Consider the following 56,082-nt stretch of genomic DNA (forward strand, 5'->3'; position numbering starts at 1 on the left):
GCCGGGCCCCTACGTCCTGAGCGACCTGCGGTGGGACCGGGGGCCCCTGCACGTCAGGTACGGCGCCTTCCGACAGATGTGGTGCCTCGACGAACACGGTTCCCGGGTCCCGGCACTGCGCGACCCCGACGGAGCACTGGTTCCGGACCGCCGGCTGCCCTCGTTCACCCCGCCTCCCTGGGTGATCCTCCCGTCCTTCCTCCAGCCGCACCTCGACGCCCGCTCGACCGGGGAGCGCGTGCCCTACCTCGTCGACAGGGCCCTGCACTTCTCCAACGGCGGAGGGATCTACCTGGGACGCCGCGAGGAGGACGGCACCCGGGTCGTGCTCAAGGAGGCCCGTCCCCACGCCGGGCTCGACCGCGAGCTGCGCGACGCGGTCTCCCGCCAGACACGGGAGGAGGAGAACCTGCGGCGTCTGGACGGGGTGCCCGGCGTGCCCCGGTTCCTGGACAGCTTCACCCTGGGCGGCCACCGCTTCCTGGTCCAGGAGTACAAGGAGGGCCGGACCCTGGGCTCCTGGTGCGCCGTGCACCACCCCGGCGTCACCGAGGCGTACGCCGACGCCGACGCCCTCGCCGCCTTCACCGTGCGCGCCCTGCGCATCCTGGGCCGGCTGGAGGCGGTGCTCGACGCCGTCCACGACCGCGGCCTGGTCTTCGCGGACCTGCACGCCAACAACGTGCTGGTGGACGAGGACGACGGGGTCTGCCTGATCGACTACGAACTGGCCTTCGACGCGAAGAGGGAGGGGCACCGGGCCCCGCTCGGAGCCCCCGGGTTCGCCAGCGCCGACCGGGTCGGCACCGCGGTCGACCGGTACGCCCTGGCAGCGACCCGCCTGTCGGTCTTCCTGCCCTTCTCCCGGATCACCGCCCTGTCGCCGCACAAGGCCGCGGAGCTGGTGGACCTGCTCCGCGAGCTCTACCCCGTCCCCCGCGAGTGGGCCGACGAGATCGAGCGCGAACTGGTCCCGGAGCGCCCGGAGGAGGCCCCCGGGCGCCCGCCCGTGTCCCTGGGCTCCGTCGCGGCGGGCATCACCGCCTCCGCGACCCCGGAGCGGACCGACCGGCTGTTCCCCGGGGACCTCCAGCAGTTCCTCTCCGGCGGCTACGGAGTGGCCCACGGCGCGGCCGGTGTCCTGTGGGCGCTGGAGCGCGCGGGCGGGGAACGCTTCCCGGAGCACGAGGAGTGGCTGCTCTCCGCCGCGCGGCGGCTGCGCTCCCCCGGCCCGGGCTTCTACGACGGCGTCAGCGGCCTGGCCTACGTCCTGGACCACCTCGGCCACCACGACGAGGCCGACGAACTGCTGGAGCGCCACGCCGGGGAGGAGTGCGGCGGGATCTCCCTCTTCTCCGGCACGGCGGGCGTGTGCGCCGCGCTCGTCCACCTCTCCCGGGGCGGCGCGGACGACGCGCGCATGACCCGCGCCCTCGCCCTGGGCGGGCGGCTCTCGGAGGCGGTCGCGGAGGCGGAGGCGGCCACGGAGCCCCCGAGGCCCGGACGCGCGGGGCTCATGCGGGGATGGAGCGGCGTTGCCCTGGCCGTGCTGAACCTGTACCGGGCGACGGGGGACGGCCTGTGGCTCGACACGGCGGCGCAGGCCCTGCACCTGGACCTGGACCAGTGCGTCTCCGCCCCCGACGGCACCCTGCTGGTACGCGACCGCGGGGCGCGGGCCCTGCCCAACATCGACGCCGGGGGGCTGGGCGTCGCCCTGGTCGTCAAGGAGCTCCTGGCGCATCGCGAGGACGGGCGCTGCGCCGAGAGCCTCCCCGCGCTGACCCGTTCATGCCACACCCTGCTGTACGCCCAGGCGGACCTGTTCCACGGCAAGGCGGGCCAGGTGGCGGCGCTGGCCCGTCTGGGCGGAGCGCCCGAGGCGCTGCGCTCCCGGGTCGCCGAACTGGAGTGGTACGCCCTGCCCTTCCGGGGGCGGACCGCCTTCCACGGCGGCCGGGTGCCGCGGCTGTCGATGGACCTGGCCACGGGCGGAGCGGGCGTACTCCTCGCCCTGGCCGCCGCCGAAGGGGGCGGCCGACCGTTCCTCCCCTTCTTCTCCGAGGCCACGTAGGCAGTGTTTTTGGACCTCCGCTCCGCTTCGTCCCACCCGTCGCCCGCCACCACCCTCAACGGACGCCTACGGCGCGGTCCTGCTTGTGTTCGGGCGCCCGGAGAACGGGAATCGGGTTGAAGCAGGCACAGCGGCGCCTACGGCGGGTTCGCTCGTGCCCACCCGTCGCCCACCACCACCCTCAACCGACGCCTACGGCGCAGTCCCCCCACGGGAACCCGCCTCCGCCACCTCCAGAACCCCGTGGGCGCCCGAACCGACCCCCACAACTGAGACCGGTTCAAAAAACAGACCCTAGGGCTGCGGAACCGGACCGGACGGAACGCGGCCGGGACGGCGTACGCCCCGGGCCCGCCGACCATGGACGAAGGACCGATCGGATGTACGACACCTACTACGCCGCCGTCTACGACGCGGTGATGATCCACCGGGGCAAGGACTACGCCGCCGAGGCCGACCGGATCGGCGAGATCGTCCGGGAGCGGCGGCCCGACTCCGCCTCGCTGCTGGACGTGGCGTGCGGGACGGGCCTGCACCTGCGCGCGTTCGCGGAGCGCTTCGACGAGGTGGCGGGCCTGGACGGGTCGCGGGAGATGCTGGCGCTGGCCCGGGCGCGCGTCCCGGGCCTGCGGACCTGGTGCTCGGACCTGCGGGAGACGGCGCTGGAGGCGCGTTTCGACGCCATCACCTACCTGTTCGCCGTCCCGCACCTGGAGTCGGAGGCGGAGCTGGACGCCGTGGTCCGGTCGCTCGCGGACCACCTGAACCCGGGAGGGCTCCTCCTCCTGGAACCCTGGATCGGCCCGGACGGTTTCACGCCCGGTTACGTCTCACGGGACGTGGTGGAGGACGGCGACCGCACGATCATGCGCCTGTCCCACTCCGCCTCCGTGCCCGGGCGGCGCGACCGGATGTCGATCGTCGTGCACTACGCCGTGGCCGACCCCGCGGAGGGGCTGCGCCACGCCACCGAGTCGACGGAGATGTCCCTGTTCACCCCGGAGCAGTACGCGGCGGCCTTCGAACGGGCCGGGTGCGAGGCCGAGCACCTGAGGACCGAGCCGTTCGCGCACGGACTGTGGGTGGCCCGGCGCCGCGACGGCTGATCCGGCTCAGCGCTCCTCCCCCTCCGGCAGCGCGCGCCGGACGGAGCCTCCGAGCTCCCCCCGCCGCGCCGACGGGTGGGGGAGCCGCGCGGCCACGGCCGTGGCCACCGCGGCCGTGGTCCCGCCCTCGTAGTCGCGGCCCCACTGGCTCCAGTGGACGGAGAAGGGGTCGTACCGGGGCTCGGTGCGGTCGCCGCGGCCGTCCGCCGTCACGAACCTCAGGCTGCCGTCGTGGCCGCCCGCCACGGAGGTCCACCGCACCTCGGCGATGTCCTCCAGCGCGAGCTGCTGGGGGCCCGCCGCGCGTTTGGCCGCCTCCGCCTTCCAGTTGGGCCTGATGTAGACGTGGGTCCCGTCGAAGACGACGGACGCGTCACCCGCCTCGGAGCGCACCGGAGCCCCGGGGGCCCCGACCAGGTACCGGTCCGGGGCGCCCTCGGAGGGCAGGGCGGCGAGCTCCTCGGTGACGGTCTCCGCGAAGTACTCGGCCACCAGGACACGGGAGCGGCCGACCCTGAGCTGGTACGGGTCACCCCTGCGGGCCAGCAGGCCCCGGGTGACCTCGGTGAAGGGGTCAGCGCCCGGGCGGAGGTGCGCCCGCAGGGTCCCGCCTCCGCGCCGGGGTTCGAGGACGACGCCCGCCAGCGCGGGCAGCGGCAGCGAGACCACGCCCAGGGCACGGCGCAGCTGGTGGGACCTGCGGCCCGGGGTGATCCACACGGCCGCGCCGTCGAAGGACCACGAGCCGTCGCGCGCGCTTACCTCAGCCATGCCGTCATCGTAGGGGAGAGGTCACCGCCCGGCCCCTTCGACGGAGGGCGCGGCCCCCTCGCCGCGCTCCTCGGCGGGGGTGTTGATGCCCCGGCCGGTGTGGGCGAGGAAGACGTCGTCCAACGAGGGCGACCTGACCTGAACCGACGTGATCTCGGTGTCCGTCTCGGCGAACAGGCGGGGGACGAACCGGCGCCCGTCGGCCACCGTGAACCAGACGGTGTCGCCCTCGACCACCGGGGCCGTGTCCAGGATCGGCCGGAGCCGCTCGCAGAGCGCCCCGGGGTCGCGCGCGACGATCTCCACGCGGTCCCGCCCGATCCCCGCCTTGAGTTCGGCGGGGCTGCCGACCGTGACGATCCCACCGCCGTCGATGATGGCGATGCGGCCGCAGTTCTCCGCCTCCTCCAGGTAGTGCGTGGTCATGAGCACGGTGACGCCCTCGCGCTCGTTGAGCTCCCTGACCCGGTCCCAGATGGCCTCCCTGGAGCGGGGGTCGAGCCCGGCGGTCGGCTCGTCCAGGAACAGCAGGCGCGGACCGTGCAGCAGCCCCCTGGCGATCTCCAGCCGTCGCCGCATACCGCCGGAGTAGGTACCCGCGAGCCTCTCCCGCTCCTCCCACAGGCCCACGTCCCGCAGTGCCCGGGAGACCCTCTCGTCGACCTCCCCCGGGGGCACCCCGTAGATCTCCGCGTGGAACCTGAGGTTGTACCAGCCCGTCAGGTAGCGGTCGAGGGTCTGCTCCTGGAACACCAGGCCGATGCTGCGGCGCACGTCGGGCCGTTCCCGGACGATGTCGAAACCCGCGATCGAGCCCGTCCCGGAGGTCGGTGTGACCAGGGTCGAGAGCATGCCGATCAGCGTGGACTTGCCCGCTCCGTTGGGCCCGAGTAGACCGAACAGCTCCCCTGGGGCCACGTCCAGGTCCACCCCCCTGACGGCCTCGACCTCGCCGAAGCGCTTGGTCAGTCCGCGCGCGCGGACCATGGCCCGCGGGCCGGAGCCGTTCACCGACGTGTTCTCCAACAGTCCTCCGTACGTAGGGCGCCCCGTGTCGGGCGCGCGGACGCGGGCGCCCCGGCCCCGCGGGCCGGAACCCTCACGCGGGGTCCGCCCGGCCGACGCGCCCGTCGACGAAGCCGGTCCCGGTCCGCTCCCACGCGTCCCGGTAGACCGCGAAGACGCGGGCCGTACGCAGTGTGCCCCCGACGAGCACGTACTCGGGCAGGGAGCCCTCCAGCCGGACCTCGGCCCCGGTGCGGCGCAACGCGGAGGGGTCCTCCTCCAGGGTCCACAGGTAGAGCTTCCTGAGGTTCCACATGGAGAACGCGTAGTTGACGGTGAGCGCGTGGGCGTCGGTGGCGCCCCGCGGCCCCAGGACCGCCTCGTCCGCCGCCAGGGAGCAGCAGCCGTGGCGCGCCTGGAAGTTGAACCCGTGCAGGGAGGCGTAGCCCGCGACCCGCCCGGAGCCCGGGACGCGCACGAGGAACTGCGCGCCGACCTGGTCGTACGCGCCCGGCCACAGGGCCTCGAACACCTCGCGTCCGGGCACTCCGGCCACGCCGTGCCCGACGAGTTCGTCGTACACCCCGCCGCCCCTCCTGGTGTCGGTGGGGTCGAGCACCGCGTCGGCGGAGCCGGTGTGGGGGAAGATCATCGGACACGACCTCTCGCGGGCCGGGCCGTCGCGCCCGGCCGGACGTCGGGGGGAGCGCCGCGGAGCAGGACGCCTCCGCGGCACTCCCATCAGGGGGCCTAGGGTCTGTTTTTTGAACCGGTCTCAGCTTGTGGGGGTCGGTTCGGGCGCCCACGGGGTTCTGGAGGGGCCGGAGACGGGTTCGTGAGGAACGAGCGAACCCGTCGTAGGCGCCGAAGGTTCCCGTTCTCCGGGCGCCCGAACACGGACCGAAGCGGAGCGGAGGTCCAGAAAAACACTGCCTAGGCGGGGCGGACGATCACGTCACCGCTGCATCCGACGAGGCTGAGGCCGCTGTTCAGCATGGTGCTCTCGTCGACAGCGATCTCGAAACTCTGCAAATCGAGAACGTCGGAAAGGGTCATGTTCCCTCCTCGGAAGAGAATGGACGGGAGTGCCGGCACGAAAGGAACATAGAAGAACTCGGGACCGCCCACAAGAGAGGTTCCCTCGCCCGCCCGGACAGCTCCCGTCCTCCTTTGGTGGGATCATCGGCAGAACCCCTTCCGCGTGGCGCGCCGGGCCTCAGGCGGGCCTGACGATGACGTCGCCGCTGCAGCCGACATAGCTCAGACCGCTGTTGAGGAGGGCCTCCGCCTCCAACCGCACACCCAGGGACTGGAGGGAGAGGACATCGGAAATGATCATGTTTCCGCCTTTCTCGGATGCGTTTCCGACAGGACGCGCCAGAACCTAGACAAGGGTTTCCAGGGGCGCAAGGGAAAGGCGTGGAACCGCACGTCCCGCCGGCGGGACGTTTACGCGCGGGGCCCTCGGACCCTTCCCCGACACGCGACGCCCTTTCGCGGACTTTCACGCGAGGACGTTCGGGGTGCTTTCTCCGCCCTTCCGCGCAGGCCGCGCTATGGGAGCGCTCCCATAACCGAGGGCGCGTGCAAGGATGGCCTCTCCCCCGGGCTGCCACGCCCGACGGTCCCACGGAAAGGCCAGGGCAGTCGGCGATGATCTCCCTCCACCTCGAAACCCCCCGTGTCCGGTTCCGCCCCATCGGGGAGGACAACGTCCTCGGGCTGTACCAACTGCTGCTGAGGCTCGGGATCGAGACGCTCCCGGCCCGGGACAGCTTCGCGTCGTCCTTCAGGGCGCTGGACGGTTCGGACGTCACCGTGCTCCAGATCGAGGCCGCCGGAAGCGGCGAGGTCCTGGGGTTCGCCTCGGTCCGCGAGCGCAGCCCGGCCGGACACGTGAAGATCGGCATCTTCATGGACCCGGACGGACTCGCCGCGGGCGTCGGCGCCGAATCCATGATGCTCCTCGTCAACTACGCGTTCGCGCGCTGGGACGACATCAGGAAGGTGTACGCGCTGACCACGGACGCGAGCCTCATGCACTTCGGTTCGGCGCTGTTCGCCACGCCCAGGGAGGCGACGCTCCCCGGCCACGTCTACTTCCGGGGACGGCTGTGGGACCTGCACTACTACTCGGTCTCCCGGGAGCACTGGCTCCAGACGGGGGCCCGGCTCCTCGCGCGCATCACCGGGGGCCGGTCGCGGCGGGAGGGCGGCCCGGTGGGGATCGGCTCCGCGCCGGTCTGGACCGAGTGACGGGCGCCCGGACCGGCCCCCCACCACCACGAGCAAGGACAAGGACCAGATGACGGCCACGCGACGGCGCCCGCTCCCCACCTCGCCCTTCGGGCTCGGCCACGACCTGCGCACGGTCCGGGTCGTGCTCAAGCGCGACCTCTTCCGCTTCGTCCACGACGTCAGCCGGGGCGTGGCGATGCTGCTCCAGTCGGTGATGTGGCTGTTCGTCATCGGGGTGGGCTTCGGCTCCCTCATCCCGAGGGGCGAGGACGACCTCCCGCTGACCGCCGTGATGTTCCCGGGCGTGGTCGTCATGACCGTCATGGGGACGGCGGTGTCCGCCGCGGCGACCATCGTCACCGACCGCGAGGTCGGCTTCCTGCGCGGAATGCTCGTCGCCCCGGCCAAGCGCTCCGCGCTGATCCTGGGCAAGATCCTCTCGGGCGCGGTCCTGGCCACCCTCCAGGCCAGCATCATCCTGGCGGTGGCCGGCCTCGCGGGGGTGCCCTACGCGCCGGGGCTGATGCTGACCCTGTTCGGGCTCACCTTCCTGGTGGCGCTGACGGCGTCGGCGGTGGGCGTCCTCATCGCGATCTCGGTCCGGGGCAGCGAGGCGTTCATGGGGATGGCCCAGCTGGTCATCTCACCCCTGGTCCTGCTGTCGGGCGCCATGTTCCCCATCGGGAACCTCCCCTCCTGGCTCACCGCGATCACACTGGTCAACCCCGTCACCTACGTCGTCGACCCCATGCGCCAGGCGGTCTTCGCCCACCTGGACACCTCACCGGAGACCGAGGCGCTGTTCAACCCCGGCATCACCTGGTTCGGCTGGCAGATCCCCTGGGCGGCCGAGGTCGCCCTCGTGGCGGGCGTGGGCGCCCTGCTGGTCTGGCTGACGGTGGTCAGGTTCGGCGACTCCGAGTAGCGGGCGCCCCGGTCCCGGCGGGACCGGGGCGCGGGGCGGCGCTACAGGGCGGCGGCCTCCCTGGCCAGAACGGTGATCCGCTCCCACTCCCCCGCCGCCACCAGGTCGGCCGGGGTCAGCCAGCTGCCGCCCACGCAGCCCACGTTGGGCAGCGCGAGGTAGGCGGGGGCCGAAGCGACGGTGATGCCGCCGGTCGGGCAGAACCGCACCTGGGGCAGGGGGCCCGCCAGCGACTTCAGGAACGCCGCGCCGCCCGAGGCCTCGGCCGGGAAGAACTTCATCTCCGTCACCCCGCGCTCCAGGAGCGCCAGGGCCTCGGAGACGGTGCCCACGCCGGGCAGGAAGGGCAGGCCCGTGTCGGACATGGCCGATGCCAGCCGGTCGGTGCACCCCGGGCTGACCAGGAAGCGCGCTCCCGCCTCGGCGGCCGCGGCCGCCTGGTCGGGGGTGGCCACGGTGCCCGCGCCGACCACGGCCTCGGGCACCTCGGCGGCGATCCGCGCGATGGCCTCCAGCGCGGCCGGGGTCCGCAGGGTCACCTCGATGCCCGGCAGGCCGCCCGCCACCAGCGCGCGGGCCAGCGGCACGGCGGAGTCGGCGTCCGAGACGACCACCACCGGCATCACCGGGGCCAGGTCGAGGATGTCGGCGCCCGAACGGGGGTTCGTCGTCATCTGAATCCTTTCGAGGAAACTCTGGTCTTCAGGCCAGAGAGGAATCGGGCTCCTACGGAGCGGGACGGTCAACGGTGGTTCGCCCCCGGGCGAATCACCATCCACCAAAATCACCAAACCCACCAACCACCACTCGAAGCGGTAATAGCTTGCTTCGCGTCGGCTCAGACGAGGACCACGTCCGGGCCCTCCTACTGTCGGGCTGGCAGAAAGTCAGGTCTGTGGAGCTGATGTAAGACCGATGGGCGGCACCCCGTCCCCCGCCGTTAGTTCGGGTCGGCAACCGGCGACGAAGCAGAAAATTCAACCCGCGAGGGAAGAATCTCCCCGCTTCAGCTGGGAGAGAAGTCAAGTCGTGTCTCTCCAGGGTCGTTCGAAGGTCTGGGGTGGGCGCGCCGCGGCCGCGGGGGCGTGCGTGGCGGGTGTCCGCCGCACGCCCCCGGGCCGGTCCCCCGGCGCGCCCGGGCCGGCGGGTCAGAGTCCGAAGACCCCGGCACCCCTCTCGGCGGGGCCGACCGCGCCGCGCAGGGCCGCGAAGAGCTCCCGGCCGGTGCCGGTGGCGGAGTCCACGGTGGGACGGGCGGGCTCGCGACCGGTCAGGTCGGCCAGCACCTCCAGTGTGCCCGTGGTGGCGTCCAGGCGGATGGGGTCGCCGTCGCGGACGTAGGCCAGCGCGCCGCCCGCCTCGGCCTCGGGGGAGACGTGGATGGCGGCGGGCACCTTGCCCGAGGCGCCCGACATGCGGCCGTCGGTCACCAGCGCCACCTTCTGGCCCCTGTCCTGGAGCACGGCCAGCGGCGGCGTGAGCTTGTGCAGCTCGGGCATGCCGTTGGCGCGCGGCCCCTGGAAGCGGACCACCGCGACGAAGTCGCCGGTCAGCTCCCCTGCGGCGAACGCGTCCTGGAGCTCGGCCTGGTCGCCGAAGACGCGGGCGGGCGCCTCCACCACGTGCCGCTCCGGCGCGACCGCGGACACCTTGATGACGGCGCGGCCCAGGTTGCCCGACAGCATGCGCAGGCCGCCGTCGGGGGCGAAGGGGTCGTCCGTACCGCGCAGGACGGAGGTGTCGCCGCTCTCCTTGGGGCCGTCGACCCAGGTCAGCTCGCCCCCGTCCAGGTTCGGGACCTGGCGGTAGCGGCCCAGGCCCTCGCCCATCAGGGTGCGCACGTCCTCGTGGAGCAGTCCGGCGTCCAGCAGGGAGCCGATCAGGTGGGCCATGCCGCCCGCCTCGTGGAACTGGTTCACGTCGGCGGCGCCGTTGGGGTACATGCGGGTGAGCAGCGGCACCACCTCGGACAGGTCCGCGAAGTCGTCCCAGGTCAGCTCGATACCGGCGGCGCGGGCGATGGCGACCAGGTGCAGGGTGTGGTTGCTGGAGCCGCCGGTGGCCAGCAGGGCGACCACGGCGTTGACGACGGCCCGCTCGTCGACCTGGCGGCCGACCGGGTTGTAGGAGTCGCCCAGGGCGGTGCGGGCGAGCACGCTGCGCCCGGCCTCGGCGGTCAGGGCCTCGCGCAGCGGGGTGCCCGGCTGCTCGAAGCTGGCCCCGGCCAGGTGCAGGCCCATGACCTCCATGAGCATCTGGTTGGAGTTGGCGGTGCCGTAGAAGGTGCAGGTGCCGGGCGAGTGGTAGGCGGCGGACTCGGCCTGGAGCAGCTCGCGGCGGCCCACCTGACCCTCGGCGAAGCGCTGGCGCACGCGGGCCTTGTCCTTGTTGGGCAGGCCCGAGGGCATGGGTCCGGCGGGCACGAACGCCACCGGCAGGTGACCGAAGGACAGGGCGCCGATCAGCAGGCCCGGCACGATCTTGTCGCACACGCCGAGCATCAGCGCGCCGTCGAACATGTCGTGGGAGAGGGCCACGGCGGTGGCCATCGCGATGACGTCCCGGCTGAACAGGGACAGCTCCATGCCCGCGCGGCCCTGCGTGATGCCGTCGCACATGGCGGGCACGCCCCCGGCGAACTGGGCGACGCCGCCCGCCTCGGCCACGGCGGCCTTGATCACGGCCGGGTAGGACTCCAGCGGCTGGTGCGCGGAGAGCATGTCGTTGTAGGCCGAGACGATCGCCAGGTTGGGCGTGACGTCGCCGGACAGCTTGAGCTTGTCCGAGACGCCGCAGGCCGCGAACCCGTGGGCGAGGTTGGCGCAGCCCAGGGCTGAGCGGGCGGGGCCCTCGGCCGCCGCCGCGTCGATCCGCGCCAGGTAGGCGGACCGGGTGTCGGCGCTGCGCTCGGCGAGGCGCCGGGTGACGTCTGCGACGACGGGGTGGACGGCTGGTCCGTACCCTGCGGTGTCGGCGTCGCCGGGGATGTGCGCGGTCATCGGGGTCGCTCCTCTTCGTACCACGTACGGCCTGTTCGGCCGATGAGCCGGTGCGCGCCCGCGGGGCCGGCGCTTCCGGCTGGATAGGTCTCGGGGGTGGTGCTCAGGCCGTTCCACGCCTCGATGACGGGGTCCACCCAGCGCCAGGCGGCCTCGACCTCGTCGCGGCGCATGAAGAGGGTGGAGTCACCGGCCAGGACGTCCGTCAGCAGCCGCTCGTAGGCCTCGGGCGAGCGGGTGGCGAAGGTGTCGGCGAAGCTGAGCTCCAACGGGGCGGGCCGCAGCCGCAGCGCTCCGGCGCCGGGCGTCTTGGCCAGCATGGTCAGGTGTATGCCCTCGTCCGGCTGGAGCCGGATGACGAGGCTGCCCGCGCCGGGCAGGTTGGTGCCGGGGAAGATCGTGTGCGGCACCTCGCGGAAGCGGATGACGATCTCCGAGCGGGCGTGCGACATGCGCTTGCCGGTGCGCAGGTAGAAGGGCACCCCCGCCCAGCGCCAGTTGGCCACCTCGGCGCGCAGGGCCACGAAGGTCTCGGTGTCGCTGAGGGCGGGTCCGCCGGGCTCGTCGAGGTAGCCGAGCACCTCCGACCCCTGGATGGAGCCGCGTCCGTACTGGCCGCGCACGGTGTCCTCGGCGACGCGGTCCCCGGCGAGGGGGCGCAGCGACTGGAGGACCTTGAGCTTCTCGTCGCGGACGGAGTCGCGGTCGTAGCTGGCCGGGGGCTCCATGGCGGTCAGGCACAGCAGCTGGAGCAGGTGGTTCTGGACCATGTCGCGCATGGCGCCGGAGGTGTCGTAGTAGCCCCGGCGCCCGCCGACGCCGACGGTCTCGGCGGCGGTGATCTGGACGTGGTCGATCCAGCGGGAGTTCCACAGGGGTTCGAGGAAGACGTTGGCGAACCGCAGCACCAGCAGGTTCTGCACCGTCTCCTTGCCCAGGTAGTGGTCGATGCGGTAGATGCGCGACTCGTCGAAGACCGCCCCCACCGCGTCGTTGACGGCGCGGGAGGAGGCCAGGTCGCGGCCCAGGGGCTTCTCCATGACCACGCGGGAGTCGGGGGTGACGAGCCCGGCGTCGCTCAGGCCGCGGCAGATCGCGCCGGAGATCATCGGAGGGACGGCGAGGTAGAAGACGCGGTCGCGGTCGGGGCCGAGGGCGGCGGTGAGGGCGTCCCAGCCCGAGGGGTCGCCGCCGACGTCCACGGTGACGTGGGAGAGGCGCTCCAGGAACCGGTGGAGCACGTCGGGCTCGGCGACCTGGACGGCGTGGTGGCCGCGGACCGCGGAGGCGGCCTTGTCCCTGAGGTCGGCGTCGGTGAGGCCGTCGCGCGAGACGGCGACGACGCGGGTCCCCCCGTCCAGGTGGCCGTCGCGGTCCAGCAGGTACAGGGAGGGGAGGAGTTTGCGCATGGACAGGTCGCCGGTACCCCCGAAGACCACCAGGTCGGTGGCACGGGACGCGGACTGCTGCGGCATCTTCGGTCTGCTCCAGCGGGGAGGGAAGGGGATGGGGAGCGGGGGGCGGAGTGTGACGCAGGCGGGGGGGGGTGCGGGGAGGCGGTGCGGACGCGCGGGACGTCCGGCCCTTTGAGCCTAAGCCCGACTATGGTAAAAAACCAAGCACACTTGAGAACAATTATTTACATAACCTCCCAGCCTTGTAGTCGTAACCTCGTGGTTGAATGAGCTATGGCCAGAACCCCCGGACGCCTGTCCTCTGCTGCCACCAGCGGCCACATCCTGGAGCTGATCCGCTCCGGAACCGCGACCAGCCGCTCCGAGATCGGCCGGGTCACGGGCCTGTCCCGTCCCTCCGTCGCCCTGCGGGTCACCGAGCTGATCGGCGGCGGACTCGTCACCGAGGGCTCGGGCGCGGTCTCCAGCGGCGGACGGCCGCCGACCCTGCTGGAGTTCAACGCCGCCAGCGGCCTCATCCTCACCAGTGCCCTGGGCATGGTCCGCAGCCAGGCCGCCGTGTGCGACCTCGACGGCGAGGTCCTCGTGCGCACCCCGGGCTCGCCCGCCATGGAGCAGGGCCCCGACGCCACCCTCCCCTGGCTGCTGGACACCTGGTCCGAGCAGATCGCCTCGCTCGGCCGCGACCCGGGCGACGTGCGCGGCGTGGGCATCGGCCTGCCCGGGACCGTCGAGTTCCACGCGGGCCGCGCCGACGACCGCCCCTTCCTCGGCAAGTGGGCGGGCGTGGCGCTGGCCCCGCTGGTCGCCGAGCGCTTCCCGGTGCCGGTGATGGTGGACAACGACGTGAACGTGATGGCGCTCGGCGAGCACATCGCGGGCGGGCACGGGCACCCCGACGACATGGTGTTCGTGAAGGTCTCCACGGGGATCGGCGCGGGCCTGCTGTCCGGCGGGCGGCTGCTGCGCGGTTCGCTGGGCGCCGCCGGGGAGATCGGGCACATCCCGGTGCGCGGCGCGGGCGGGCTTCCGTGCCGGTGCGGCAACACCGACTGCCTGGAGGCGGTCGCGGGCGGGCGGCGGCTGCTGGAGAGCGCCGCCGAGCAGGGGTGCGAGGCGCGGACGCTCAAGGACCTGGTGGCGCTGGCCTCGGGGGGCGACCCGGCGGCCGTCACCCTGGTCCGGGAGGCCGGGCGCAGACTGGGCGAGGCCCTCGCGGGGGCGGTGAACCTGCTCAACCCCGAGGTGATCGTGCTGGGCGGCGACCTGGCCGAGGCCTATGACCACCTGGTGGCGGGTGTGCGCGAGGTGGTGTTCCAGCAGTGCACCGCCCTGGCCACCCGGCAGCTGCGCGTCGTGGCCAGCTCCCTGTGGGACGACGCCGGCGTGCGCGGCTGCGCGGCCATGGTGACCGAGGAGATCCTGTCACCGGAGGCGGTGAACAAGCTCCTGGCGGGCTGAGCGCACCGACCGCCCCGTTCTTCGTCCACAGGCTGTGGACGGGGAAGTTACCTCCGCTCCTGACCGGGAATCCTCGCACGGGAGGGGATCGGCCCCCTCCGGCAGCCGCTGCGACCCGCGACCGAGCCGTGCCCCCGCGCTCACCCCAGTTGAACTGCGACGACGCGCTCGTCGGCGCGTACTCGCCCCGCACCCGCACTTGACAACCGCCCCGGGTGTGACGAATAGTCACCGAGCATCACCCCCGCCCCGCACACCTCCGTCACCCCCGTGGCCGCGCCCGTGCGGACCCCCGCCCGGAAAGGTCCCCGCCGTGTTCCCAGAGAACCCCCTCGTACTGATCCTGTTGGGTGCCGGAATCAGCCTGGTCACCAGCGTCGTCGTCACCGCCGTCCAGGCCCGCCTGGTCAGGCGCGACTCCATCCGCACCTCCTCCCGCGCCTCCGCCCGCACCCTCACCAGCGCCTTCATCGCCGAACGCGACTCGGTCGACGGCGGCGACAGCTTCCTCGCCGAGGCGGAACTGACCGTCATGTCCATGACCGACCGCAAGACGCGGGACCGGCTGCGCGACGTCATCCGCCTGCTGCGCGAGCGGGCGCTGCCGGAGATCGAGGAGCTCAGCGGGGTCAGGTCCGAGCGCTCCCGTCAACTGCTGTGCGACCACGCCCTGGAGGTGCTCGGCGCGCACCTGCGTTCCGAGAAGCTGCCCGAGGTGCCCGCCGCGATCCGCAAGATGCTGTCCGTGGAGGAGGAGGCGCTGAGCATCCACTCCGGCGAGACCCCGCGTCCCGCCGAGCCCATCACCAAGAGCGCGGTCACCCCGCGCCCCCGGCACACCGGCGCCAAGCCCGCGGCCCCGGCCCGCAAGCCCGCCAAGAGCGCGGCCAAGACCCCCGCCAAGCCCGCGGCCAAGGGCGGGCGCTCCTCCTCCGCGGCCGCGGAGGAGCCCGCCAAGGAGAGCGCCTTCTGGGACGACTGACCAGGTCACGCTCCGCCGACCGCCCGCTGTCCCCGCTCCGCGGGGCGCGGGCGGTCCGCGTTCGCCCCGACGGCGACCGGACATAGGCGTTTCAAGCGGACAAGCCGGGGAAAGTCAGGCGGACGGACGCCGGGAGACGACCACGGGGGCTGAGGAATTGTGCGGCGCAATTGCGGTCAGGCCCCTCGCCCGGGGACAACCCGCGCGCGCGGACGGGAAGAACTTGACCTAGGATCTCTGCCACGCACACGTTTTCCGTGCCCTGGGCCGCACCCGCTTCCCGGTGCTGCCCGTGCCCCGTGGGCCGCCCCCGAATCCCCAGGAGGCCCCGGATCCGGCGACCGCCCGCCGCTGACGTTCCGCGCGTTCCCCGCCCTCCCCCGCACTCGGACGCGTGTCCCTCCGGCCCGGCGTCCGACCGCTGGCACGTCCCGCCGTCCGAACTCACCGAGATTGCACGATGCCCGCTGACGAGAAGCCCTCTGCCTCCGGCAGGGACCACACACCAGACGACAGGCCCGAGGACGGCTCCACACCCGGCTCAGGGTCCGCGAACACCGGCGGCGACGCGGCCGGTGGGGACACCACCGCGCCCGGAACCGGGGCTGACGGGACCGACCGGGACCATGGAGCGGACGAGACCGAGGGGGCGGAGGAGGTCGGAAAGGCTGAAGAAGCCCCCGAAACCGGTGTGACATCAGACACCGATGGCTCCCAGGAGGCTCAGAAGGCTGGCGAGCCCGCCGGTACCGAGGAGGCCGCCGAGGCTGACGGCGCACAGAGCCCCGCCGGTACCGAAGAGGCCTCCGGAACCGAGGAGACCGCCGGGGGTGAGAAGCCTGTTGAGGCCGAGGAGACCCCCGAGGAGCAGACGGCTGGGCCTGCCGCCGGGACCGAGGGGAACACCGGGACCACGGAGGCCGCCGAGGCCGGTGGAGCCAGTGCCTCAGAGGGAGCCGCCGGAACCACGGAGTCCGGAGAGGATGCCGAGACCGGCATGACCTCAGGCACCGGTGGTGCCCAGCATGCCGAGGAGCCCGCCGAAAGCGTCGAGGCCGGTGTGGCTGACAAGACCTCAGGGACCGATGAGGCCGCAGGAGCCACCGGGACCACGGAGCACGGTGGGGCTGCCGGAGCCAGCCCCACGCCCGAGACCGCTGAGGCCACCGAAACCGCGGGGACCTCCGAGGCCGCAGGGGCTACCGAAACCCCGAGGGCGGCTGAGCACGGTGAGGCTGCCGAGGCCGCTGGGGCTACCGAGACCTCAGGAACCGCTGAGGCCGCCCCGGGCGCGGACGCCCCGACCGCCGCCGCTCCCGCCCGCACGAAGCGCCGCCGGACCGGCAGGATCCTGGTGTGGGTCGCCGCGAGCCTGGTCCTCGTCCTGGCCGCCGGGGTCGGCACCGCCTACGGCTACTACCGCTCGCTGCGCTCGGACATGGTCCAGTACGACATCGACGGGCTACTCAAGGAGGAGGACCGGCCCGAGAGGATCAACGACTCCGTCAACATCCTCTTCATGGGCACCGACGGCTACGAGGAGGGCAGCACCGCCTACTCGACGGAGTTCGAGGGCGAGCGTTCGGACTCGGTGATGCTGGCGCACATCTCGCCCGAGAGCCGGGTGTCGGTGATCAGCTTCCCCCGCGACTCCCTGGTGGCCCTGCCCGACTGCGACCCCTACGGCGACACCGAGGGCACGTCCGGTTACTTCGGCATGATCAACGCCGCGATGTACCACGGCGGACCGCCCTGCGTGGTCCGCACCATCGAGTCGCTGAGCGACGTCCGCATCGACCACTTCGTGCACCTGAGCTTCATGAGCTTCCGGGACGTGGTGGACGCCATCGGCGGCGTGGACATGTGCATCCCCGAGCCGATGGAGGACAGCCGGTCCAAGCTCGACCTCGACGCGGGCCAGCAGACGCTCGACGGCGACGAGGCGCTGTCGTTCGTCCGGGCCCGCTACGAGATCGGCGACGGCGGCGACATCGGCCGCATCGACCGCCAGCAGATGTTCCTCGCGGCCCTGGCCGACCAGGTGACCAGCAACGACGTGATCACCGACCCGGGCAGGCTCAACGCCGTCCTGCGCGCGGTGGCCGAGCACAGCGCCACCGACAGCGCCCTCACGTTCGACCGGATGCTGTCGATCGCCGTGACCCTGGCGGACGTGGAGCTGACCGACATCGAGTTCCACACCGTGCCCTGGTACCAGGCGCCCTCCAACCCCAACCGGGTCCTGTGGTACGAGGACCAGGCCGAGGAGCTGTTCACCGCCGTGCGCGAGGACCGGCCCCTGCCCCTCACGATGGCCGACGAGGCCCCCGTTCCCCAGGACCCGCCCGGGGCCTCGCCCTCCCCTGCGGACGAGGACGTCGCGGACGCCTCCCCGGAGGACGACCCCGCCCGTCCGGGCGTGGGGCGCGACGCAACCTCCAACCCGTGCTCCGACGGCCTGGGCTACGGCACCGGCGACGAGCTGGAGTAGGACGCCGCGGAGGGGCCTTCGGGACTCCTGGAGCTTTCCGGGATCGCGGAGGCACCTCCGCCGCTCTTTCCGTGCCTTCCGGAACGCCGAGGGGCCCCGGGGCCGGTACGACTCTCCGTACCGGCCCCGGGGCCCCTTCCGTGTTCCCGGGGACGCCGGGCACGAAGGACCGCGGTTCCGGTCCCCCCGGTCCGGAACCGCGGTCGGGCCTCGGGCGGCGGAGACTCCGCCCTCCGCCGGTACGCGCCTGGAACCCCCACAGTTCCGTTCGGCGCCCCTCAGCGGAGGTGGTCCCGCTCACCGCCCGAGGCTCGTGCGCCCGCCACGACCGGCGGGCGCACGTTCCAGGGAGGTCAGGCGATGCTGTCGGGCAGCAGGTTCAGCTGGCTGGTGTCCACCTGGGGCCGACCCAGGTCGGGCATGCCGTCCACGCCCACCAGGTCGTTGCCCACGAAGTCGCCGGAGGGGTCGAGCTGCGTCGTGCGGACGGCGTCGACGGCGAGGTCCGCCACGTCCGAGACCTCGGGAGCGGCGGCCATGGGCAGGGTGCCCGCGGGCACGGGCAGCAGGTCGGCCGAGGCGTCGACGACGGTCTCGGGCAGCGAGGAGGCGCCCGCGGACATGGGCAGCTTCACGTCGTCGGACAGCACCAGGTCGGAGACCAGGTCGGCGGCGCCGCCGGTCAGGTCGGTGTTCTGGCCGTTGATGGGACCGGTGGGGGTGTCCGCGGCGGCCAGGGGAAGGGTGTCCCCGGACGCGGGCAGGGTGGTGTCCAGGCCGCTCAGGTCGGTACCGACCTCGTGCGTGCCCCGCTCGACCGAGGAGCCCAGCTGGTTGAGGCCGGTGCCGACCGTCTCCCTGGTGTCCTGGAGGGACAGGGAGGACTCCGGGTGCGACAGCGGCAGGGTGCCGCCGCCCGTCCCGCCACCGGCACCGCCGAGCAGCCCGCCCAGGATGTCCGAACCGCCCAACCCCGTGGAACCACCGCCCAGCAGACCGGACAGCGCGTCACCCGACACCGGGCCCGAGGCCAGCGGCTCCGTGGAGGCGTGCGACAGCGGCAGGGTACTGCCGCCGGTGTCCAGGCCCACGCCTTCGAGCAGGTCGGTTCCGCCCAGCAGACCGGACAGCGCGTCACCCGACACCGGGCCCGAGGCCAGCGGCTCCGTGGAGGCGTGGCTCAGCGGCAGGGTGCCGCCGCCCGTCCCGCCACCGGCACCGCCGAGCAGCCCGCCCAGGATGTCCGAACCGCCCAACCCGGCGGAACCGCCGCCCAGCAGACCGGACAGCGCGTCACCCGACACCGGGCTCTCGGTACCCGCCAGGGGCAGCGTCTCGCTGACGGTGTTCAGCTCCAGCGGCCCGACGTTGGTGGCGTTCTCCTCCCCCGCCCGGATCGGGGTGTCGGTGGAGACGGCGTTCCCGGCGACCGGGCCGAGGGGCTGCTCCTGGGCGGACTGGCGCCGCACGTTGGGCTGGGCGGAGATCTGGCCGGGCTCGACCTTGACCAGCTCGCCCAGGGGCGTGGAGACGCCCTCCGTCAGCGGCGCCGGAACCTGGCTGCCCAGGTCGTTCAGCGCGAGCCCGTCCGTGGCGCCACCGAGGGCGTCGGCCCCGGCGATCCCGGCGCCGAGGGCGACGAAACCCGCGGTGCTGGCGGCCACCAGCAGGGTCCTGGCAGAGGTGCGGGCGGTGTTGAACATGTCGTGTGTCCTTCCGGAATGTGGTCTGTGGCTCTCGCGTGGACGGCGTTCGTGTGCGCTTCCCGCCGTCCGACGGCTCCGCTTCCCTGGCCGGGGGGAGGGCTCCGTTCGGGTCCGGGCTTTCCGGTGGGAGAGCCCCCCGCGCCTGGAGGGAGCGGTGCGGCTCTACCGGTCATCAGTCGTGGATCTGGCTGGCCACTGACTGACGTGAACCTCGCCGTCGAGGTGCGCGGCTCACGTCAACCCCCAGAGGAGTCCGGTTCCTCACCCACCGTGACCGGTCGGAGGCGCTGCGGCTCTGGGAAGGGGCGTGCCAGGAGGGGTCGCTGGGCGACCGGAAGGAGACCGCTAGTCGGGCGAGAAGGTCGGCTCGTCCGCGGACTCGGCGGGGACCGCGAGCAGGACGTGCCGGGCGGCCTGGAGCTGGCCGGGCGCCGGTGCCGGGGCACCGGTGGTGGGCAGGTAGCCCGCGACGGCCGGAATCCCGCTGGGAGCGCCCTGGGCCGAACCCGAGGCGGAGCCGCCCAGCCCGGAGGGCGTGGCGACCGGATCGGAGACCAGCCGCGCCGGAGCGTTCTCCGCGGCCGGGTCGGCGTGCGCCCGGACGGCGCCCGCGGTGGTCCCGGTGACGGCCGGGACGAAGTGCGCGACGACCTCGGCGGGTGCGGACGGTACCGCTTCCCCGCGCTCGGCTCCGGTCCGCTCGTCCGTGTCGGCCGGGTCCGCGGACGGGTCCTGCGTCCGCGGCTCGGTGTCGGGGGCGTCGTCCTCGTCGAGGTACTCCCCGACGGGCTCGGTCACCCCGTGCACGGTGTCGCGGATCTGTCGGGCCACCTCGGGGGTCTCGGACACGTCGCCGCCGGAGACCCCGGCGGACGCGTCGAAGACCATCCGCGTGGTGCTCTCCCCCACCGCGGACACGGCGCCGACCAGCGGGTCGTTGATCCTGGCGGTCATGGGGACGGAGGTTCCGGCGTCCGCGGGCGCGGCGTCCGAGCGGTTCCCGGAGTCGGGGCCGCCCGTGTCCGTCCGGGCGGCGGAGCCCTGTCCAGAGCCGTCGCGCGCCGCCTCCGGGTGCTCCGCGACCGCCTGCGCGGCGGGTGCCCGCACGGTCGCGGCGACGGAGGCGGCCTGATGCACGAGGGTGCCGTTCGCCCCCTCCTCCTGCGCCCGCACGGGGTCGGAGGCCGTCAGCCACGCGGTGACCACGAGCCCGGAGACCAGGGCGGCGAGCAGCAGGGCCCGCCGCACCGGCGCGGGGAGCACGGCGGAACGAACGCCGGGGGCGCTCGTGAGACCGTGGACTCCAGACACCGGGGGTTCCTCTCCACCGTGGGGCGCGGACCGACACGCGGGGGCGGTCGGGGCCGGTCGCGCCGCGGCGAGCGGCGGCTCCCAGCCGTGGGACGGGAGGTCACAAGGGCCTCGTCGCGTCCGCTGATCGCGACGTTAGCATGAATTAGACGACCGGAACCCCGAATCCACAGGAATTCCCGCCCATCCGGAACCGGCCCCTGAACAGCAAGATGTGGCAAACCGGGGAAAAACCAACGACAATTCAACTATTACGCCCGAGGAAACGCGCATTGCCACAACGCCGACCGGCTCTGCGGAGGTTGACGGACACATGACTGAGATCCCCCAGAGCTCCTCCCTGTCCCCCAACAGCGTCGAAGAACTGCTGGACGAGGTGCGCTCGCTGGACCCGCGCATGTCCGCGCACGGCCGGGTGCACTCGCTGCTCCAGGCCGTCCTGGCCATCGGCGGTGACCTCGACCTGGCGACCGTGCTGCGCAGACTGACCGAGGCGGCGGCGCAGCTGACCGGCGCCCGGTACGCGGGCCTGGGCGTGATGGACGAGGACGGGGGCTTCAGCGAGTTCATCCCCGTGGGCCTGAGCGAGGAGCAGTCCCGGCGCATCGGCGGGTTCCCCCACGGCAAGGGCGTCCTGGGCGTGCCCCTGAACGAGCGCGCGTCACTGCGCCTGGCCGACCTGCGCGAGCACCCCGACTTCGAGGGCTTCCCCGAGGGCCACCCGCACATGGGCAGCTTCCTGGGCGTCCCCATCCAGGTGCGCGACGAGGTCTTCGGCAACCTCTACCTCACCGAGAAGGCCCGGGGCGCGGAGTTCGACGAGGACGACGAGGCGGTGGTGACCGCGCTGGCCACGGCCGCGGGTATGGCCATCGAGAACGCGCGCCTGTACGAGGAGGCGCGGCTGCGCGAGCGGTGGCTGGCCGCGTCCACCGAGGTCACCACGCGCCTGCTGTCGGGCGCCGACACCTCCGAGGTGCTCGCCCACATGGCCGCGCAGGCCCGGGAGATCGGCGGCGCGGACACGGCCGTAATCATGCTCCCCGACCCCCGCGCCCGGGGGCACCTGTTCGCGGAGATCGCGGACGGGCCCATCGCCCAGGAGATCCTGGGGACGCCGGTGGAGATCCACGACTCCGCGTGCGGGTGGGTGTACGAGTCGGGAGAGGCCCTGAGCGTCCCCGACCTGAGCCGGGCGAACTGCCCCATGCTCGCCCACCGCGGCTACGCCTCGGGCCTGGTGGTGCCCCTGGGCACCCCGGGGAACACGCGCGGGGTGCTGCTGTTGGGCAAGCTGTCCGACCGCGCCCCGTTCACCGCGGCGGTACGCCGCATGCTGCACGGGTTCTCCGTGCAGGCCGCGGTGGCCCTTGAACTGGCCGAGGCGCGGCGCGACACCGAGCGCCTGGCGGTGCTGGAGGAACGCGACCGGATCGCCAAGGACCTGCACGACGTGGTGATCCAGCGCCTGTTCGCCTCGGCGATGACGCTGATGAGCACGCTGCGGCTGATCGCCTCGCCCGAGGCCGAGGAGCGGGTGCAGCGGACCATCGACGAGCTCGACGGCACCATCCGCGAGATCCGCTCGACGATCTTCGCGCTCCAGAACCCGCCGAGCCGCAGGGACACGTCGCTGCGCGGACGCATCCTGAAACTGGCCGAGAACACCGCGCACAGCCTGGGGTGCCACCCCGGGGTGAGCCTGGACGGGCCGATCGACGCGTCCGTGCCCGACGACATCGGCGAGCAGCTGCTCGCGGTGCTCGGCGAGGGGCTGACCAACGTGGCGCGGCACGCGCGCGCGACGGAGGTGCACGTGTCGGTGGCGGTGGAGGAGGCCGCGACCACCGGGCGTCCCACCACCCTGACCCTGACGGTGACCGACAACGGCGTGGGCCTGCCCGGGCACGGAAGGCGCAGCGGTCTGCGCAACCTGGAGCAGCGGGCCCGGGCGCTGGGCGGCGGTTTCACCGCGCGCGGTAGCGAGGGCGGGGGCACGGTGCTGGTGTGGCGGGTGCCCCTGCGCGACGACGCCGTGCCGCCCCCGGACAGTTTCTGAGGGGACCGGGGACGCGGCCCCGGTCCCGGGCGGGCCCGGGACGACCGGGTCCGCCCGGGCCACCGGGACCGGCCCGGTGGCCCGGTGGCCCGGGCCACCGGGGCGGGCCGGGCAGCCGCGGTCAGTACCGGCGGCCGCGCAGTTCGGCGACGAGCACGGCGGCCTGCGTACGGCGCTTGAGGTCCAGCTTGGACAGCAGGGCGGACACGTAGTTCTTGACGGTCTTCTCCGCCAGGTACAGGCGCTCGCCGATCTGCCGGTTGGTCATCCCCTCGCCGATGAGGTCGAGGATCTGCCGCTCCTGCGGGGTCAGCTCGGCCAGCGGGTCCGGCTCGGCCTGGGCCCCGCGCAGCCGCTCCAGCATCGCGCCGGTGCTGCCCGAGTCCAGCAGCGAGCCGCCCGAGGCCACCGTGCGGACCGCCCCGACCAGGTCGGCGCCGTGGATCTGCTTGAGCACGTACCCGGCCGCTCCGGCCATGACGGCGTCGTACAGGGCGTCCTCGTCGGCGAACGAGGTCAGCATCAGGCAGGCGATCTCGGGGTGGTCCGAGCGGATCTCCCGGCACACCTGCACGCCCGACCCGCCCGGCAGCCGCACGTCCAGGACCGCGACGTCGGGCAGCACCACGGGAATCCGCGCCAACGCCTGCTCGGCCGTCCCGGCCTCGCCGACGACGGTCATGTCGTCCTCGGTCTCCAGCAGGGCGGCCACTCCCCGGCGGACCACCTCGTGGTCGTCCACCAGGAACACCCTGATCCGCTTGCGAACGCCCTCGGCTCCACCAACCGGCATCGGCCCATCCTCATCCCTGCGTCACCGCGATCAGACACCGCTCCGATGAAGACGGTAATACGTGCGGAGGCCCGCGCGCGGGCCCTTAGGCACCGAACTCCTCGGACGAAGGTCCTACAAACGGACAATTCTCCTCATCTGCGGAGCAAAGCGCCTGATCGCAGCGGGTGTGCGCGTGGCTCCCACGAGCCACGGAACCTTTCCGGATTCACGGCCTCCGGTCCGCCCAGGGACGGGCGAGCTCGAACGCGCGGCAGGCCTCAAGCACCCGGGCGTCGGCGTGCCGGGGCCCGACCACCTGGAGGCCCACCGGCAGCCCCGCCGCCGTGAACCCGCACGGCACGCTCGCCGCGGGCTGCTGGGTCATGTTGAACGGGTAGCTGAACCCCGCCCACGAGGTCCACCGCTCCCCCGCCAGCCGCGGCGGCGACTCCAGCCCCGCCTCGAACGCCGCGACCGGCATCGACGGGGTGAGCAGCAGGTCGTAGGCGTCGTGGAAGCGGCCCATCCGGGCGCCCATCTCCATCCGCAGCGCCATCGCGGTCAGGTAGTCCTGCGCCGAGTAGGTCAGCCCCTCCTCGACGATCTCCCGCAGGCCGGGGTCGAGCAGGTCCCGCTGGCGGTCCGTGAGCCGGTCCGTGGCCTTGGCCGCGCCGGAGTACCACAGCACGTGGAACTCCTCCCGGGAGTCGGGCAGGCCGGGGTCGGCCTCCTCCACCCGGGCGCCCAGCGCCTCGAACGCGGCCACCGCGTCGGCGACCGCGGCGGCCACCTCCGGGTCCACGTCCAGACCGCCCAGGGTGGGGCTGTAGGCGATCCGCATGCCCCGCACCAGCCGCTCGGCGTCGGTGCGCAGGCGCACGTCGCCGAGGCCGGGCGCGGGCGGCGCCAGCGCGGCCCAGTCGCGCGCGTCGGGCCGGGCCATGACCTCCAGCATCAGCGCCATGTCGCCCACCGTGCGGGCCAGCGGCCCGGTGTGCGCGAGCGACCCGAAGGGGCTGGCCGGGTAGTGCGGCACCAGGCCCCACGTGGGCTTGATCCCGCACACGCCGGTGAAGCTGGCCGGGATGCGGATCGAACCGCCCCCGTCGGTGCCGGTGGACAGCGGGGCCATCCCGGCCGCGACGGCCGCCGCGGACCCGCCGCTGGAGCCGCCCGGCGTGGTGGACAGGTCCCACGGGTTGCGGGTGACGCCGGTGAGCGGGCCGTCGGTGACGCCCTTCCAGGCCAGCTCGGGCGTGGTCGTCTTGCCGACGAACACCGCGCCGCTCTCGCGCAGCCGGGCCACCGCCGGGGAGTCCTCCTCCCAGGGCCCCTCCTGGGAGCTGGTGACCGACCCCTTCAGGGTGGGCCACCCCCGGGTGAGGTGGACGTCCTTGACCGAGACCGGAACCCCGTCCAGGGCTCCGGAGGGCTCGCCGCGCCGCCACCGCTCGGCGGAGGCGCGGGCGGCCTCGCGGGCCTCGTCCGGGCGCACCAGGCAGAACGCGTTGAGCGCCGGGTTGTCCCGCTCGATGCGCTCCAGGACGGAGTCGACGGCCTCCACCGGGGACAGCTCCCCGGCGGCGTAGACCGCGAGCAGCTGCTCGGCGGACAGGTCGGCCGGCCCGGAGGGCCCGCCGGAGCGCGCCTGCGGAACCGCGGTCGCCCCCGGGGCGCCCTCGGCCGCGCCGACGTCCGCGCTCGCGTCCTCGGTCCCGGCCCGGTCGGAACGGATCGTCACTTCAGCCTCCCGTGTCACGCCATCAGGGGTCAGCCGGGCACGTAGCCGCGGCTCTTGTCGACCACGTTGAGCAGTTCCCGCCCGTCCAGGTAACGGGCGAGGTTGTCGAGGAACAGGTCCATGAGGTCACCGCGCCAGCCGACGACGTCGCCCGACATGTGCGGCGAGACCACCGACCCGGGCAGCCCCCACAGCGGGGAGACCGCCTTGAGGGGCTCGTCCTCGAACACGTCCAGCGCGGCGCCCGCGATGACGCGGTGCTCCAGGGCCGCGGCCAGGTCGGCCTCGACCACGATGGGGCCGCGCGCCACGTTGACCAGCCGCGCGGTGGGTTTCATCAGCCCCAGGAAGCGGCGGTCGACCAGCCCCCGGGTGGCGTCGGTGAGCGGGGCGGCGACCACCACGTAGTCGGCCTCGGGGAGTTCGCCGGCCAGGGTCGGGGCGCCGTCGGCTCCGCGCTCGGCCAGGCTGGACTCGACCACGGAGCCGAAGTCGGGGTCTCCGCCGCGAGCGCGGCTGCCGGAGGCGTTCACGCGCATGCCCACGGCCGTCAGCTTGCGGGCGATGTGGCGCCCGATCGGCCCGGTCCCGACCACGAGGGCCCGCTTGCCGGACACGCGCTCGGTCTCCCGGTGCTCCCAGCGGTGCTCGCGCTGGTGCTCCCAGGTCTGCTGGAAGCCCTTGGCGAAGGCGATGACCTGGCCGAGCACGTACTCGGCGATGGGCTCGTCGAAGACCCCGCGCGAGTTGGTGACCACCGCCGGGCTCTCAACCAGGCCGGGGAACATGAGGTTGTCCACCCCGGCGGTGGCGGCGTGCACCCAGGACAGGGAGTCGGCCTTGGGCCAGGCGGAGACCAGCGCCTCGGTGAACAGGTCCCACACCAGCAGCGCGTGCGCCCCGGGCAGTCTGGCGGGGAGTTCGTCGGCGGTGGCGTAGACGACCTCGCCGAGCCGGGGATGGTCGTCCATCCGTTCGCGGCCGGGCGGGAGGTCGTCGCCGTGGAGGACGAGGAGTCTCGGTCGGTCGGGCGGGATGAGGCTGTTCACGGGCGTGCACTCTCCGGTTGGCGACGGTGGTTCAGAGAGGTCGTCGGGGACGGATCGCCCTGCACGGGAAACGCTAGGGAGCCGACATAGGATTGTCAACAATCCACAAATCGACTGTTCTCCCCGAAACCCGGGCCTCTCATGCCACCTCTGACCTGCCCGGGATACCCACTCGCACCGGGGTTATTGCCGCATCCGGGTTGTGGACCCTAGGATTGTCAACAATCAACAGCCCCGACGCCGGGGGTGTTCTCGCAGGTCCCGCTGCCCGACGTCGAAGGGACTACCCATTGCCCCGGTACATGACCATCACCCTGCCCAGGCGCGGGGTCTCCTGTGTCGCCGAACTCCTGGACAAGGACGCTCCCCGCACCTGTGAGGCGGTCTGGAACGCCCTGCCGCAGGGCGACGCGGTCCAGCACGCCAAGTACGCGCGCAACGAGGTCTACACGATGGTGCCGCGGTTCGCCGAGGCCGAGCCCGGCCAGGAGAACCCCACCGTCACCCCGATCCCCGGCGACGTCGTCTACTTCTCCTTCGACGGGGGCATGCTCGACCGCGCCTTCAAGGAGGACAAGGGGATCGGCCACCTGCCCGGCGTCATCGACCTCGCCCTCTTCTACGGGCGCAACAACCTGCTCCTCAACGGCGACGTCGGCTGGGTGCCCGGCAACGTGTTCGCCACCGTCGTCGAGAACCTGCCCGCCATGGCCGAGGCCTGCAACGACGTCTGGCGCTCGGGCAGCGTCGGCGAGCGCCTGGTGTACGAGCGCCTGGAGCGCTGACCGGCCCGCGAGCCGCCGCGACCGCGCCTCCGGGCGGCCCTCTGGCCCCGGCGCGGAGCGACCGCGTCCCCGCGGGGACGGCAACGACAACACACATCCGGGAGGTGAGTGACCGATGCGGACCGACGGAGAGCACACGAACGGCACCGGCGCGCAGCAGCAGGTCGTCGAACTGGCCGCGAGCACGCGGACGCCGTGGCAGGCGGGAGTCGGCGTCATCGCGCCCTACGACTTCGCGCTCGACCGCGAACTCTGGCGCTGGACGCCCGACGACGTCTCACTGCACGTCACGCGGTTGCCGTACGTACACGTACCGGTGACGGTCGACCAGGCCGCCGCCCTGTGCCGGGAGGAGCACGTGGCCCCGGCGGTCCGCGCGCTGCTCGCCCCCGAGCCGCTGGCCATCGGGTACGCGTGCGCCTCGGGCAGCTTCGTGCACGGCGCCCGGGGCGAACGGCGCCTGCACGGGGCCATGGTGGGCGCCGGGGCGCCCGCCGCCGTCACCACGTCCGGGGCGCTGGTCCAGGCCCTGGGGGCGCTCGGCGCCGACCGGATCGCCGTTGTCACGCCCTACGTGGACAGCGTGACCGACCGGCTCCTGGCCTACCTCGCCGAGCACCGCGTCGCCGTGACCTCCAGCGTGGGTCTGGGCCTGCTCAGCCACATCTGGCGGGTGACCTACGCCGAGGTGTCCGAGGCGGTGCACTCGGTGGACCGCCCCGACGCCCAGGCCGTGTTCATCAGCTGCACCAACGTGCTCACCTACGACATCATCGCGCCCCTGGAACGCGAGCTGGGCAAACCGGTGATCGCGGCCAACCAGGTGACCATGTGGGCCGTGATGAGGGCGGCGGGCCGCCAGGCCGTGGCCCGCGGACAGAGCCTGATCGACGTCGCCGCACCGAGTGCCGCGTGATGCGCGGGACGTGACGCAAAGGAGAGCCCAATGACCCGCGTCGGATTCCTCTACCCCGGGTTCAGCGCCGAGGACGACTACAAGGCCTTCGAGGGCCTGCTCGGAGGGGGCGTCGAGCTCCCCGTGGTGCACACGCTCATGCGCGAGGACGCCCACCGGGTGGACGCCCTGCTCGACGTCGGCGGCGAGGACGTGCTCGCCAGGGGCGCCCAGGAGCTGGCCGTGATGGAGGTGGAGGCCGCGGTGTGGGCCTGCACCAGCGGCAGCTTCGTGTTCGGCTGGGAGGGCGCCCGCAGGCAGGTCGAGGGGGTGCGCCGGCACACGGGCGCTCCGTCGTCGAGCACCTCGTTCGCCTTCGTGCACGCGCTGAGCCAGCTGCGCGTCTCTCGGGTGGCGATCGCCGCCACCTACCCCGACGACGTCGCCCAGAGGTTCGTGGAGTTCCTCACCGAGGCGGGGGTGGCCGTGCTGTCGTTGGCCAGCCACGGCATAGCCACCGCCGCCGAGGTCGGCGACCTGGACCCCGACGACGTCCTGGACTTCGTCATCTCCAACGACCACCAGCGCGCCGAGGCCGTCCTGGTGCCGGACACCGCCCTGCACAGCGCCCACCTCATCGAACCCCTGGAGGCGCTGCTGGGCAAGACCGTGCTCACCGCCAACCAGGTGAGCGTGTGGGAGGGGCTGCGCCTGGCGGGGGCGACCGCGGGCCGGGGCTCCGGACCGGGCATGCTGTTCCGCTCGGGTTCGGCCGCGGTCAACAGCGTCCTGGCGTCCCGTTAACCTCGACGACGCGCCCGCCGCGCGTCCCGTCCCCGATCCGAGAGGAGGGCGGCCATGTCCGCCCCAGGCCAGCTCAGACCCGTGCCCCGGCGTTCCACCGCCGAACTGATCGCCGACCAGCTGCGGTCCGCGATCATGTACGGCTCGCTCGCGCCGGGGGACCAGCTCGGCGAGTCCGAGCTGGCGGGTCAGCTCGGGGTGAGCCGCGGCCCCCTGCGCGAGGCGATGCAGCGCTTGGTGCAGGAGGGGCTGCTGCGCAGCGAACGGCACAGGGGGCTGTTCGTGCGCGAACTCACGCCCGCGGACGTGCGCGACGTCTACGTGGCCCGGCTCGCCGTCGAGCGGACCGCGTGCGAGCTGATCATGCGCGGCAACCGGGGCGAGGCCGTCGCCCGCCTCACCCCGGCCGTGGAACGGCTGGCCGCCGCGGCGGCGGGCCGCGACCGCAACGCCATGAGCGACGCCGACCAGGCCTTCCACCAGACCCTCGTCAGCTGCGCGGGAAACAGCCGCCTGGAGCGCATGGCGCAGACGCTGCTGGTGGAGACCCGGATGTGCCTGACGGTGATGCAGGACGTGTACCCGGAACCGGAGGAGCTCCTGGACGAGCACCGCCGCATCCTGGACGCGATCGTGGACGGGGCGGAGGAGGAGCTGCTGCGCCTGATCGAGGCGCACATGGTGGACACGGTCGCACGCATCAACGGCGGGGACGGGGAGTCCGCCCCCGAGGCCTAGGGTCTGTACACCGCCTAGGGGCACGGGCGCGCCGTCCGGTCACTCCCGCAGCCGGTACCTGGCCAGGATGCGCTCCCTGGCCTCCTCGAAGCTCATCTCACCGCGCGCGATCCGTTCCAGGTCCGCCCGCGCCTCCGGCGAAGGTTCACCGCCCGCCGCCCTGACCGAGGCCAGAGCGGCGGCGGTGTCGCCGTCGTGGGGGATTCGTGTGCCCATGGGGCGAGCGTAGGCGGTGCCGCGCCCGAGGCACAGGCGAACCTCCGGATCGCCGGGAGATCCGGTCAGATTCCGCCGATGCCGACGTACTTGGTCTCCAGGAACTCGTCGATGCCGACCCGGCCGCCCTCGCGGCCCAGACCGGAGTGCTTGACCCCGCCGAAGGGCGCGGCCGGGTTGGAGACCACGCCCTGGTTGAGGCCGACCATGCCGGTCTCCAGGTTCTCGCTGACCCGCAGCGCCCGGTTGAGGTCGCGGGTGTAGACGTAGCTGACCAGGCCGTACTCGGTGTCGTTGGCGGCCCGCAGCGCCTCGTCCTCCGTCTCGAAGGGCAGCACGGGGGCCACCGGGCCGAAGATCTCGGTGGTGGACAGCTCGGCCTCGAAGGGCACGTCGGCGAGCACGGTGGGCTTGTAGAAGTGGCCCGGACCGTCGCCGGGGCCGCCGCCGACCAGCACGCGGGCGCCCTTGCCCACGGCGTCGTCCACCAGGCCCTGCACCTTGTCGCGGGCCTTGTCGTCGATGAGCGGGCCCACGTCGACGCCCTCGTCCACGCCGCGGCCCAGGCGAAGCGCGCCCATGCGGCGGCTGAGGCGCTCGGCGAACTCCTCGGCGATGCCCGCCTGGGCGTAGATGCGGTTGGCGGCGGTGCAGGCCTCGCCGATGTTGCGCATCTTGGCGAGCATCGCGCCGTCCACGGCGGCGTCCATGTCGGCGTCGTCGAAGACCAGGAAGGGCGCGTTGCCGCCCAGCTCCATGGAGGTGCGCAGGACCTGCCCGGCGCTCTGTTCGAGGAGCTTGCGGCCCACGGCGGTGGAACCGGTGAAGGAGACCTTGCGGATGCGCCCGTCGCTGAGCAGGGGCTCGGTGACCGAACCCGGGTCCGTGGTGGGGATGACGCTGAGGACGCCCTCGGGGAGCCCGGCCTCGGAGAGGATGCCCGCCAGGGCGAGGGCGGACAGGGGCGTCTGGTGGGCGGGCTTGAGGATCATGGTGCACCCCGCGGCGATGGCGGGGCCGATCTTGCGGGTGCCCATCGCCATGGGGAAGTTCCAGGGGGTGATGAGCATGCAGGGGCCGACCGCCTGGCGCATGACCAGGAAGCGGGACTTGCCGTCGGGCGAGGTGGAGAACCTCCCCTCGATGCGCACGGCCTCCTCGGAGAACCAGCGCAGGAACTCGGCGGCGTAGGCGATCTCGCCCCGCGCCTCGGCCAGGGGCTTGCCCATCTCCAGGGTCATCAGGACCGCCAGGTCCTCCCGGCGCTCCATGAGCAGCTCGTAGCCCCGGTACAGGATCTCGCCGCGGTCCCTGGGCGCCGTGCGCATCCAGTCGGCCTGGGCCCGGTGCGCCGCGTCCAGGGCGTCGAGCGCGTCCTCCTTCCCCGCGTCCGCGACCTCGCAGAGCACCTCGCGGGTGGAGGGGTCCTCCACCTCGAAGGCGTTCCCGGAGGCGGCGTCGCGCCACGTCCCGCCGATGAACAGCCTCTTGTCCACCTGCGCGACGACCCGTGCTTCCTGATCCGACATGTTCGCTACTCCCCGGTCGAGATTCGGCCTGTGGTCAGAACTGCCCAACGTGCGCCCACTGGACACCGTCGCCGCACGGATGTTTCCATAGCAGCGTCGATTGTCAACAATCCTACGGAACACGCGACACGGAATCGAGGCCACGCATGGCGGAGCTCTCCCCGATCCTCAAGCAGGCGACACCGGTCGTCGCCGCCCGAGGCGAGGGCGCCTACATCTACGACGAGGACGACCGCCGCTATCTCGACTTCACCGCCGGCATCGGCGTCACCAGCACCGGCCACTGCCACCCCCGCGTCGTGGCCGCCGCGCAGGAGCAGGTGGGGACCCTGGTGCACGGCCAGTACACCACCGTGATGCACCGGCCGCTGCTGCGGCTCACCGAGCGGCTGGGAGAGGTGCTGCCCGCCGGGCTCGACCGGCTGTTCTACGTGAACTCGGGCAGCGAGGCCGTCGAGGCCGCCCTGCGGCTGGCCCGGCAGGCGACCGGCCGACAGAACGTCATCGTGTTCCAGGGGTCCTTCCACGGGCGCACCATGGGCGCCGCGTCGCTGACCACGTCCGGGGTCAAGATCCGGGCGGGCATCGGCCCGCTGATGCCCGGCGTGGTGGTCTCGCCGTTCCCGTACGCCTACCGGCTGGGCGTGTCCGAGGCCGACGCGGTCGCGTACGCGCTGCGCGAGCTGGACTACCTGTTCGCCACGGTCACCTCGCCCAAGGACACGGCCGCCGTGTTCATCGAGCCGGTGCTGGGCGAGGGCGGCTACGTGCCGGTGCCCGCGGCCTTCCTCCAGGGTCTGCGCGAGCGCGCCGACCGGCACGGGTTCCTGCTGGTCGCGGACGAGGTGCAGACCGGCTTCGGGCGCACGGGCACGTTCTGGGGCCACGAGCCCTCGGGCATCCGGCCGGACGTGGTCATCACCGCCAAGGGGCTGGCCAGCGGCTTCCCGCTGTCGGCGATCGCCGCCCCCGCCGCGATCATGGAGAAGGCCTGGCCGGGCTCCCAGGGCGGGACCTACGGCGGCAACGCGGTGTCCTGCGCCGCGGCCCTGGCGACCCTGGACGTGATCCAGGAGGAGGGCCTGGTGGAGAACGCCGCGCGCATGGGCGAGCGGCTGCGGCTGGGCCTGGAGAAGGTGGCGGAGGCTAACCCGGTCATCGGCGACGTGCGCGGCCGGGGGCTGATGCTCGGCAACGAGTTCACCGCCGCCGACGGGACGCCGGACGGCGCCACCGCGCTGCGCGCCCAGCAGGCCGCGGCCCGGCACGGGCTCCTGCTGCTCACCTGCGCCCCCGACGGGAACGTGGTGCGGATGATCCCGCCGCTCATCGTCGACGGCGACCAGGTCGACAGCGCGGTGTCGCTGTGGGCCGCCGCCGTGGAGGAGGCCGTCGCGGGCTGAGGCGGGATTCGTGACCGCCGCCCCGGTACGGATTCCGTGCCGGGGCGGTAACGTGCGGTGCGGACCCCCGAGAAACCGCGCGTCCGAAACGCGTGTCCGAAACGGAGGGGCCGAGCGCGGCGAACCGCACGCGAGAGGAGCCGAACCAGTGTCGGACAGCCGGTGGAAGGTCGCGGACAGCACGCACGGGGGCGCACGTCCCGTCCTGGACCCCTCACTGCCTCCCCGCCTCTCCGGAAGGCTCCGGAAGCATCTGCCCTTCCTGCGCTCGAAGCGGGCCTGGGCCAAGCAGCCCCGGCTCCCGAACCGGACGCGCATGGCGGCGGGCGGGACCGCGGTGGCCGCGCTGAGCCTGCTCTGGGCCCTGGTCAGCGGACCCCTCCTGGTGTGGTCGGTCCCCCTGTACTTCCTGGGCCTGCTGGCGCAGGCCGCGGTCGTGGGCGCCGCCGGACTCGCCGTCACCCGCGTGCGCCCGAGGTCCCTGCTGCCGCGGTGGCTGTCGCGGACCTCGCGGCGCCGGTCCTGGCAGGCGTTCTCCCTGACCTTCGTGCCCGCCACCCTGACGAGCTGGTTCCTCGCCCTGGCGGGTCCGGAGTGGGCCTTCAACCTCTACTGGTTCGTGCCGGGCGCGGTGTACGCGGCCGCCGCCCTGTGGGCGGGGTGGTGGTGGCCCCGGGGCGACCGGCTGGCCGCGGCGCACGCGAACCGCTACCTGGTGCCCGCGAACCTGGGTCGGCAGGGCGCCCGCCTGCTGCTGGACGTGCAGAGGACGATCGGGACCGTCGAGGAGGCCGACCTGCGGCTGGGCGACTCCTTCGACGCGGCCCAGCCCCTGTCGGTCCTGCGCGCCGAGGAGTGGCGGATCGCCTCGCTGCTGCACCGGCACGAGCGGATCAGGGAGGAGTACGTGGCGGACTCCCTCGACGCCGTCTCGGAGCGGGTGCTCGCCGTGCTGGACCAGCAGCACGAACGGCACGAGGCCGTGTACCGCGAGCTGGCGGCGCGGGTGGATGCGATCCGCGACTACGGCGCGTCCGTCGAGGAGGCCCTGGCCGCGCACACCGAGTGGGAGCAGGTCCAAAGGGTCGAGGAGCGCCAGCGCGAGCTGGACCTGCTCCTCGTCCAGGTGGACTCCGACGGCGGCAACGCCGACCAGCTGCACGGCGAGGCCCTGAACGCGCGCGCCGTCAGGGAGACCAGGGACGAGCTGATCGACCGGATGCTGGAGGCGGGCCGCTCCCTGGAGTCCGGGGCCGCCGGGTCGGCCGAAGCCGCCCTGCCGACGGAGACCGCCGAGGGCGCGAGGGCGTAGACCGGGAGCCGCGGAACCCCCGTGAACCCCGGCCCACCAAGGGGAGAACTTCTGTGGACGCTCATCCGCCGAAAACGTTCACCCGTAGAGCCGAAAATCATTCGGCCAGGGAGTGACATGAGTCACATGGCAACTTTGTTACCAGTGAGAACACGAGAACGTCGCGAACGGATCGTGACCACGGGTTGACGCGGCTCTTCGGGGGTCGTCAGATTGGGCGCGTCTTACCAGCCCCTCCAGTGAGGCGACCCCCATGATCGACCGAAGACTGTTCCTCGGCGGCGCATCGCTCGCCACCGTCGGCACCCTGCTCGTCACGAGCGGTTGCTCCCGTACGGAGAGCAACGGCGAACTCACCTCGGGCGGCGGTCAGGCCGGCGCCCTTCCGGTGACGGTCGCCAACGAGACCGGGACCTTCCCCGACAGTGAGATCCGCGCCTACGTCGTGGGCACCGACCTGACCACGAACACGCAGTCCTGGGTCGACGCCGACGGCGTCGCGCACCCGGTCGCGGAGTCCGACAACACCGACGAAGGGTTCACCGACTACTCGATCCCGCTGGACTCCGTCAGCGAGCTGACCCTGCCGTTCATGTCGGGACGGGTGTACTTCGCCCTCGGCGGCAAGCTCCGGTTCAAGGTCGTCACCGACGGCAACGGCAGGCCCGCGCTCCAGTACCCGGCGGGCTGGGTCGAGTCCGACCCCAGCCACGGGGTGCTCCACGACACCGTGGAGTTCACCCACAACGAGACCGGCATGTACTGCAACACCAGCATGGTGGACCAGTTCAGCGTGCCGCTGGCCATCCGCCTCCGGGGCGAGGCCGACCAGACCACCGGCGCGTTCGTGCCGGGCGGCCGCGACGCGGTCTTCGCCAAGCTCTCCGCCGACCCCGTCTTCTCGTCGCTCGTGCTGCGCGAGGGAGAACTCGTCATCGCCCCCGGGCACGGGCTGGACGCCGGACTGTTCCCCGCCGACTACTACGACTCCTACATCGACCAGGTCTGGGAGCGCTACAGCACCACCGACCTGCGCGTCACCACCAACGCCGGGACCTTCACCGGCCGCGTGGACGGCTCGGGCAACCTGGTCTTCGACGGCGGCGTGGCCCCGATCCCCAAGCCCTCCACCCGCGACGTCTTCTTCTGCGACGGCGCCCTGGCGGCCCCCAACGACGGCATCACCGGTCCGGTGGCCGCGATCCTGGGCGCGGCGTTCAACCGCTCGACCCTGCTGGACACCGCCGAGCACCCGGTCACCGACCCCGCGGCGTTCTACAACCACGAGACCACCAACCGCTACGCGGCGGTCTTCCACGAGAACACCGTGGACGGCAAGGCCTACGGCTTCGCCTTCGACGACGTGTCGAACTTCGCCTCCTACGTCCAGGACCACGCGCCGGTGTCCCTCGACGTGACGCTGACCGCGTTCTAGCGCCTCCCGGGCCGGGGCCCCTCAAGACCGGAGGCCCCGGCCCAGCCCCTGCTCCCGGCTGTTCTCCCCGAAACCGAGGTGTTCCCCGTGCCCACCCGCATCCGTCCCGGCCACATCGCCCTGGCCTGCGCCGTCGCACTCCCCCTGACCGCCTGCGCGACGGGCTCCCCCGTCGAGGTCGAGACCGTCGCCGACCAGACCTCCGCGTCGTGCGGCCTGTTCTTCGACGACTTCGACTACACCGGCCCCGACGACCCGGCCCTGCGCGGCCAGGGCTGGAACGTCCGCAGCTGGCCCGGCGGCCCCGGCGTGCCCGGCGCGTCCTGGGACGCCGACAACATCTCCTTCGCCGAGGAGAGCGGCGACTCCCTGCTGCGCCTGACCTCGACCACGGACGGCACCCCGGCGGGCACCAGCCAGGCCGAGCTGACCTTCGGCGAGGAGAAGTTCCACGAGGGCACCTACGCCGCCAAGGTCGAGTTCGCCGACGCCCCGGTCTCCGGCCAGGACGGCGACACCGTGCTCCAGACCTTCTACACGATCACGCCCCTGGCCTACGACAACGATCCCGCCTACAGCGAGCTCGACTTCGAGTACCTGCCCAACTCGGGTTGGGGCGCCCCGGCGGAGGCCATGTACCTGACCTCGTACCACACCTACCAGCGCGACCCCTGGGTCGCGGACAACACCAGCGACGTGGTGAACCGCTCCTTCGACGGATGGCGCGACCTGGTGGTCCAGGTGACGGACGGCGTGGTCCGCTACTACGTGGACACGCACCTGGTGGCCGAGCACAGCGGGAAGTACTACCCCTCGTCACCGATGTCGATCAACTTCAACCAGTGGTTCGTCGACATGAGCGGCCACACCGGCGGCCCGAGCACCTACGTACAGGACGTGGACTGGGTGTACCACCAGCAGGGCGAGGCCGTGGCCCCCGAGGAGGTCAACCGGCGCGTGGGCGCGCAGCGCGACGCGGGCGTCTCCCGCGTCGACGGGGTGGTCCTCGACGGAACCTGCTGACGCTCCCGCCCGTCCGCCGGGCGGCGGTCCCGGCACGACGCGGTCGCGTCGGGGCCGCCGCCGCTCGGCCCCGGACCGCCCGGCGGACGGGGACCGGCATGACCGGTCGCACACTCACAAAACGGTTCGAGGCCCTCTGACACCGTGATAGAGTCAAAGACGTCGCCAGGGAGACCGGGCGACACACAACTGAAAACCTGCACTCGTAGCTCAATGGATAGAGCATCTGACTACGGATCAGAAGGTTGGGGGTTCGAGTCCTCCCGAGTGCGCCACCTTGAGACAGTGGAGAAACCGCCGGACCCGCACACCACACGGGCCCGGCGGTTTCTTTTGTGCTGCCCGGCATCCGGCTGACAGCGGCCGGATCCGGCCCCTTACGGACGGCTGTGGCGAATACGCGGTGCGGAGTTCAGCGCACCACGGCCCACGGGGACGGCCCCGACCGACCTGGCATGCGAGTCCGGTCATATGGCGCTTTCCGTGCCCCCAACGTGTCCACCGATGCGGGCCACGAGGGCCAGAAACCCCCGAAGCCCTTCGCTCCCCGACGCTTGTCACGTTCCTCGTCGCCGTCGACGCACCTGGCGTAGACCCGCAGCGACACTCTTGACCATGCCCCGTCCGGGCCGCCGCCCGAGCGGGGCCGATCCGTCGAGGTCGGTACTCATGTCGGCTCATGCCGGCCAGCACCACCCCGACGACCGCGCTGGTCACCGGACTGTCGGCGGTCGGAGTCCCTTGACTCGACGAGGGGCGGGGGATAGCTTTCGACCTATGATGTTCGCAATGAGTACAAGTATTCGAAATGCGCACAGGAGGGTTTTGTGATCGCCCCTCTGGACGAGGCTGTCCGGCAGCTCATCCATGACGGCGACACCGTCGCCCTGGAGGGGTTCACCCATCTCATCCCCGTGGCTGCCGGGCACGAGATCATCCGCCAGGGCCTGCGCGACCTCACCCTGGTGCGCATGACGCCCGACATCGTCTACGACCAGCTCATCGGCGCCGGGTGTGCCAGGAAACTCGTCTTCTCCTGGGGCGGCAACCCCGGCGTGGGCTCGCTGCACCGCTTCCGCGACGCCGTCACCTCCTTCTGGCCGGTGCCGTTGGAGATCGAGGAGCACAGCCACGCCGGAATGGCCAACCGCTACATGGCGGGCGCCTCCGGGCTGCCCTTCGCCATCCTGCGCGGCTACTCCGGCACCGACCTGGTCGAGCACAACCCCAACATCAAGACCGTCACCTGCCCCTTCACCAGGCAGGAACTGGCCGCCGTCCCAGCGCTCAACCCCGACGTGGCCGTGATCCACGCGCAGAGGGCGGACACCCGGGGCAACGTCCAGCTGTGGGGCATCACCGGCATCCAGAAGGAGGCCGCGCTGGCCTCCGAACGGGTGCTGGTCACGGTGGAGGAGGTCGTGGACACCCTCGTTCCCGTCCCCGGCCAGGTGATCCTGCCCGCGCGCGTGGTCGACCGGGTCAGCGTCGTCCCCGGCGGCGCCGCGCCCTCCTACGCGCACGGCTACTACGAGCGCGACAACGAGGCCTACCGGGCCTGGGACGCGGTCGGACGCGACCGCGAGGCCTTCACCGCCTGGCTCGCGGACCTCACTAACGGCGCCCGGACCCCCTCCGCCCCCGCGTCATCCGCGACCTCTAGCACCAGCGACACCAAACCTGTTGGGAGAGGCGCGTGACCACCGTGACCTGGACCTCCGACGAGATCATGACCGTGACCGCGGCGCGTTCGCTGCGCGAGGGGATGTCCTGCTTCGTCGGCATCGGCCTGCCCAGCACCGCCGCGAACGTGGCCCGCCGCACCCACGCCCCCGACCTGTGGATGGTCTACGAGTCAGGCACCCTGGGCGCCGTCCCCGACCACCTGCCGCTGTCCATCGGCGACGGCGTCCTCGCCGACACCGCCGACACCGTGGTCTCGGTCCCCGAGGTCTTCAACTACTGGCTCCAGGCCGGACGGATCGACGTCGGCTTCCTCGGCGCCGCCCAGATCGACCGGTACGCCAACATCAACACCACCGTCATCGGCGACTACACGGACCCGAGGGTGCGCCTGCCCGGGGCGGGCGGCGCCCCCGAGATCGCCGCCTCCTGCCGCGAGGTCGTCGTCATCATGCGGCACAGCTCCCGCGCCTTCGTCGAGAAGGTCGACTTCGTCACCTCGGTCGGCCACGGCTCGGGCCCCGGCGACCGCGAGCGCCTGGGCCTGCGCGGCGCCGGTCCGGTGCGGGTGATCACCGACCTGGGCGTGCTGGAGCCCGACCCCGTCACCCGCGAACTCGTCCTGACCGGTATCCACCCCGGCGTGGCGCTGGACGCGGTCCGCGAGGCCACCGGCTGGGACCTCACCGTCGCCCGGGATCTCGCTCAGACCTCACCGCCCACCGGCACGGAACTCTCCGTCCTACGCGATCTCATCGGCCCAGAGCCGCTCGGCGGCCAGCACGGGCCACGTCACCCGGTGTGACGTGGCATGACGGAGAAGAGAAGCGATACGCCGATACCGCCGGGACGCAAGCGCGGCCCGGCCCGCCAGGGCCGGGCCGCACCGGGCCGGATCAGGCCGGGGTGATCTCGGAAACGGTGGACGCGCCCAGGTCCGGGTTGACGCAGACGCGGTCGTTCCCGTCCGTGGGCACGTAGGCGGAGCCCTCGTCGTTCTGGAGGAACAGGTGGGCCCCGGCCACCTCGGTGGGGTTGCACTCCTCGGGGTCGTAGACCTCCGGGTTGGGGCGGGACACGGTCACCGCGGCCGCGTCGCCCGGGTAAAGCGCGAAGACGCTGCCGTCCTGCCCCTCGGTTTCCGCTTCGGCCCCGATGAGGTTGCCGTCGGGCTGGCCCCAGTACATGCTCGCGAGGGAGGGGTACATGGTGCACGCCACGTCGTCCTCGGGGCTGAGCGGTTCCTGCTTGACCAGCTCGAACTCGATGTGGACGGTACCGGCCGCGCCCTCGCGCGCCGTCTCGGCCACCTCGAAGTCCGCCGCAGTGCAGTCGCGGACGCTCATGGCGCCCGCACCGGAGTCGGCGGTTCCGGCGACCGCGGGCGCGGACGCGAGCAGGAGTGCGGGCAGCGACACGGCGCCCAGGGCTACGGCTCTGACCGGACCGATGCGAAACGCGCTCGTCATGGCGAACATCCCCTCATCCCGTGTTGCGTGTTCCTTCTGCCGGCGTCGGTCCATGACCGACTGGTCATGGTGTGACGCCGATCCCCTCTGTGTCGTTCTCTCCCGAAACCGATTTAAACAACGTTTACCGATGCGGTGCCGAGCGAATCGCCCGGCTCCTCGGAGAGACCTGGCCACACGGCGCGGCACCCGGGGATCTGGTCCCCGGGTGCCGCGTCGGGTTCGGGCAGCCGCCCCCGGTCAGGCCTCGCCGGCCTCCCCGACGGTCGCGGAGGCGTTCCTCCTGCGGCGCGTCACGTAGACGGCGGCTCCGCCTCCGGCAGCGATCGCGGCACCGGCGGCGATCAGACCCGCGACCGGGCTCCCGGTCTGCGCCAGAGGACCGCCGGAGCCGTTCGCTGCTCCCGCCTCGGAGGGGTCGCGGCCATCGGCGTCGTCCACGTCACCGGCGGTGCCGTCGTCACCGTCCTGGCCGTTTCCGCCCTCGGCGCCCTCGTCCCCACCGCCGCTTCCGTCCTCACCGTCACCGGGCCCCTCGGCGCCGGGCCCCTCGGCGCCGGGCTCCTCGTCGGGGTCCTCGGAGCCGGGGTCCTCTCCGCCGTCACCGGGCTCCTCGCCGCCACCGGGCTCCTCCGGAGCAGCGGGCTCGGTGTCCGAGGCCACGATGGTCTCGCCGACCCCGTAGGAGACGCTGAACCCCTCGTCGGGGAAGGTCACGACCATGTCCAGGGTCTGGACTCCACCCCACAGGTCGACCCTTCCCAGATCGGAGTCCCTGAGCGTGTCGCTCCAGGGAGCCTCGTCGACGGAGAGGGAGATCTCGGCGCCGAGTTCGTTCACCTCGACGGACTCGGTGCCCGGCTCGTGGGAGAACTCCCTGCCACCGGCCCAGTTCTGGACGGCCTCGATCTGGGTGCCGGTGAAGGACGCCCGGAGGAGCGGTTCGTCGGAACCCCCCTCGGGGTTCGCGAGACCGGGCTGGGAGACCCCGCCCTCGGCCGCAGCCCGCATGGCCTCGACATCGGCCGCCGTCAGCTCGATCCGGAGCTCGTCGAAAATCACGAGGGAGCGGATCTGGTCCCTGTCCACGTCTGACAGGACGGAGGTGCGGGAGAGGGCGAAGACCTCGCCGCCGAAGGCGTCCAGGTACCGGTTGGTGCCGTGGAAGTCGGCCATCCTCGGGTGGAACGCGGTGATTTCGGCCTCGCCCGCGACGTTCGCGTGCGCGTAGCCGATCTCTCCGTTCTCAGCGTGGGCGGGAACCGCCGCCGCGATGCCGAGCGCGCCGAATGCCGCGAAGGCGACGCCTCCCTGCAGCGCGCGACGTGCGGGGACGGGGGAAAAGAATGTCAAGGGAATCCTCGTTCGGATCAATCCGGTCCGCTTTTCTCGGACCGGCCATGGGGGATCGCGGACGCGCTGTGCCCTCGACCGGTGGGGAGGGGAGAGCGCCGTCCGGGGCCGCGGGTCGGGCCCGGCGGAGGCGGGTGCGGCACTCCGCCGTCGAGAAACAATCCTAATGCCGAATTCTCCTCGGAGAGACGAACCGCGACAACAAAATCATAACCGGACAGCCATTCCGTTCCAGACGGCATCCGTTTCTTTCGGAAATCGTTAAAGGAAAACCGCCAACCTTACGACGTTTGGAACGTCGTACCAGGTGTCCGGACGCGCACGGGGACTCCCGGCGCGGACGACCGGTCGCCAGCGTCGTCCCGGACGAACCGCGGGGAGGGCCGCCCGGCTATCCTCCGGGAAGCCGCCTGCCGTGGCGGCGCCCGGGAAGCCGGGGCCGTACGCCGCTCGTCCCACCCACGGAGCGCCCCATGCCAGCACCCCACGCGCGGACCACCAACTGGGCAGGCAACGTGACCTTCGCCAGCCCGCGGGTCCACCGGCCCCGGACGCTGGACGAACTGCGCCGCGTCGTCCGCGACAGCGCGCGGATCCGCGCCCTGGGCAGCGGCCACTCCTTCAACCTCGTCGCCGACTCCGACGCCGACCTGGTGCGCCTGGACGGGCTGCCCGCGGAGGCGGAGATCGACGCCGAGGGCCGGGCCGTCACCGTCACCGCCGGTACCCGCTACGCCGAACTGGTCACCGCGCTGCACGGGCGGGGGTTCGCGCTGGCGAACCTGGCCTCACTGCCGCACATCTCGGTCGCGGGCTCGTGCGCGACCGGCACCCACGGGTCCGGGGACGGCCAGCGCTGCCTGTCCGCCGCCGTGCGCGCGGTGCAGCTCCTGGGCCCCGACGGCGACCTCGCCTGGCTGAGCCGCGACGCGGACCCGGAGGTCTTCCCCGGCGCGGTGGTCGCGCTGGGCGCGCTCGGCGTCGTCACCCGGCTCTCCCTGGAGATCGAACCGGCGTTCACGGTGGCCCAGCGGGTCCGCGTCGGGGTGGCCCTGGACGAGGTGGCCGACCGCGTCGACGACGTGTTCGGCGCGGCCTACAGCGTCAGCCTGTTCACCGACTGGCTCGGGGAGGGCTCCGTGTGGCTCAAGCACCGCACCGACCGCCCCGAGGGCGCCTGGCGGGGCGGTCGGCCCGCGTCCGGGCCGGTGCACCCCGTCCCGGGGATGCCTCCGGAACCCGGCACCGAGCAGATGGGGGTCGTCGGCCCCTGGCACGAGCGGCTCCCGCACTTCCGCCCCGAGCTGGAGCCGAGCGCGGGCAAGGAGCTGCAGTCCGAGTTCTACGTGCCGCGCGAGGCCGCGGGCGCGGCGTTCGCGGCCCTGCGCGGGATCGGGCACCTGCTGGCCCCGGCGCTGTACGTCGCGGAGGTGCGCACGGTCCGCGCGGACGACCTGTGGCTGAGCCCCGCCCACGGCCGGGACTGCGTCACCTTCCACTTCACGTGGCTGCCGGACCCGCGGGCCGTGGCACCGGTCCTGGCGGCCGTGGAGGAGCGCCTCCTGCCGCTGGACGCCCGCCCCCACTGGGGCAAGCTGACCGCGATGGACCCGGCCGACATCACCGCCCGGTACGAGCGCGCGGCGGACTTCGCACGCCTCACACGCGCGCTCGATCCGGACGGCAAGTTCCGCAACGCCTTCACCGACGCGCTCTTCCCCCGCGGGTGAGAACGGGCCGGGGACGCCGGACCGCCTCGCCGGGCCCCCGCGAGGCGGCTCGGCGGCGGAGCGCGGTCAGGCCGGGTCGACCCGGTACAGGGTGGTCGAGCCGGACACCTCGTTGGCCACGGCCAGCACCGGCACGCCCCGGATCGGCGAGTCCGAGGCACTGATGAAGGCCAGGCCCTCCGCGCCCAGGTCGCCCGCCTCGCCGGTGCCGGGCTCGGCGGTGAAGTCGCGGTTGTTCAGGTACTGCACGAAGGACGCCTCCCGGGGGTCGGTGACGTCGTAGACCATCACGCCGCCCACCCGCTCCAGTCCCACGAACGCGTAGGTGCGGCCCGCCACCTCGCCGAGCACGACACCCTCGGGTTCGGGGCCCTTGTCGTCGCTGCGGTTGTCGAAGGCGTTCTCCGAGTGATTGGAGTTGAAGGACTCCGGCTCGGCCTCGGCGGTGATCCGCTCGAAGTCCGACCCCGAGTCGAAGAGCAGCTCGCCCCCGGCGGTGAAGATCGAGAACGAGCGTCCGCCGAACGCGTACACGTCCTCGTAGCAGCTGCCGTCCTCGCGCAGGCCCTCGGCGGCGGTGACCGTCAGCCTGCCCATGTTGGCCTCGTCGAGCAGTTCCCCGGTGCTGTCGACGCCCAGGTCGTTGTCGGCCAGGAACTCCCGGAGGCGCGGGGAGTCCTCGCACAGCGGGGTCTCCTCGGCCAGGTCGGCCAGGCGCGTCTCCTCGGAGTAGCCGTCCCAGTCGCGGGTGTCGCCCTCGTTCGCGGTGACCAGCAGGGTCTGGCCGCGCCAGCGGTAGGTGTCGAACCCGTCGGGCTGGTACATGCCGTACACCGGCCAGTTGGCGATGCGGATGCCGTCGTCCCGGTTCGACACGTCCAGCTCGTTGCCGGGCTCCATATGGTCCTTGAGGCCCAGGGGCACGATGTCGGTGAATTCGGCGGTGCGCAGGTCCAGCAGCGCGACGGCGTTGGCCTCCTGGAGCACCACCTGGGCGCTGTGGGCGGTGTCCGCGGAGATGTACTCCGGTTCCAGGTTGCGCGCCACCCGGCCCGGGGTGCCCGGTTCGCCGGTGGACAGGTCCGGCCCGAACACCCGCACCCCCGAGGGCAGCTCCCGCTCCCCGTCCCAGGCGCGGAAGTCGGCGGTGCGGACGTCGTCCTGGGTGACGGCGGCAGGCCTGCGGTTCACGCGGATGACGCTCACCGAGCCCTCGGGGTCGGCCGAGTAGTCGTCGGCGGGCTCCCCCTCGTTGGCCACCAGCAGCAGCCTGCCCTCGGGCGTGAAGGTAGCCATGTCCGGCAGGGCGCCGACCCGGACCGCGTTGAGCGCGGTGCCGTCGGTGTCGTAGAAGACCACCCAGCCGTCGTCGGTCCGGTCCGGGGCCTCCACCGCCACGGCCACGGTGTCGCCGTGGACCGCCACAGAGTTGGCGACCGCGCCCTCCGGCACCACCGAGCCGTCGGCCGCCTCGACCCCGGGCGTGCGCAGGTCGAACAGCTTGGCGGGGGCCGCGGGGTCGGAGACGTCGAGGACCTCCACCGCGGCGGCCAGGGCGTTGACCACGTACAGGCGCTGGGTGCGCGGGTCGTGGGCGACGATCTCCGCCGCCGCCTCGTCGAAGGAGCCGGTGCGGTAGCTGCCGAGGACGGACAGTTCGACGCCGTCGCGCCCGCCCTCGCGGGGCTCCTGCCGCTCCGCGTGTGCGGGGGCCGCCGTACCGGTGAGGGCGACGGCGAGGGACACCGCGGCCGCCGTGGTCTTGCGCATACGTGCTTCCTGGGGGCTCCGGGGGAATGGGCGCGGTCACGCCCGCGCCGAAGCCAACCAGGGGCGGACGAGATCGGGCTGAACGCCCGGTGGCGCGGGGGTGAAGGCGGGTGGCGACCGGTCCGAGGCGGCGGGGCCCGATGGGAGGGGGCCTCGGCCTCGGGCACGGGCGGCCCGTGGTCGGACGGAGAACCGGGCACTCGCGTACCAGCGCCGTGACGGCGGCCGTCCTCCGGCGACCCTATCGGTCGCGGGAATGTGCTTTACGCCGTCCTACCTGTGGAAATTCCGCGCGCATGGTGCCAAATCGGTGCATTGACACACCGACGCACCGGGGAAATCCGCGAGAAAACCGCTGCGGGCACGTGTCCGAACGGCACGGTAAAAGGGGGCGGCGCGGGTTCGACGGGTGTCGGGCTCCGGCGGCGACGAACGCCGCGGGGTCACCGGGAAAAGCCGGAGGGAAAGTCCCGGGGGAACTCAGTGACCGGCCGACCGGAGCCTGTGCCAGGCGGTCGTCCAGCGCTGGCGCTCAGCGGCGTCCTCACCGGCGCAGGCGGTCACGAAGGCCATCAGGAACACGTACCGGGGCAGCTGCGTCCCCTCTAGGACGTCCCGGAAGGTGGTCGCCCGCACCGCTCCCCCGCACAGGTACTCCAGCTCCAGGTAGGACCAGTCGCCCGCCCAGACCAGGTAGCGGCGCATGACCAGCAGGAACTCCGCGGGCGTCTTGGCGTCCAGGGGGTTGGGGCGGCCCTCGTAGCCGTCCAGGGCGCGGACGGTCGGGTGGCGCTCGACGGCGGAGCTGGGGGTGGTGAGGACCCGGTCGAGCCAGCTGGTGCGACCGAGGGACCGGTTCGGTCCGGTGGGTTCGAGGACGCCCGTGGTGGTCACACCTTCTCCTTTTCACCGGTCGGAATCGACGCCATGGGGGGTTCTCTCGTACGCGCCGCGCCTGTTCGGCGCACACGCGAGCGGGGGGATGGAGAGAACGGCGAAGGCCGGATACCAGCTGTTGTGGGGAGAACTCCGGCTCTTCGGTTACGGAGAAACCTACCGGATGAACACGGAACGCGAAAGCGCCTGGTGGCACGGTTTCGGAGAGGCGTTGGTCTCCCCCGTGTGTGACGTCGCCGCCGCCGATCCCACTGTTGTGTGCTTTTACCGCAAAGGACAACAAAGGTCATCTGGAGCACCGGGCAAAACGTCACCCATGGCGGTAGTGCCCGAAACGCGACCACCTGGGACGTCAGGGGGCAAGCTCCCGGGTTCACTAGATTAGTTTGTCCGAATATACAATTTAAGCGTGACCGTAACTGGGGTCACGGTGTCCACTCCAGCACGGTGGCGTCGTCGCTCCCCTTGCCGCGCGGATGACGGAGCCGGTCGGGATCGGCGGACTCCAGTTCGCGCACCCGGTCCAGCAGGGCGCGCGGCCCCCTGTCCGAAACCAGGGAGAACGCCTGGTCCCAATCCAGGTCCCCGAAGAGGTCCACCACCCGGCTCGCCCCGTCGGTCATGGCGGCGAAGCGCCCGAGGGGCAGGGTTCCGGTCAGCGCCTCCTCGGCCGCCCGGGGGTGGGCTCCCGCCGTCCAGAAACCCCCGGGAACGTTGCGGTACGCGCGGATGGCGCCCCAGGGGCTCCCCCTGCGGGTCAGGTCGGCCCTGAGGTCGTCCAGGCGTGTGTCGGTGAGCACGTGCACCCCGTCCACGCCCTCCACCAGCAGCACGGAGTCGGACAGCACCAGGTACTCCAGCGCGTCGGAGCCGGCCCGGACCACCACGACCGTGGCGGACGGGCTCTCCTGGTTGGCCAGGTCGCAGGTGTGCGCGTGCAGGGCGGAGGCCGTCGCGATCGCCTCGGCGAGGGCCTCGCGCAGGGGGAGCCCCGCGTCGGCCCCGGCCAGCAGCAGCGCGCCGAGCCGCCGGGTGTACCAGGCCACCCCGTGGGAGCAGCCCGTCTCCAGGTCCCGGGGCGCACTCGCCCCGTCCAGGAGGACCGCGCTGGTCGCGGTCGCCGCGGCGAAGTCCTCGTTGGGTCGGCCGGGGGCACCCGGCTCCGTGGCGACGCGGAAGGGCATTCCCGGGATCTCCCGTTCACGGACGGCACGTCTGTCGTGGGCACCGCGGCTCCGCCCCGGAGGCGCGCCGACCACGCATTACCTACCCCGGAAAGTTACACCCATGGAAGGCTCAGCTTCCGGGTAGGTGAACGTTTCAGTACTTTTCCGGAGACGGTCGGCATCGCACGGCCCGTCTCCGACAAGGACGCGAGCAGAGGAAGCTCCCCCCGCGACGGAAGCGGGGACCCGCACCCGCAAGGACCAGAACAGGAACCAGAAGATGACAACGGGACGGATCACCCAATGTGGAATATTCCCTACTATTTCCGGAGAGCCAGGCGAATACTCAGGAGAATGGTTCCGCTCCCGGTCAGGAAGGTGTTCTTCCTTCCGGTCTCGTGGAGGCACCGCAGGAGGGACCCGGAACTCACCGTGACGACCTACCGGCGCGAACCCGTGCTCGCACGGCGCTGGTCCGGCCCCTTCGACATCGAGGACTTCGTCGCCCGGCGGACGAACCGCTTCGCCGACCTCCTGCGTGAACGGGGGATCGACTACTTCCTCTCCCGGTCCAACGGCGTGTACCACCGCTCGGTCGCCGTGTCCGAGGAGGACAGGGCCGAGGTCCTCGCGGTCCTCGCCTCCCGCTACAGCCTCCGCGGCTCGTACGTGAGGACTCCGGCCGGGTACCGGCCCCTGTCCCCCTTCCGGCTGCGCCGGCTCCGCCGCGCCCCGGTGATCCGGCTCGGGGAGCACGTCGTCGGCGGCCGGGGCCCCGCGGTCGTCGGCCCCGCCCACGGCTTCACCGTGGAGTTCTGGCAGGAGGGCGAGCGGTTCCTGGCCTCCCCCGACCGTGAGGAGAGGCTGGACCGGCTCCGGGTCGTGGCACCCGAACACGTCCTGCGGGAGTCGCTCATCGCCCCGCAGCCCAACCCGGTGAGCGAGGTGATCCCCGGCAGGGGCCGGGAGTCCGCCGAGGTCAGGGTCGGCGACCGGACCCATCCCACCCTGGACGCCTTCACCTGGGAACTGGCCACCGACCTCACCTTCCCGATCGACGCCGTCTACACCTGGGTCGACGGGGCCGACGAGGCCTGGCGCGCCAGGCGCGACGCCCACCTCGGGGCGAACACCCCGGCCAACCCGGACTCCGCCTCCGACTCCCGCTACACCAGCCGGGACGAACTCCTCTACTCCCTGCGTTCGCTGGAGATGTTCGCCCCCTTCGTGCGCAACGTCTACATCGTCACCGACGGCCAGACGCCGCCGTGGCTGGACACCGGCCATCCACGGGTACGGGTGGTGGACCACACGGAGATCTTCGCCGACCCGTCGATCCTGCCGGTGTTCAACTCGCACGCCATCGAGTCGCAGCTGCACCGCGTCGAGGGCCTGGCCGAGCACTACCTGTACCTCAACGACGACGTGTTCTTCGGCCGGCCCGTGTCCCCCTCCCTCTTCTTCCACCCCAACGGGCTCGTGAAGCTGAACCCCTCCCCCTACCGCTTCGGCCTGGGCGAGGTCAGCGAGGAGGACCAGCCCGTGGACGCCGCCGCCAAGCGCAACGGCGCGCTGCTGGAGAGGCACTTCGGCAAGGTGCCCGTGTCCAAGTTCAAGCACACGCCCATCCCGCAGCGCCGGTCGGTGGTCCGGGAGCTGGAGGAGAGGTTCCCCGAGATCTTCGTGCGGACGGCGGCGTCGCGGTTCCGGCACCCGGACGACCACTCCGTGCCCTCGTCCCTGCACCACTACTACGCGCTGTTCACGGGCAGGGCGGTGATGGGCGGGCTGCGCTACACCTACCTCAACCTGGCCGACCCGGACGCGGTGCGGCACCGGACCGGGGCACTGCTGGCCCAGCGCGACTTCGACACCTTCTGCGTGAACGACACCACGGAACCGGACGAGGCGGCCGAGCGGCACGTCGAGGAGTTCCTCGGCGACTACTTCCCCTTCAGAAGCAGTTTCGAGAGGTGAGGGGCGGGGCGGCCCGGCCGCGGCCGGGCCGCCCCCCGGGTCAGCGCACCAGGACGGTGGTGTGCACGTCGATGTTGCCGCTCTCCCAGAGCCAGTCCATCGCGGCCAGGCTCACCCGGGCGCATCCGTGGGAGGCGGGCTGGGCCGGGACGACCGGGTACCCGTGCACGGCGATGCCGCCGTTGAAGTACTTCGGTCTGTAGAGCGCACCGTAGGGACCGGGGTCCCAGGCGTCGACCTCGCGGAAGACGGTGTAGGTGCCGGTCGGGGTGGTGGCGATCCGCTCGGTGCCGTCCGAGGACTCGTAGGGCTGACCGGATCCGGTGGAGGTGTTGAGGACTCGCTCCACCTCGCCGCCGGAGACCACCAGCAGGAGTTGCCGGTCCAGGTCGATCTCCAGCAGGTCGCCGGAGGTGCTCTGGGCCTCGGGGAGCACGCCCTCGGCGAGGGCGGCGCGGGTGGCCGGGCCCACGACGCCGTCGCGGGCGATCCCGGCGGCCTTCTGGAGCGCCACGACGGCCTGCTCGGTGTGGAAGCCGAACTGGCCGTCCACGCCGTCGATCCAGTAGCCCAGTTCGGCGAGGCGCTCCTGGACGGCGCTCACCCCGGCCCCGGAGCTGCCCTGGCGCAGTTCCGGTCCGGCGCTGACCGAGGCCGGTGCGGCGTGCGCGGCCGGAGCCGCCACGACGGCCCCCAGGAGCAGGGCGAACGCCGCGGCCACGGCCAGGAGGAGGGTCTGTTTCGGGTGCTGTGTCGGGAGGAAACGGGGGGTTGCCATACGTCCTCCTTACCCATCCGGCGCGCGGTTCTCCCCGCCGCGCGGGACTTGTGGACAACTTCCGTCCCCGTGTGGGGGCGGACGTGCGCGGACGCGCCGGCGGTTTCCCGGGCCGCGCGTCCGCCGCGACGGCGGGCGGCGCCCGACCGGGTTCAGCGCCCTCCGGAGTCCGGGCTGTGCGAACGCGCGTGCAGGGACGAGGCGACGTGGGCCAGGGCCCGGCACCGGGCGAACTCCACGGCGGTGAAGGGGATGACCTCACGGCGGACGGTCAGGACACCGCCGTCGGGCGCCGGAAGGGTCATGACCGTGCCGGACAGGTCCTCGCGGGCCGTTCCGGCGGGCGGTTCGGCGGTGTGCTCCACGGCCCGCGCCGAGGCCAGGGACAGCAGCGAGCGCTCCAGCGTGGTCGCCCCGGTGACCAGGGCGCTGACCAGGGCGAGCGTGCGACTGGTGGTGTCGCTGAGCTCGTGGACGTCGGCGCGGCGCACGGCGGCGTCGCGTCCGCCCGCCTCCCGTACGGCGGTGTACATGTCGCCCTCTCCCACGTGCGCGGGAGCGCTCACGAAGAACTCGTCCACGGCGTCCGCCCCCGACGGGTGCACCTGCATGAGCCGGATGTCGATCCCGAGGGCGGCGAACCGCGCGGTGAGCGCGGCCAGGCCGCCGGGCACGTCCGCGACCGTCGCACGGACGCTCCACAGCAGGTCGTCGGACGGGGCGCGCACCGGTTCCCCGCCCGCCGGGGAACCGGCCGGAACCCCGGGCCCGTCCCCGGCGGGCGGTCCGGCCGGGTGGTGGTTCCGGAAGGGTCCGCGGCCATCGGCCGATCCGGTGTCGCCGGGCGTCCCGGCGCTCCCCGGCGCCCCGGCGCTCCCCGGCGCGTTCACCGCCCCCGGGTCCCGGGGCGGACGGGGAGCGGACGCGGCCTTGTGGCGGCGCCACCGGTGGACCGCGGAGAGCGCGAGCAGCAGCAGTCCCACGGTGATCAGGACGCGGACGCCCGCGTCGCTGTGCCCGAGGGAGAGCACCACCAGGTGCGCCGCACCGGCGGCGAGGAGCAGGGTGCCCAGGTCGAGTGCCTCGCGGCCGAAGAAGCCGTGGCGGTGGTCGTCGGTTCCGTGCTGTCCTTCGGAAACGTCCATGGACCGAAGATCCCAGGGCGACGTTGCGCCCGTTCGCCCGTGCGTGAAGGACCGGTAACAACGGAGAGTGACTCCGGCCACTTCCGCGTGCGGCGCGCGCCCCCGCAGCGGACGCGCCCGGAGGCGGACACCTCCCGGCCGCACCGGGAAACGGCTGCCGCACCGGCGTTCCCGCGGCCGTGACGCTCTCAGGAAGCCCGCCCGAGCAGCAAGGACGTCGGCCGTCCCGGCTTCACGCACACGGAATGTGCCGTGTCGCACAGCGCTTCTACCGTGAGGTGGAACGGCACCGGTGTGTCCTCCCCATGACGACATCCTCCCGTTGGACGCGTTCCGTCCACAGACGCATGGAGCACACGGAACACATGAACCGCGACGTGACCAGGACCGGACCGCAGGACAGGGCCCCCGATCCGCACCCGCGAACGATGAGCGGCTCCGAGGCGCCGGTGCGCACACTGCGCGCCCGGTCCCCGCTGCCGCTCCTGGTCACCGGGGCCGTCGCCGCCCTGGTGGCCCTCCTGGCGACCGCCGAGATCACCACCACCCTGGCGGGCAGCCCGCTGCACCACCACGCGTGGATCTGGTTCGACACCCACGGCCACGAAGAGCTCTGGGCGACTCCCGAGACGATGCTCTCGTCCGCGCTGTTCATGTCCATGGGGCTGACCGTGGTCGTGCTCGCGCTCGTTCCCGCGCGCGGCGACTGGCTGGCGCTGTGCGACGACGGCGTCCGCCCCGCCGACGGCGTGCCCGGCCTCCGCCTCGAAGCGGAGGAGTAGGCACACCGGTCACGGCCTCATCTGCCCCGGGCCGGATCGTCCAGGTCGACGACATCGATGTCCAGGCGGGCGACCGGCAGGCCGAGCCGCTGTTCGGCCAGGGAGCGCATGGCGCGCCGGGCGGCGTCGGCGGCGTCCGGGATGGGGAAGCCGACGGCGACACGCGCCGTGGCCCGGACGGAGAGGCCCTCGCGGGTCTGCTCGACGCGGCAGCGGCCGACCACGACCCCCGGGACGGACTCGACGGAGGTCCGGAGCATGGCCGCCACGGCCGACTCCCGGACCTCGGTGCCGCCGGGGCCGGAGCCGCTCAGGACGATCGTCCCCTCGGAGCGGCGCTCGGCGCGCACCACGCGCATGACGTCCGTGAGCAGCCCGGGAGGAGCGGTGACCTCCTCCTCGTCGTCCCGGCGCACCGCTTCGACGAGCGGGCGCAGCTCACCGGCCTCCGCCAGGCAGTGCTGGCAGGAGGACTCGTGCTCGGTGAGCCGACCGGACAGCAGGTCCCTCAGGAGTGCGTCCACCGAGGTTCCGCAGGGCAGTCGGTCGTGGTCGTCGGACGGGTCTACCGCCATGGCTCAAGCGCCTCCACGAGATGGGTACGCGCGCGGTGAATACGTCCACGCACAGCGGTCGGGGTCGTGTCGACGATCTCCGCTATCTCTTCATAGCCCAATCCTTCCATTTCGCGCAGAACCCAGCAGATCCGTTGCGGGGGCGACAACCCCGACAGCGCTTCGAACAGCGCCTCGCGCAGGTCGCCCGCGAGCGTCTCCCCCGCCGGTCCGGGTTCCCGTGCCTCCAACCGTTCGTCGTCCTCCACCGGTTCCACCGGCCTGCGGTCCCGCAGCATGTTCAGGGCGCGCCGTCCCACGATGCGGTTGAGCCAGGCGGGGAAGCTCTGCGGGTCGGTGAGCTCGGGAAGCCTGCGCCACGCGGTGATCAGGGCCTCCTGGGCCGCGTCCCGAGCGTCGGCGGGATCGCGCAGCACACGCAGGGCGATCCGGTAGACGACGTCCTGGTGCCGACGGACGAGGTCCTCGAACGCCCTGTCGTCCCCGTCCTGGGCGCGCTCCACGAGCACGCTCTCCGGAAGTGCGGTTTCCCTGTGCATCGTCGCTGCGGCCACCCCTCCCCGTACACGAGCACAGAGAAACTACCCCAGGTTTCCGCCGAACACGGCGGTCCCGCACCCGCGCCTCCCCCACACTAGTAGTGACACAGATCACACGAAAACGGCCGTGAGCCTACGGCCCTTCCCCGTGTCCTCCCCTGTGACGGCGCCACGAGGGGTGGCGCCGAGCGAGCGAGGAGAGCACCGCCATGGGAGAGACCAGGTTCAGCCTCAGGAGGACGGCCGCCGGGCGCGCCGCCGAGGCGGCCGTCCTGGCGGGGACTCCGCCCCTGGCCCGCACCCCCGACGCCCCGCCGGAGCACGCCCGGACCGACAGCCGGGACGTGGTCGTCGACGCGGCGGCCCGTTTCACGGCCTCCTCGCGCGACCGAGCGCGATAGAGGCCACAACACCGCCGGAAGAGGAGTCGGCGGCACCGCCCGGGGAAGACCGACAGTCCAGCTCAGAGCGGCCCCGACGGCCCCGCACGAAGGACCGGCGGACGGGCCCGCCCACGGCGGGCCGCCCGTCTCCACCCCTGACCGAACACCCGAGAACACGAGGAGAACCGACCATGGCCGCGAAGAGCGCCCAGAGCAGTGAACTCGCCCCCGCCGAGCTGCGCGAGGCGGGCAGCGCGGGCAACGTCCCCGTGCGCGCCCAGCACTCCCACGAGCTGAACACCGACACCGGGCGCACCTCGATCGCCGACCACGTGGTCGCCAAGATCGCCGGTATGGCCGCCCGGGAGGTCCGGGGCGTCCACCACATGGGCGGCGGGGCCGGACGCGCCTTCGACGCCGTCCGCGAGCGCATCCCCGGCTCCACCTCCACCAGCACCGCGGCGCGCGGCGTGGCCGTGGAGGTCGGCGAGCGCCAGGCCGCGGTGGACATCAACCTCGTCGTCGAGTACGGCGTCTCGATCCCGGACCTGGCGGCCGTCGTGCGGCGCAACGTCATCTCCGGTGTGGAGCGGATGACCGGCCTGGAGGTCACGGAGGTCAACGTGACCGTGGACGACATCCACCTGCCGGACGAGGAGGAGAGCCGTTCCACCGCCGAGCCGAGGGTCAGGTGACGGCGGAGCGGACAGCGGCACACCGGCAGACACGACGTGAGGGAGTGAGGACCCATGTGGTCGATCGTCGGACTCGCCTTCGGGGCGGTCCTCGGCCTCGCCGCCGCCTTCGGGGGCTTCGGAGCCTTCCTCCTGGTCCTGGTCCTGGGAGCCGCGGGCTTCCTGGCGGGCAGGGCCTACGAGGGCGAGATCGACCTCGCGGAGCTGTTCACGCGCCGTGAGCGCGGTGGTCGCCTGTGAGCGCCGCCGAGGCCTTCCCGGGGAGCCGCGGACCGGCCCCCGGGGAGGACGCCGCGGGGGCCGGGGCGGCGGCGGAGGCCGCCGGAACGCCCGGCGCGCGTGCGCGGTCCGGCGCCGAGCCGGACCGGTACGCGCCCCGGGTGCCGCCCGAGGAGCGCGGCACCACGGTCGTGTCCGACCGGGCGGTCCGCCGCCTGGCGTGCGCGGCCGCCGCCGAGCACCGGTCCACCCGCCCCTTGGGCGACCGGCTGGGCGGGCTGGTGGGCGAGGACCGCAGGGCCCGCGCCGAGGTGCGCCGGGGCGGCTCCCGCGTGGGGCTGCGCCTGGAGATCGCCGTCGCCTACCCCTCCCCGCTCGCCCGCACCGCCGAGGAGGTCCGCGCGCACGTGGCCGCCACGGTGGAGGGCCTCACCGGGCTGACCGTCCACAGCACCGACATCGAGATCGTCGAACTCGTACCCGCGCCGCGGGTGCGCTGAGCCATCGGAGGAAGCGGAGATGACTTCCCTCCAGGAGGAGGCGCGGACCCACGGGGCGTCCGCGGACCCGGGCGGCCCCCCGCCCGGGGGTCGGCGCGGGGACCCCGGGGCCCGGCGGACCGCGGTGAGGGTCTTCCGGCCCCGGCGGTCGCTGCCCGCCGTCGTGGTCGCCGCCTCGGTGGCGGCGGTCTCCGGGCTGGTGCTCGCCGTGATCACCGCGAGCATGGTCGGCGCGCCCGCGCCGTTCCCCGCGGTGGACGGCATGGCCGCCCGCGCCGCCACGGTCCCGTGGGAGGCGCCCGAGACCATGCTGGCCTCGGGGGTCGCCGCCGCCCTGGGCCTGACGCTGTTGACCGCGGCGTCGCTGCCCGGGTACGGCGGCCACCTGGTCCTGCGCACCGACGACCGGGACATGGCCGTGGGCCTGTCCCGGCGGGCGCTGCGCGACATCCTCGCCGTCTCGGCGCGCGGGGTGGACGGCGTCCGCGGAGCGCGGGTGCGGGTGGGCCGCCGCACGGTGCGGGTGCGGGCGCGCACGCACGTACGCGGCGCCCACTGGCTGAGGCGGGACGTGGACGCGGCCGTGCGCCGGAGGCTGGAGGAGCTCGTTCCGGTCCGCGCGCCGAGGGTCCGCGTCCGGGTGCGGGAGGAGGCGTGAGCATGGACGGACAGCGATCCGCACCGGAGCCGGAGCCGTCCGGCACGGGCGACGCGGGTACGGGCGGCCCGGGCACGACCGACGGGGGCACGGCGGCCTCCGACACGACCGGCACCGGTACGACACGCGCCGACGCGTCCCCCGGGCACGCTCCGACCCGGTCCACGATCCGGGGCTTCCCCCACCGCCGCAGCAGGAGGACCGCGCGGGGCAACCGGCTCGGGCTGTTCCTCACCGGCCTGGTGCTCCTGGTCGGCGGCGCGGCCGGGCTCGCCGTCGGCGGCGGGCTGTTCGGCGACGGCCCCGCCGCCGCCCCGCTGACCGGCCTCGAACCGGTGGCACGGGCCCTGGCCTGGCCCTGGGCACCCCACGCCGCCGCGGCGGTCGCGCTGGTGCTCACCGTGCTGGCCGTGCGCTGGCTCCTGCTCCAGGGCCGCGCGTACCGCCCGCGCAGGCTGCTCGTGGGCGCGGACACGGCGGCGGGGCGGACCGAGGTGTCGCCGTCCGCCGCAGGGGAAGCCCTGGTCGCCCAGCTCAGCACGCACCCGCGCGTGGTGCGCGGCAGGGCGAGGTTCACCGAGTCCGCGCGGGAGCCGCGCCTGTGGCTCGACCTGGTGCTGACCGAGGACGCCGATCCCGTGGAGGTGTGGCACGCCTGCCGGGACGAGGGGGTCGACTCCCTGCGCGAGTCCCTGGAGCTGGAGCGGCTGCCCACCGTCGTGCGCATGTCGGCCTCGGGGCGCAGCGGGGGCAGAGACCTCGCCTGACACGTGCGCCCCACGGGGAAACGGAAGCCGGGACCCCGCCCGGCCCCCGTACGCCCCACCGGACACACGCGAACGAGAACACCGCCCGTCCCGCGCACCCCGCTGAGGGGGAGCGGGCGCGGACGACTCACCTGCCCCGCACCCCCGCCGGGGGGAGGCGGGAGCGAGAACCCCGCCCGGTCCGTGCGTCCCCGTTGAGGGGAGGGGGCGTGACCGGGCGGGCGACGGGGGCGGCGCGGTCCGCCGGTACAAGGGGAGACACCGGCGTGACCCCGCCCCCGTCATCACACCCGTGTTCCGTACGCCCCGCTTCCGCCGTGATCGGAACCGGCGGCGGCCCCGCGTGTGCTATCTTCGCCACTCGCGGCGACCCGGACCTGAGCCCCGTGCGTCAGGGACGTGCCGGACCCCCGTGTCTCCCCGGCCCCCGGTGTCGAGACCGGTAGTTCACCACCTGCACGTCTCGACACACCAGGAGTCCACGCCCGTGCGCGTCTACTTCGCGGTGTACGCCCGAGGGCTGCACCGCTACTCCACCTACCGCGCGGCCACGGTCGCCGGCATCTTCACCAACTCCGTCTTCGGCACGATCAACGCCACCGTCATGCTCGCCCTGTTCGCGGCGCGCCCCGAGATCAACGGCTACGACGCCGGGGACGCCGTCACCCAGGTGTTCGTCAGCCAGGGTCTGGTCGGCATGGTCGCCATCATGGGCCCGCCCCTGGAGCTGGGCGAACGGGTGCGCTCG

52 protein-coding genes and 1 tRNA gene (2 of these 53 cut by a window edge) are annotated in these 56,082 nt (G+C 72.9%); 29 read left to right on the top strand and 24 right to left on the bottom strand.

Annotated features, from left to right (window positions below; genetic code table 11):
- Positions 1-2,074, top strand: the 3' portion of a protein-coding gene (lanKC, locus tag ACSTA4_RS29200; protein ID WP_444961878.1) for a class III lanthionine synthetase LanKC. It extends 446 nt beyond the left edge of the window; only the last 2,074 of its 2,520 coding nucleotides appear in the window; its start codon lies beyond the left edge, outside the window; the stop codon is at positions 2,072-2,074.
- A gap of 380 nt (positions 2,075-2,454) precedes the next feature.
- Positions 2,455-3,180: a class I SAM-dependent DNA methyltransferase gene (locus ACSTA4_RS29205; protein WP_444961879.1), complete on the top strand. Its 726-nt coding sequence runs from the start codon at positions 2,455-2,457 to the stop codon at positions 3,178-3,180.
- A 6-nt stretch (positions 3,181-3,186) separates the two neighbouring features.
- Here ACSTA4_RS29205 and ACSTA4_RS29210 read toward each other — a convergent pair whose 3' ends face one another.
- The 5 genes from ACSTA4_RS29210 to ACSTA4_RS29230 form a co-directional block, all read right to left on the bottom strand.
- Positions 3,187-3,951, bottom strand: a complete 765-nt coding sequence (locus tag ACSTA4_RS29210; RefSeq protein WP_444961880.1) for a DUF4429 domain-containing protein — start codon at positions 3,949-3,951, stop codon at positions 3,187-3,189.
- Positions 3,952-3,972: 21 nt separating this feature from the next.
- Positions 3,973-4,977: an ATP-binding cassette domain-containing protein gene (locus ACSTA4_RS29215; protein ID WP_444961881.1), complete on the bottom strand. Its 1,005-nt coding sequence runs from the start codon at positions 4,975-4,977 to the stop codon at positions 3,973-3,975.
- Positions 4,978-5,050: 73 nt separating this feature from the next.
- Complete coding sequence (locus ACSTA4_RS29220; RefSeq protein ID WP_444961882.1) at positions 5,051-5,608, bottom strand: N-acetyltransferase; 558 nt, start codon at positions 5,606-5,608, stop codon at positions 5,051-5,053.
- Positions 5,609-5,889: 281 nt separating this feature from the next.
- On the bottom strand, positions 5,890-6,012 hold the full coding sequence (locus tag ACSTA4_RS29225; protein ID WP_444961883.1) for a SapB/AmfS family lantipeptide: 123 nt from the start codon (positions 6,010-6,012) through the stop codon (positions 5,890-5,892).
- A gap of 160 nt (positions 6,013-6,172) precedes the next feature.
- Positions 6,173-6,295 carry a hypothetical protein gene (locus tag ACSTA4_RS29230; protein ID WP_013155730.1) on the bottom strand — a complete coding sequence of 41 codons (123 nt, stop codon included), beginning with the start codon at positions 6,293-6,295 and terminating at the stop codon, positions 6,173-6,175.
- Positions 6,296-6,609: 314 nt separating this feature from the next.
- On the opposite strand from ACSTA4_RS29230, the gene ACSTA4_RS29235 reads away from it, so the two are divergent.
- Positions 6,610-7,212, top strand: a complete 603-nt coding sequence (locus tag ACSTA4_RS29235; protein WP_444961884.1) for a GNAT family N-acetyltransferase — start codon at positions 6,610-6,612, stop codon at positions 7,210-7,212.
- Between the two features lie 49 nt (positions 7,213-7,261).
- Complete coding sequence (locus ACSTA4_RS29240) at positions 7,262-8,119, top strand: ABC transporter permease (RefSeq protein WP_444961885.1); 858 nt, start codon at positions 7,262-7,264, stop codon at positions 8,117-8,119.
- 41 nt (positions 8,120-8,160) lie between these two features.
- Here ACSTA4_RS29240 and eda read toward each other — a convergent pair whose 3' ends face one another.
- The 3 genes from eda to zwf all read right to left on the bottom strand — a co-directional run bounded on the left by eda (position 8,161) and on the right by zwf (position 12,593).
- Positions 8,161-8,793, bottom strand: a complete 633-nt coding sequence (gene eda / locus ACSTA4_RS29245) for a bifunctional 4-hydroxy-2-oxoglutarate aldolase/2-dehydro-3-deoxy-phosphogluconate aldolase (RefSeq protein ID WP_444961886.1) — start codon at positions 8,791-8,793, stop codon at positions 8,161-8,163.
- A gap of 474 nt (positions 8,794-9,267) precedes the next feature.
- Complete coding sequence (gene edd / locus ACSTA4_RS29250) at positions 9,268-11,118, bottom strand: phosphogluconate dehydratase (protein WP_444961887.1); 1,851 nt, start codon at positions 11,116-11,118, stop codon at positions 9,268-9,270.
- Entirely contained in the window at positions 11,115-12,593 is a 1,479-nt protein-coding gene (gene zwf / locus ACSTA4_RS29255) for a glucose-6-phosphate dehydrogenase (RefSeq protein ID WP_444961888.1), read from the bottom strand. The genes edd and zwf overlap by 4 nt, the downstream gene beginning before the upstream one ends.
- A gap of 213 nt (positions 12,594-12,806) precedes the next feature.
- On the opposite strand from zwf, the gene ACSTA4_RS29260 reads away from it, so the two are divergent.
- The 3 genes from ACSTA4_RS29260 (at position 12,807) to ACSTA4_RS29270 (ending at position 17,467) form a co-directional block, all read left to right on the top strand.
- On the top strand, positions 12,807-13,994 hold the full coding sequence (locus tag ACSTA4_RS29260; protein ID WP_444961889.1) for an ROK family protein: 1,188 nt from the start codon (positions 12,807-12,809) through the stop codon (positions 13,992-13,994).
- 313 nt (positions 13,995-14,307) lie between these two features.
- Positions 14,308-14,976, top strand: a complete 669-nt coding sequence (locus ACSTA4_RS29265; RefSeq protein WP_444961890.1) for a hypothetical protein — start codon at positions 14,308-14,310, stop codon at positions 14,974-14,976.
- 691 nt (positions 14,977-15,667) lie between these two features.
- Positions 15,668-17,467, top strand: a complete 1,800-nt coding sequence (locus ACSTA4_RS29270) for an LCP family glycopolymer transferase (protein ID WP_444961891.1) — start codon at positions 15,668-15,670, stop codon at positions 17,465-17,467.
- A 353-nt stretch (positions 17,468-17,820) separates the two neighbouring features.
- Here the strand turns inward: ACSTA4_RS29270 and ACSTA4_RS29275 are convergent, their stop codons facing one another.
- The gene (locus tag ACSTA4_RS29275; RefSeq protein WP_444961892.1) at positions 17,821-19,170 is read right to left on the bottom strand and encodes a hypothetical protein; all 1,350 of its coding nucleotides are present in this window, start codon (positions 19,168-19,170) and stop codon (positions 17,821-17,823) included.
- 348 nt (positions 19,171-19,518) lie between these two features.
- Positions 19,519-20,484 carry a hypothetical protein gene (locus tag ACSTA4_RS29280; RefSeq protein ID WP_444961893.1) on the bottom strand — a complete coding sequence of 322 codons (966 nt, stop codon included), beginning with the start codon at positions 20,482-20,484 and terminating at the stop codon, positions 19,519-19,521.
- Positions 20,485-20,797: 313 nt separating this feature from the next.
- Here ACSTA4_RS29280 and ACSTA4_RS29285 point away from each other — a divergent pair, with 313 nt between their 5' ends.
- Entirely contained in the window at positions 20,798-22,543 is a 1,746-nt protein-coding gene (locus ACSTA4_RS29285) for a GAF domain-containing protein (protein WP_444961894.1), read from the top strand.
- 121 nt (positions 22,544-22,664) lie between these two features.
- On the opposite strand, the gene ACSTA4_RS29290 is transcribed toward ACSTA4_RS29285, so the two are convergent.
- The 3 genes from ACSTA4_RS29290 to ACSTA4_RS29300 all read right to left on the bottom strand — a co-directional run bounded on the left by ACSTA4_RS29290 (position 22,665) and on the right by ACSTA4_RS29300 (position 26,108).
- A complete protein-coding gene (locus ACSTA4_RS29290; protein WP_212642159.1) occupies positions 22,665-23,336 on the bottom strand; it encodes a response regulator in 672 nt (223 codons plus the stop codon).
- A 208-nt stretch (positions 23,337-23,544) separates the two neighbouring features.
- The gene (locus ACSTA4_RS29295) at positions 23,545-25,059 is read right to left on the bottom strand and encodes an amidase (protein ID WP_444961895.1); all 1,515 of its coding nucleotides are present in this window, start codon (positions 25,057-25,059) and stop codon (positions 23,545-23,547) included.
- 29 nt (positions 25,060-25,088) lie between these two features.
- Complete coding sequence (locus ACSTA4_RS29300) at positions 25,089-26,108, bottom strand: D-2-hydroxyacid dehydrogenase (RefSeq protein WP_444961896.1); 1,020 nt, start codon at positions 26,106-26,108, stop codon at positions 25,089-25,091.
- A gap of 302 nt (positions 26,109-26,410) precedes the next feature.
- Between ACSTA4_RS29300 and ACSTA4_RS29305 the strand changes: the two genes are divergently transcribed.
- The 4 genes from ACSTA4_RS29305 (at position 26,411) to ACSTA4_RS29320 (ending at position 29,330) form a co-directional block, all read left to right on the top strand.
- The gene (locus tag ACSTA4_RS29305; protein WP_248772765.1) at positions 26,411-26,893 is read left to right on the top strand and encodes a DUF3830 family protein; all 483 of its coding nucleotides are present in this window, start codon (positions 26,411-26,413) and stop codon (positions 26,891-26,893) included.
- 115 nt (positions 26,894-27,008) lie between these two features.
- Positions 27,009-27,809 carry a maleate cis-trans isomerase family protein gene (locus ACSTA4_RS29310; RefSeq protein ID WP_444961897.1) on the top strand — a complete coding sequence of 267 codons (801 nt, stop codon included), beginning with the start codon at positions 27,009-27,011 and terminating at the stop codon, positions 27,807-27,809.
- A gap of 30 nt (positions 27,810-27,839) precedes the next feature.
- On the top strand, positions 27,840-28,592 hold the full coding sequence (locus tag ACSTA4_RS29315; protein ID WP_444961898.1) for a maleate cis-trans isomerase family protein: 753 nt from the start codon (positions 27,840-27,842) through the stop codon (positions 28,590-28,592).
- A gap of 54 nt (positions 28,593-28,646) precedes the next feature.
- Positions 28,647-29,330 (top strand): GntR family transcriptional regulator, encoded by a 684-nt coding sequence (locus ACSTA4_RS29320; protein WP_444961899.1) that lies wholly within the window; start codon positions 28,647-28,649, stop codon positions 29,328-29,330.
- Between the two features lie 39 nt (positions 29,331-29,369).
- Here the strand turns inward: ACSTA4_RS29320 and ACSTA4_RS29325 are convergent, their stop codons facing one another.
- Both ACSTA4_RS29325 and ACSTA4_RS29330 read right to left on the bottom strand, forming a co-directional pair.
- Positions 29,370-29,546 (bottom strand): antitoxin VbhA family protein, encoded by a 177-nt coding sequence (locus ACSTA4_RS29325; protein WP_274975494.1) that lies wholly within the window; start codon positions 29,544-29,546, stop codon positions 29,370-29,372.
- Between the two features lie 65 nt (positions 29,547-29,611).
- Positions 29,612-31,075 (bottom strand): NAD-dependent succinate-semialdehyde dehydrogenase, encoded by a 1,464-nt coding sequence (locus tag ACSTA4_RS29330; protein WP_444961900.1) that lies wholly within the window; start codon positions 31,073-31,075, stop codon positions 29,612-29,614.
- Positions 31,076-31,221: 146 nt separating this feature from the next.
- On the opposite strand from ACSTA4_RS29330, the gene ACSTA4_RS29335 reads away from it, so the two are divergent.
- From ACSTA4_RS29335 to ACSTA4_RS29365, 7 genes are all read left to right on the top strand, one after another.
- Positions 31,222-32,478, top strand: coding sequence for an aspartate aminotransferase family protein (locus tag ACSTA4_RS29335; RefSeq protein ID WP_274975496.1), 1,257 nt, complete (start codon positions 31,222-31,224; stop codon positions 32,476-32,478).
- Between the two features lie 148 nt (positions 32,479-32,626).
- On the top strand, positions 32,627-33,790 hold the full coding sequence (locus ACSTA4_RS29340) for a hypothetical protein (RefSeq protein WP_444961901.1): 1,164 nt from the start codon (positions 32,627-32,629) through the stop codon (positions 33,788-33,790).
- Positions 33,791-34,043: 253 nt separating this feature from the next.
- Complete coding sequence (locus ACSTA4_RS29345) at positions 34,044-35,225, top strand: glycoside hydrolase family 64 protein (protein WP_444961902.1); 1,182 nt, start codon at positions 34,044-34,046, stop codon at positions 35,223-35,225.
- An 87-nt stretch (positions 35,226-35,312) separates the two neighbouring features.
- Positions 35,313-36,248, top strand: coding sequence for a glycoside hydrolase family 16 protein (locus tag ACSTA4_RS29350; RefSeq protein WP_444961903.1), 936 nt, complete (start codon positions 35,313-35,315; stop codon positions 36,246-36,248).
- A 199-nt stretch (positions 36,249-36,447) separates the two neighbouring features.
- Positions 36,448-36,523, top strand: a tRNA-Arg gene (locus ACSTA4_RS29355).
- A 552-nt stretch (positions 36,524-37,075) separates the two neighbouring features.
- Complete coding sequence (locus ACSTA4_RS29360; protein WP_444961904.1) at positions 37,076-37,948, top strand: CoA transferase subunit A; 873 nt, start codon at positions 37,076-37,078, stop codon at positions 37,946-37,948.
- Entirely contained in the window at positions 37,945-38,736 is a 792-nt protein-coding gene (locus tag ACSTA4_RS29365; protein WP_444961905.1) for a CoA-transferase subunit beta, read from the top strand. Before ACSTA4_RS29360 ends, ACSTA4_RS29365 begins: the two co-directional genes overlap by 4 nt.
- A gap of 91 nt (positions 38,737-38,827) precedes the next feature.
- Here ACSTA4_RS29365 and ACSTA4_RS29370 read toward each other — a convergent pair whose 3' ends face one another.
- Together ACSTA4_RS29370 and ACSTA4_RS29375 are read right to left on the bottom strand one after the other, a co-directional pair.
- Positions 38,828-39,400, bottom strand: a complete 573-nt coding sequence (locus tag ACSTA4_RS29370) for a DUF4232 domain-containing protein (protein WP_444961906.1) — start codon at positions 39,398-39,400, stop codon at positions 38,828-38,830.
- Positions 39,401-39,640: 240 nt separating this feature from the next.
- Complete coding sequence (locus ACSTA4_RS29375; protein WP_444961907.1) at positions 39,641-40,753, bottom strand: LPXTG cell wall anchor domain-containing protein; 1,113 nt, start codon at positions 40,751-40,753, stop codon at positions 39,641-39,643.
- A gap of 473 nt (positions 40,754-41,226) precedes the next feature.
- Here ACSTA4_RS29375 and ACSTA4_RS29380 point away from each other — a divergent pair, with 473 nt between their 5' ends.
- On the top strand, positions 41,227-42,483 hold the full coding sequence (locus tag ACSTA4_RS29380) for an FAD-binding protein (RefSeq protein WP_444961908.1): 1,257 nt from the start codon (positions 41,227-41,229) through the stop codon (positions 42,481-42,483).
- Positions 42,484-42,549: 66 nt separating this feature from the next.
- Here the strand turns inward: ACSTA4_RS29380 and ACSTA4_RS29385 are convergent, their stop codons facing one another.
- The 3 genes from ACSTA4_RS29385 to ACSTA4_RS29395 all read right to left on the bottom strand — a co-directional run bounded on the left by ACSTA4_RS29385 (position 42,550) and on the right by ACSTA4_RS29395 (position 46,334).
- Complete coding sequence (locus ACSTA4_RS29385) at positions 42,550-44,253, bottom strand: choice-of-anchor I family protein (RefSeq protein ID WP_444961909.1); 1,704 nt, start codon at positions 44,251-44,253, stop codon at positions 42,550-42,552.
- 480 nt (positions 44,254-44,733) lie between these two features.
- Positions 44,734-45,147, bottom strand: a complete 414-nt coding sequence (locus ACSTA4_RS29390; protein WP_274975508.1) for a hypothetical protein — start codon at positions 45,145-45,147, stop codon at positions 44,734-44,736.
- 428 nt (positions 45,148-45,575) lie between these two features.
- A complete protein-coding gene (locus tag ACSTA4_RS29395; protein ID WP_444961910.1) occupies positions 45,576-46,334 on the bottom strand; it encodes a protein phosphatase 2C domain-containing protein in 759 nt (252 codons plus the stop codon).
- Positions 46,335-46,670: 336 nt separating this feature from the next.
- Between ACSTA4_RS29395 and ACSTA4_RS29400 the strand changes: the two genes are divergently transcribed.
- Entirely contained in the window at positions 46,671-48,293 is a 1,623-nt protein-coding gene (locus ACSTA4_RS29400) for a stealth family protein (protein ID WP_444961911.1), read from the top strand.
- A gap of 40 nt (positions 48,294-48,333) precedes the next feature.
- Here the strand turns inward: ACSTA4_RS29400 and ACSTA4_RS29405 are convergent, their stop codons facing one another.
- Positions 48,334-49,071 (bottom strand): L,D-transpeptidase family protein, encoded by a 738-nt coding sequence (locus ACSTA4_RS29405; protein ID WP_444961912.1) that lies wholly within the window; start codon positions 49,069-49,071, stop codon positions 48,334-48,336.
- 152 nt (positions 49,072-49,223) lie between these two features.
- Complete coding sequence (locus ACSTA4_RS29410) at positions 49,224-50,216, bottom strand: ACT domain-containing protein (protein ID WP_444961913.1); 993 nt, start codon at positions 50,214-50,216, stop codon at positions 49,224-49,226.
- 365 nt (positions 50,217-50,581) lie between these two features.
- Between ACSTA4_RS29410 and ACSTA4_RS29415 the strand changes: the two genes are divergently transcribed.
- Positions 50,582-50,998 carry a hypothetical protein gene (locus ACSTA4_RS29415; RefSeq protein WP_444961914.1) on the top strand — a complete coding sequence of 139 codons (417 nt, stop codon included), beginning with the start codon at positions 50,582-50,584 and terminating at the stop codon, positions 50,996-50,998.
- A gap of 17 nt (positions 50,999-51,015) precedes the next feature.
- Here ACSTA4_RS29415 and ACSTA4_RS29420 read toward each other — a convergent pair whose 3' ends face one another.
- Together ACSTA4_RS29420 and ACSTA4_RS29425 are read right to left on the bottom strand one after the other, a co-directional pair.
- Entirely contained in the window at positions 51,016-51,573 is a 558-nt protein-coding gene (locus ACSTA4_RS29420; RefSeq protein ID WP_416026110.1) for a hypothetical protein, read from the bottom strand.
- A complete protein-coding gene (locus ACSTA4_RS29425; RefSeq protein WP_444964304.1) occupies positions 51,564-52,112 on the bottom strand; it encodes an RNA polymerase sigma factor in 549 nt (182 codons plus the stop codon). Before ACSTA4_RS29425 ends, ACSTA4_RS29420 begins: the two co-directional genes overlap by 10 nt.
- 209 nt (positions 52,113-52,321) lie before the next feature.
- On the opposite strand from ACSTA4_RS29425, the gene ACSTA4_RS29430 reads away from it, so the two are divergent.
- The 7 genes from ACSTA4_RS29430 to ACSTA4_RS29460 all read left to right on the top strand — a co-directional run.
- A complete protein-coding gene (locus tag ACSTA4_RS29430; protein ID WP_444961915.1) occupies positions 52,322-52,513 on the top strand; it encodes a hypothetical protein in 192 nt (63 codons plus the stop codon).
- A 173-nt stretch (positions 52,514-52,686) separates the two neighbouring features.
- The gene (locus ACSTA4_RS29435) at positions 52,687-53,190 is read left to right on the top strand and encodes an Asp23/Gls24 family envelope stress response protein (RefSeq protein ID WP_444961916.1); all 504 of its coding nucleotides are present in this window, start codon (positions 52,687-52,689) and stop codon (positions 53,188-53,190) included.
- A 54-nt stretch (positions 53,191-53,244) separates the two neighbouring features.
- Entirely contained in the window at positions 53,245-53,430 is a 186-nt protein-coding gene (locus ACSTA4_RS29440) for a hypothetical protein (RefSeq protein WP_047870890.1), read from the top strand.
- Positions 53,427-53,909 (top strand): Asp23/Gls24 family envelope stress response protein, encoded by a 483-nt coding sequence (locus tag ACSTA4_RS29445; RefSeq protein ID WP_444961917.1) that lies wholly within the window; start codon positions 53,427-53,429, stop codon positions 53,907-53,909. Before ACSTA4_RS29440 ends, ACSTA4_RS29445 begins: the two co-directional genes overlap by 4 nt.
- 19 nt (positions 53,910-53,928) lie before the next feature.
- A complete protein-coding gene (locus ACSTA4_RS29450) occupies positions 53,929-54,567 on the top strand; it encodes a DUF6286 domain-containing protein (RefSeq protein ID WP_444961918.1) in 639 nt (212 codons plus the stop codon).
- A gap of 2 nt (positions 54,568-54,569) precedes the next feature.
- Complete coding sequence (locus tag ACSTA4_RS29455; protein WP_444961919.1) at positions 54,570-55,334, top strand: hypothetical protein; 765 nt, start codon at positions 54,570-54,572, stop codon at positions 55,332-55,334.
- Between the two features lie 487 nt (positions 55,335-55,821).
- Positions 55,822-56,082: the beginning of an ABC transporter permease gene (locus tag ACSTA4_RS29460; RefSeq protein WP_444961920.1), read on the top strand. Its footprint extends 540 nt past the window's final position; the window shows 261 of its 801 coding nt (coding positions 1-261); it begins with the start codon at positions 55,822-55,824; the stop codon falls past the right edge of the window.

Source organism: Nocardiopsis sp. M1B1, from assembly GCF_052466615.1.

Excerpts from the sequence above, each read along its gene's own strand:
- ACSTA4_RS29205 (WP_444961879.1), top strand. The coding sequence starts at position 2,455 with ATGTACGACACCTACTACGCCGCCGTCTACGACGCGGTGATGATCCAC.
- ACSTA4_RS29210 (WP_444961880.1), bottom strand. The coding sequence starts at position 3,951 with ATGGCTGAGGTAAGCGCGCGCGACGGCTCGTGGTCCTTCGACGGCGCG.
- ACSTA4_RS29220 (WP_444961882.1), bottom strand. The coding sequence starts at position 5,608 with ATGATCTTCCCCCACACCGGCTCCGCCGACGCGGTGCTCGACCCCACC.
- ACSTA4_RS29225 (WP_444961883.1), bottom strand. The coding sequence starts at position 6,012 with ATGACCCTTTCCGACGTTCTCGATTTGCAGAGTTTCGAGATCGCTGTC.
- ACSTA4_RS29230 (WP_013155730.1), bottom strand. The coding sequence starts at position 6,295 with ATGATCATTTCCGATGTCCTCTCCCTCCAGTCCCTGGGTGTGCGGTTG.
- ACSTA4_RS29235 (WP_444961884.1), top strand. The coding sequence starts at position 6,610 with ATGATCTCCCTCCACCTCGAAACCCCCCGTGTCCGGTTCCGCCCCATC.
- ACSTA4_RS29240 (WP_444961885.1), top strand. The coding sequence starts at position 7,262 with ATGACGGCCACGCGACGGCGCCCGCTCCCCACCTCGCCCTTCGGGCTC.
- eda (WP_444961886.1), bottom strand. The coding sequence starts at position 8,793 with ATGACGACGAACCCCCGTTCGGGCGCCGACATCCTCGACCTGGCCCCG.
- edd (WP_444961887.1), bottom strand. The coding sequence starts at position 11,118 with ATGACCGCGCACATCCCCGGCGACGCCGACACCGCAGGGTACGGACCA.
- zwf (WP_444961888.1), bottom strand. The coding sequence starts at position 12,593 with ATGCCGCAGCAGTCCGCGTCCCGTGCCACCGACCTGGTGGTCTTCGGG.
- ACSTA4_RS29260 (WP_444961889.1), top strand. The coding sequence starts at position 12,807 with ATGGCCAGAACCCCCGGACGCCTGTCCTCTGCTGCCACCAGCGGCCAC.
- ACSTA4_RS29275 (WP_444961892.1), bottom strand. The coding sequence starts at position 19,170 with ATGTTCAACACCGCCCGCACCTCTGCCAGGACCCTGCTGGTGGCCGCC.
- ACSTA4_RS29285 (WP_444961894.1), top strand. The coding sequence starts at position 20,798 with ATGACTGAGATCCCCCAGAGCTCCTCCCTGTCCCCCAACAGCGTCGAA.
- ACSTA4_RS29290 (WP_212642159.1), bottom strand. The coding sequence starts at position 23,336 with ATGCCGGTTGGTGGAGCCGAGGGCGTTCGCAAGCGGATCAGGGTGTTC.
- ACSTA4_RS29305 (WP_248772765.1), top strand. The coding sequence starts at position 26,411 with ATGACCATCACCCTGCCCAGGCGCGGGGTCTCCTGTGTCGCCGAACTC.
- ACSTA4_RS29310 (WP_444961897.1), top strand. The coding sequence starts at position 27,009 with ATGCGGACCGACGGAGAGCACACGAACGGCACCGGCGCGCAGCAGCAG.
- ACSTA4_RS29315 (WP_444961898.1), top strand. The coding sequence starts at position 27,840 with ATGACCCGCGTCGGATTCCTCTACCCCGGGTTCAGCGCCGAGGACGAC.
- ACSTA4_RS29320 (WP_444961899.1), top strand. The coding sequence starts at position 28,647 with ATGTCCGCCCCAGGCCAGCTCAGACCCGTGCCCCGGCGTTCCACCGCC.
- ACSTA4_RS29325 (WP_274975494.1), bottom strand. The coding sequence starts at position 29,546 with ATGGGCACACGAATCCCCCACGACGGCGACACCGCCGCCGCTCTGGCC.
- ACSTA4_RS29330 (WP_444961900.1), bottom strand. The coding sequence starts at position 31,075 with ATGTCGGATCAGGAAGCACGGGTCGTCGCGCAGGTGGACAAGAGGCTG.
- ACSTA4_RS29335 (WP_274975496.1), top strand. The coding sequence starts at position 31,222 with ATGGCGGAGCTCTCCCCGATCCTCAAGCAGGCGACACCGGTCGTCGCC.
- ACSTA4_RS29345 (WP_444961902.1), top strand. The coding sequence starts at position 34,044 with ATGATCGACCGAAGACTGTTCCTCGGCGGCGCATCGCTCGCCACCGTC.
- ACSTA4_RS29370 (WP_444961906.1), bottom strand. The coding sequence starts at position 39,400 with ATGACGAGCGCGTTTCGCATCGGTCCGGTCAGAGCCGTAGCCCTGGGC.
- ACSTA4_RS29380 (WP_444961908.1), top strand. The coding sequence starts at position 41,227 with ATGCCAGCACCCCACGCGCGGACCACCAACTGGGCAGGCAACGTGACC.
- ACSTA4_RS29385 (WP_444961909.1), bottom strand. The coding sequence starts at position 44,253 with ATGCGCAAGACCACGGCGGCCGCGGTGTCCCTCGCCGTCGCCCTCACC.
- ACSTA4_RS29395 (WP_444961910.1), bottom strand. The coding sequence starts at position 46,334 with ATGCCCTTCCGCGTCGCCACGGAGCCGGGTGCCCCCGGCCGACCCAAC.
- ACSTA4_RS29400 (WP_444961911.1), top strand. The coding sequence starts at position 46,671 with ATGGTTCCGCTCCCGGTCAGGAAGGTGTTCTTCCTTCCGGTCTCGTGG.
- ACSTA4_RS29405 (WP_444961912.1), bottom strand. The coding sequence starts at position 49,071 with ATGGCAACCCCCCGTTTCCTCCCGACACAGCACCCGAAACAGACCCTC.
- ACSTA4_RS29410 (WP_444961913.1), bottom strand. The coding sequence starts at position 50,216 with ATGGACGTTTCCGAAGGACAGCACGGAACCGACGACCACCGCCACGGC.
- ACSTA4_RS29415 (WP_444961914.1), top strand. The coding sequence starts at position 50,582 with ATGAACCGCGACGTGACCAGGACCGGACCGCAGGACAGGGCCCCCGAT.
- ACSTA4_RS29420 (WP_416026110.1), bottom strand. The coding sequence starts at position 51,573 with ATGGCGGTAGACCCGTCCGACGACCACGACCGACTGCCCTGCGGAACC.
- ACSTA4_RS29425 (WP_444964304.1), bottom strand. The coding sequence starts at position 52,112 with ATGCACAGGGAAACCGCACTTCCGGAGAGCGTGCTCGTGGAGCGCGCC.
- ACSTA4_RS29430 (WP_444961915.1), top strand. The coding sequence starts at position 52,322 with ATGGGAGAGACCAGGTTCAGCCTCAGGAGGACGGCCGCCGGGCGCGCC.
- ACSTA4_RS29435 (WP_444961916.1), top strand. The coding sequence starts at position 52,687 with ATGGCCGCGAAGAGCGCCCAGAGCAGTGAACTCGCCCCCGCCGAGCTG.
- ACSTA4_RS29440 (WP_047870890.1), top strand. The coding sequence starts at position 53,245 with ATGTGGTCGATCGTCGGACTCGCCTTCGGGGCGGTCCTCGGCCTCGCC.
- ACSTA4_RS29450 (WP_444961918.1), top strand. The coding sequence starts at position 53,929 with ATGACTTCCCTCCAGGAGGAGGCGCGGACCCACGGGGCGTCCGCGGAC.
- ACSTA4_RS29455 (WP_444961919.1), top strand. The coding sequence starts at position 54,570 with ATGGACGGACAGCGATCCGCACCGGAGCCGGAGCCGTCCGGCACGGGC.